At 59.9% G+C, this 57208-nt stretch carries 51 protein-coding genes and 4 pseudogenes (1 of these 55 cut by a window edge); 29 read left to right on the top strand and 26 right to left on the bottom strand.

Annotation, left to right across the window (positions count from 1 at the left end):
- The 3 genes in view from tssC to tssA are tightly spaced (at most 30 nt apart) and all read right to left on the bottom strand, a layout consistent with a single transcriptional unit that may run on beyond the window.
- Window positions 1-811, bottom strand: partial view of a type VI secretion system contractile sheath large subunit gene (gene tssC, locus UIA24_RS19445; RefSeq protein ID WP_330523595.1) — the 5' portion only. Its footprint begins 680 nt before the window's first position; the window shows 811 of its 1491 coding nt (coding positions 1-811); its start codon is at window positions 809-811; its stop codon lies beyond the left edge, outside the window.
- Between the two features lie 11 nt (window positions 812-822).
- Window positions 823-1335, bottom strand: a complete 513-nt coding sequence (gene tssB / locus UIA24_RS19440) for a type VI secretion system contractile sheath small subunit (protein WP_330523594.1) — start codon at window positions 1333-1335, stop codon at window positions 823-825.
- A 30-nt stretch (window positions 1336-1365) separates the two neighbouring features.
- Window positions 1366-2373, bottom strand: a complete 1008-nt coding sequence (tssA, locus tag UIA24_RS19435; RefSeq protein ID WP_330523593.1) for a type VI secretion system protein TssA — start codon at window positions 2371-2373, stop codon at window positions 1366-1368.
- Between the two features lie 453 nt (window positions 2374-2826).
- Between tssA and UIA24_RS19430 the strand changes: the two genes are divergently transcribed.
- The 4 genes from UIA24_RS19430 to UIA24_RS19415 all read left to right on the top strand — a co-directional run bounded on the left by UIA24_RS19430 (window position 2827) and on the right by UIA24_RS19415 (window position 8986).
- On the top strand, window positions 2827-3207 hold the full coding sequence (locus UIA24_RS19430; RefSeq protein ID WP_099774894.1) for a RidA family protein: 381 nt from the start codon (window positions 2827-2829) through the stop codon (window positions 3205-3207).
- A 122-nt stretch (window positions 3208-3329) separates the two neighbouring features.
- Window positions 3330-5330 (top strand): peptidase U32 family protein, encoded by a 2001-nt coding sequence (locus tag UIA24_RS19425; RefSeq protein ID WP_330523592.1) that lies wholly within the window; start codon window positions 3330-3332, stop codon window positions 5328-5330.
- A gap of 212 nt (window positions 5331-5542) precedes the next feature.
- A complete protein-coding gene (locus UIA24_RS19420) occupies window positions 5543-7675 on the top strand; it encodes a TonB-dependent siderophore receptor (RefSeq protein ID WP_330523591.1) in 2133 nt (710 codons plus the stop codon).
- A 189-nt stretch (window positions 7676-7864) separates the two neighbouring features.
- Entirely contained in the window at window positions 7865-8986 is a 1122-nt protein-coding gene (locus UIA24_RS19415) for an AI-2E family transporter (protein WP_099774897.1), read from the top strand.
- A 2-nt stretch (window positions 8987-8988) separates the two neighbouring features.
- Here UIA24_RS19415 and UIA24_RS19410 read toward each other — a convergent pair whose 3' ends face one another.
- On the bottom strand, window positions 8989-9891 hold the full coding sequence (locus tag UIA24_RS19410; RefSeq protein WP_099774899.1) for a LysR family transcriptional regulator: 903 nt from the start codon (window positions 9889-9891) through the stop codon (window positions 8989-8991).
- Window positions 9892-10016: 125 nt separating this feature from the next.
- On the opposite strand from UIA24_RS19410, the gene UIA24_RS19405 reads away from it, so the two are divergent.
- A complete protein-coding gene (locus tag UIA24_RS19405) occupies window positions 10017-11198 on the top strand; it encodes an acetyl-CoA C-acetyltransferase (RefSeq protein WP_330523590.1) in 1182 nt (393 codons plus the stop codon).
- 70 nt (window positions 11199-11268) lie between these two features.
- On the opposite strand, the gene UIA24_RS19400 is transcribed toward UIA24_RS19405, so the two are convergent.
- Window positions 11269-12021, bottom strand: a complete 753-nt coding sequence (locus UIA24_RS19400) for a carbonic anhydrase (protein ID WP_065758358.1) — start codon at window positions 12019-12021, stop codon at window positions 11269-11271.
- Between the two features lie 311 nt (window positions 12022-12332).
- Here UIA24_RS19400 and UIA24_RS19395 point away from each other — a divergent pair, with 311 nt between their 5' ends.
- Together UIA24_RS19395 and UIA24_RS19390 are read left to right on the top strand one after the other, a co-directional pair.
- The gene (locus UIA24_RS19395) at window positions 12333-13241 is read left to right on the top strand and encodes a universal stress protein (RefSeq protein WP_330523589.1); all 909 of its coding nucleotides are present in this window, start codon (window positions 12333-12335) and stop codon (window positions 13239-13241) included.
- A gap of 10 nt (window positions 13242-13251) precedes the next feature.
- Window positions 13252-13620, top strand: coding sequence for a DUF5064 family protein (locus tag UIA24_RS19390; protein ID WP_330523588.1), 369 nt, complete (start codon window positions 13252-13254; stop codon window positions 13618-13620).
- Between the two features lie 65 nt (window positions 13621-13685).
- Here UIA24_RS19390 and UIA24_RS19385 read toward each other — a convergent pair whose 3' ends face one another.
- The 3 genes and pseudogenes from UIA24_RS19385 to UIA24_RS19375 all read right to left on the bottom strand — a co-directional run.
- Window positions 13686-15305 carry a mechanosensitive ion channel family protein gene (locus UIA24_RS19385; RefSeq protein WP_442963050.1) on the bottom strand — a complete coding sequence of 540 codons (1620 nt, stop codon included), beginning with the start codon at window positions 15303-15305 and terminating at the stop codon, window positions 13686-13688.
- A 272-nt stretch (window positions 15306-15577) separates the two neighbouring features.
- A complete protein-coding gene (locus UIA24_RS19380; RefSeq protein ID WP_145991817.1) occupies window positions 15578-15781 on the bottom strand; it encodes a hypothetical protein in 204 nt (67 codons plus the stop codon).
- Between the two features lie 96 nt (window positions 15782-15877).
- Window positions 15878-15985, bottom strand: a pseudogene (locus UIA24_RS19375) (IS5/IS1182 family transposase); the annotation flags it as partial.
- A gap of 273 nt (window positions 15986-16258) precedes the next feature.
- Between UIA24_RS19375 and UIA24_RS19370 the strand changes: the two are divergent.
- Window positions 16259-17266: an aldo/keto reductase gene (locus UIA24_RS19370; protein ID WP_065758353.1), complete on the top strand. Its 1008-nt coding sequence runs from the start codon at window positions 16259-16261 to the stop codon at window positions 17264-17266.
- On the opposite strand, the gene nahK is transcribed toward UIA24_RS19370, so the two are convergent.
- The 3 genes and pseudogenes from nahK to UIA24_RS19355 form a co-directional block, all read right to left on the bottom strand.
- Complete coding sequence (nahK, locus tag UIA24_RS19365) at window positions 17244-19880, bottom strand: hybrid sensor histidine kinase/response regulator NahK/ErcS' (RefSeq protein WP_330523586.1); 2637 nt, start codon at window positions 19878-19880, stop codon at window positions 17244-17246. The genes UIA24_RS19370 and nahK overlap by 23 nt on opposite strands.
- A pseudogene (gene nosP, locus UIA24_RS19360) lies at window positions 19828-20973 on the bottom strand (nitric oxide-sensing protein NosP); the annotation flags it as partial. The pseudogene nosP and the gene nahK, both read right to left, overlap by 53 nt.
- A 154-nt stretch (window positions 20974-21127) precedes the next feature.
- On the bottom strand, window positions 21128-22309 hold the full coding sequence (locus UIA24_RS19355) for a porin (protein WP_099774913.1): 1182 nt from the start codon (window positions 22307-22309) through the stop codon (window positions 21128-21130).
- 338 nt (window positions 22310-22647) lie between these two features.
- Between UIA24_RS19355 and UIA24_RS19350 the strand changes: the two genes are divergently transcribed.
- Both UIA24_RS19350 and UIA24_RS19345 read left to right on the top strand, forming a co-directional pair.
- Window positions 22648-23727, top strand: coding sequence for an enoyl-CoA hydratase/isomerase family protein (locus tag UIA24_RS19350; protein WP_330523585.1), 1080 nt, complete (start codon window positions 22648-22650; stop codon window positions 23725-23727).
- Between the two features lie 16 nt (window positions 23728-23743).
- On the top strand, window positions 23744-24895 hold the full coding sequence (locus UIA24_RS19345) for an acyl-CoA dehydrogenase family protein (RefSeq protein ID WP_065758349.1): 1152 nt from the start codon (window positions 23744-23746) through the stop codon (window positions 24893-24895).
- A gap of 76 nt (window positions 24896-24971) precedes the next feature.
- Here UIA24_RS19345 and UIA24_RS19340 read toward each other — a convergent pair whose 3' ends face one another.
- Genes UIA24_RS19340 through pedF form a run of 3 tightly spaced genes read right to left on the bottom strand, consistent with a single transcriptional unit; the run spans window position 24972 to window position 27104 of the window.
- Window positions 24972-25898 (bottom strand): quinoprotein relay system zinc metallohydrolase 1, encoded by a 927-nt coding sequence (locus UIA24_RS19340; RefSeq protein WP_330523584.1) that lies wholly within the window; start codon window positions 25896-25898, stop codon window positions 24972-24974.
- Window positions 25899-25907: 9 nt separating this feature from the next.
- The gene (locus tag UIA24_RS19335; RefSeq protein WP_102053784.1) at window positions 25908-26663 is read right to left on the bottom strand and encodes a quinoprotein dehydrogenase-associated SoxYZ-like carrier; all 756 of its coding nucleotides are present in this window, start codon (window positions 26661-26663) and stop codon (window positions 25908-25910) included.
- Window positions 26664-26666: 3 nt separating this feature from the next.
- Window positions 26667-27104, bottom strand: a complete 438-nt coding sequence (pedF, locus tag UIA24_RS19330; protein ID WP_099774919.1) for a cytochrome c-550 PedF — start codon at window positions 27102-27104, stop codon at window positions 26667-26669.
- A 266-nt stretch (window positions 27105-27370) separates the two neighbouring features.
- Here pedF and exaA point away from each other — a divergent pair, with 266 nt between their 5' ends.
- Window positions 27371-29242 carry a quinoprotein ethanol dehydrogenase gene (gene exaA / locus UIA24_RS19325; RefSeq protein WP_065758345.1) on the top strand — a complete coding sequence of 624 codons (1872 nt, stop codon included), beginning with the start codon at window positions 27371-27373 and terminating at the stop codon, window positions 29240-29242.
- A gap of 115 nt (window positions 29243-29357) precedes the next feature.
- Window positions 29358-30011, top strand: a complete 654-nt coding sequence (locus tag UIA24_RS19320; RefSeq protein ID WP_099774921.1) for a pentapeptide repeat-containing protein — start codon at window positions 29358-29360, stop codon at window positions 30009-30011.
- Here the strand turns inward: UIA24_RS19320 and UIA24_RS19315 are convergent.
- Entirely contained in the window at window positions 30008-30649 is a 642-nt protein-coding gene (locus UIA24_RS19315) for a response regulator (RefSeq protein ID WP_099774923.1), read from the bottom strand. The genes UIA24_RS19320 and UIA24_RS19315 overlap by 4 nt on opposite strands.
- A 166-nt stretch (window positions 30650-30815) precedes the next feature.
- Here UIA24_RS19315 and UIA24_RS19310 point away from each other — a divergent pair, with 166 nt between their 5' ends.
- From UIA24_RS19310 to UIA24_RS19250, 13 genes are all read left to right on the top strand, one after another.
- On the top strand, window positions 30816-31361 hold the full coding sequence (locus tag UIA24_RS19310; RefSeq protein ID WP_442963051.1) for a PQQ-dependent catabolism-associated CXXCW motif protein: 546 nt from the start codon (window positions 30816-30818) through the stop codon (window positions 31359-31361).
- 44 nt (window positions 31362-31405) lie between these two features.
- The gene (locus UIA24_RS19305) at window positions 31406-32071 is read left to right on the top strand and encodes a response regulator transcription factor (protein ID WP_099774927.1); all 666 of its coding nucleotides are present in this window, start codon (window positions 31406-31408) and stop codon (window positions 32069-32071) included.
- 549 nt (window positions 32072-32620) lie between these two features.
- Window positions 32621-33727: a 3-deoxy-7-phosphoheptulonate synthase gene (locus tag UIA24_RS19300; RefSeq protein ID WP_099774929.1), complete on the top strand. Its 1107-nt coding sequence runs from the start codon at window positions 32621-32623 to the stop codon at window positions 33725-33727.
- Window positions 33728-33760: 33 nt separating this feature from the next.
- The gene (locus tag UIA24_RS19295; RefSeq protein WP_065758339.1) at window positions 33761-34042 is read left to right on the top strand and encodes a peptidylprolyl isomerase; all 282 of its coding nucleotides are present in this window, start codon (window positions 33761-33763) and stop codon (window positions 34040-34042) included.
- Window positions 34043-34187: 145 nt separating this feature from the next.
- A complete protein-coding gene (locus UIA24_RS19290; protein ID WP_330523582.1) occupies window positions 34188-36044 on the top strand; it encodes an extracellular solute-binding protein in 1857 nt (618 codons plus the stop codon).
- A complete protein-coding gene (locus UIA24_RS19285; RefSeq protein WP_065758337.1) occupies window positions 36041-37099 on the top strand; it encodes a microcin C ABC transporter permease YejB in 1059 nt (352 codons plus the stop codon). The genes UIA24_RS19290 and UIA24_RS19285 overlap by 4 nt, the downstream gene beginning before the upstream one ends.
- Window positions 37099-38121 (top strand): ABC transporter permease, encoded by a 1023-nt coding sequence (locus tag UIA24_RS19280; RefSeq protein WP_330523615.1) that lies wholly within the window; start codon window positions 37099-37101, stop codon window positions 38119-38121. The genes UIA24_RS19285 and UIA24_RS19280 overlap by 1 nt, the downstream gene beginning before the upstream one ends.
- Window positions 38122-38160: 39 nt before the next feature.
- Window positions 38161-39543: a sigma-54 interaction domain-containing protein gene (locus tag UIA24_RS19275; protein WP_065758335.1), complete on the top strand. Its 1383-nt coding sequence runs from the start codon at window positions 38161-38163 to the stop codon at window positions 39541-39543.
- Between the two features lie 267 nt (window positions 39544-39810).
- Entirely contained in the window at window positions 39811-41202 is a 1392-nt protein-coding gene (locus UIA24_RS19270) for a GntP family permease (RefSeq protein ID WP_065758334.1), read from the top strand.
- Between the two features lie 10 nt (window positions 41203-41212).
- On the top strand, window positions 41213-41983 hold the full coding sequence (gene hbdH, locus UIA24_RS19265) for a 3-hydroxybutyrate dehydrogenase (RefSeq protein ID WP_102053865.1): 771 nt from the start codon (window positions 41213-41215) through the stop codon (window positions 41981-41983).
- Window positions 41984-42089: 106 nt separating this feature from the next.
- Window positions 42090-44066: an acetoacetate--CoA ligase gene (locus UIA24_RS19260; protein WP_330523581.1), complete on the top strand. Its 1977-nt coding sequence runs from the start codon at window positions 42090-42092 to the stop codon at window positions 44064-44066.
- Window positions 44067-44105: 39 nt separating this feature from the next.
- Window positions 44106-44381, top strand: a complete 276-nt coding sequence (locus UIA24_RS19255; RefSeq protein WP_065758331.1) for a peptidylprolyl isomerase — start codon at window positions 44106-44108, stop codon at window positions 44379-44381.
- A gap of 132 nt (window positions 44382-44513) precedes the next feature.
- On the top strand, window positions 44514-46949 hold the full coding sequence (locus UIA24_RS19250; RefSeq protein ID WP_330523580.1) for an autotransporter family protein: 2436 nt from the start codon (window positions 44514-44516) through the stop codon (window positions 46947-46949).
- A gap of 6 nt (window positions 46950-46955) precedes the next feature.
- On the opposite strand, the gene UIA24_RS19245 is transcribed toward UIA24_RS19250, so the two are convergent.
- The 4 genes from UIA24_RS19245 to UIA24_RS19230 form a co-directional block, all read right to left on the bottom strand.
- A complete protein-coding gene (locus tag UIA24_RS19245; protein WP_065758329.1) occupies window positions 46956-47582 on the bottom strand; it encodes a LysE family translocator in 627 nt (208 codons plus the stop codon).
- A gap of 17 nt (window positions 47583-47599) precedes the next feature.
- Window positions 47600-48295 carry a metallophosphoesterase gene (locus UIA24_RS19240; protein WP_330523578.1) on the bottom strand — a complete coding sequence of 232 codons (696 nt, stop codon included), beginning with the start codon at window positions 48293-48295 and terminating at the stop codon, window positions 47600-47602.
- 201 nt (window positions 48296-48496) lie between these two features.
- On the bottom strand, window positions 48497-48832 hold the full coding sequence (locus tag UIA24_RS19235) for a hypothetical protein (protein ID WP_065758327.1): 336 nt from the start codon (window positions 48830-48832) through the stop codon (window positions 48497-48499).
- Between the two features lie 326 nt (window positions 48833-49158).
- A complete protein-coding gene (locus UIA24_RS19230) occupies window positions 49159-49599 on the bottom strand; it encodes a hypothetical protein (RefSeq protein WP_330523577.1) in 441 nt (146 codons plus the stop codon).
- Window positions 49600-50504: 905 nt separating this feature from the next.
- Here UIA24_RS19230 and UIA24_RS19225 point away from each other — a divergent pair.
- From UIA24_RS19225 to UIA24_RS19210, 4 genes and pseudogenes are all read left to right on the top strand, one after another.
- Window positions 50505-51497, top strand: coding sequence for a TerC family protein (locus tag UIA24_RS19225; RefSeq protein ID WP_330523576.1), 993 nt, complete (start codon window positions 50505-50507; stop codon window positions 51495-51497).
- Window positions 51498-52032: 535 nt separating this feature from the next.
- Window positions 52033-52935, top strand: coding sequence for a GGDEF domain-containing protein (locus UIA24_RS19220; RefSeq protein WP_099774944.1), 903 nt, complete (start codon window positions 52033-52035; stop codon window positions 52933-52935).
- A gap of 167 nt (window positions 52936-53102) precedes the next feature.
- Complete coding sequence (locus UIA24_RS19215; RefSeq protein ID WP_330523575.1) at window positions 53103-53549, top strand: hypothetical protein; 447 nt, start codon at window positions 53103-53105, stop codon at window positions 53547-53549.
- Between the two features lie 225 nt (window positions 53550-53774).
- A pseudogene (locus UIA24_RS19210) lies at window positions 53775-54008 on the top strand (site-specific integrase); the annotation flags it as partial.
- Between the two features lie 380 nt (window positions 54009-54388).
- Here the strand turns inward: UIA24_RS19210 and UIA24_RS19205 are convergent.
- From UIA24_RS19205 to UIA24_RS19175, 7 genes and pseudogenes are all read right to left on the bottom strand, one after another.
- On the bottom strand, window positions 54389-54592 hold the full coding sequence (locus tag UIA24_RS19205; RefSeq protein ID WP_330523574.1) for a hypothetical protein: 204 nt from the start codon (window positions 54590-54592) through the stop codon (window positions 54389-54391).
- A 17-nt stretch (window positions 54593-54609) separates the two neighbouring features.
- The gene (locus tag UIA24_RS19200; RefSeq protein ID WP_330523573.1) at window positions 54610-54849 is read right to left on the bottom strand and encodes a hypothetical protein; all 240 of its coding nucleotides are present in this window, start codon (window positions 54847-54849) and stop codon (window positions 54610-54612) included.
- A 12-nt stretch (window positions 54850-54861) separates the two neighbouring features.
- A complete protein-coding gene (locus UIA24_RS19195) occupies window positions 54862-55368 on the bottom strand; it encodes a DUF2514 family protein (RefSeq protein ID WP_065759237.1) in 507 nt (168 codons plus the stop codon).
- Window positions 55365-55859, bottom strand: a complete 495-nt coding sequence (locus UIA24_RS19190; protein ID WP_065759236.1) for a glycoside hydrolase family 24 protein — start codon at window positions 55857-55859, stop codon at window positions 55365-55367. The genes UIA24_RS19195 and UIA24_RS19190 overlap by 4 nt, the downstream gene beginning before the upstream one ends.
- 91 nt (window positions 55860-55950) lie before the next feature.
- Window positions 55951-56193: a hypothetical protein gene (locus UIA24_RS19185; protein ID WP_330523572.1), complete on the bottom strand. Its 243-nt coding sequence runs from the start codon at window positions 56191-56193 to the stop codon at window positions 55951-55953.
- Complete coding sequence (locus UIA24_RS19180; RefSeq protein WP_330523571.1) at window positions 56190-56417, bottom strand: hypothetical protein; 228 nt, start codon at window positions 56415-56417, stop codon at window positions 56190-56192. The genes UIA24_RS19185 and UIA24_RS19180 overlap by 4 nt, the downstream gene beginning before the upstream one ends.
- Before the next feature lie 10 nt (window positions 56418-56427).
- Window positions 56428-57208, bottom strand: a pseudogene (locus tag UIA24_RS19175) (hypothetical protein); the annotation flags it as partial.

The following is a 57208-nucleotide window of genomic DNA, read 5'->3' as shown; positions in this document are numbered from 1 at the left end:
CCTGGGTCACTTCTTCAAAGTTGAAATTTTCCACCGGCGCGGTTTTCGCGCCGTAAGGAATACGCCCGAGAAAACGCGGCAGTGTCAGGCCCACGTAGCGCGAGTCTTCGGAGCTACGCAGGTTGCGCCACGCCGCATGCTCAGGGGTCTGGAAGATCTTGCTCAAGTCACGTGGGTTGGCCAGCTCTTGCCACGAATCCATCAGCAGCGCGCCTGGGTCGGCAGCGCTGATCAGTGGCGCATGGGCTGCCGCCGCGATCTTGGCCATGGACGACAGCAGCTCGACATCCGGCGGGCTGTTGTCAAAGTAGTAGTCGGCAATCAGTACACCGAAGGGCTCGCCACCAAACTGGCCATACTCGTGCTCATAGATCTTCTTGAACAACGGGCTTTGGTCCCAGGCTGCGCCCTTGAACTTTTTCAGTTCACGGGCCAGATCGCCCTTGGAGACGTTGAAGAAGCGAATCTTCAGTTTCTCGTCGGTTTCCGTATTGCTGACCAAATAATGCAAGCCGCGCCGGGACGCTTCGAGCTTCTGGAAGTCGTCGTGGTGCAAGATCGCGTTGATCTGGCTCGACATCTTGCTGTCGATCGCGGCGATAAGCGCCTCAATGGTGCTCAGCGTGTCGTCCGCAATCAGGTGAGTCGCGCTCAGCGCCTGCTCAGCCAGGGTGTGCACCGCAGCGTGCAGCGCTTCACTGGCCCGCTCACTGCGCGGCTTGAACTCCCGCTGCAGCAGGCTGCCGAAACTATCGGGAGCATCGGTAGTCAGCTGACTGTCAGCGACCTGTATCTGTTCAGTTGCAGCCATGGCGGCTTACCTCATTCAGTGGTTTGGGCAGGAGACTTCGCTTGCGCTAGCAACGAACTCATGAGCGCAGGGTCCTGGAGCAACTGCGCGACCAGTTGCTCAGCGCCACTCTTGCCGTCCATGTAGGTCAAGAGGTTGGAGAGCTGATTACGCGCCTCCAACAACTTGCTGAGGGGTTCGACATTGCGTGCGATAGCGCCCGGGCTAAAGTCGTCCATGCTCTTGATATCCAGGGCAATGGACAGCTGGCCTTCGCCGGTCAGCTCATTCTTGACTGCAAACTTCAACGACGGCGCAATGGCATTCATGCGCTCATCGAAGTTATCAATATCAATTTCCAGAAACTTCCGATCGGCCACGGACGGCAAGTGCGCAGTATTGGCACCCGACAAATCCGTCAATACACCGTTCACAAAAGGAATTTCTACTGTTTTCTCAGCCCCGTAGAGTTCGACGTCGTAGTCGATCTGAACCCGCGGCGCGCGGTTACGACCAATAAACTTTTGCCCACTATTACTCGACATGACACCCCCTCAAATAGAAACCTTAAACCCTCAATCTTCCTGTTCACCCGCCAACGCGCGCATCTCGCCAACACTTGACGGTGCAAGTTCGGCGATTATTTCCAGAAACTCTTTTCCCGCGAGCCGGCGTACTCTGCGGACCAACATGGGGATCGGACTGCTGGGCTCATGACGGCTGTAATACGCCTCGATCGCCTCAAGCGCGACGACCACCTCCTCTCGCGAGGAAAATGCTGTTAACCCTGCTTGCTGGTAAACCACCGGCGGTGGCGTCGGTCGCTCTTCCAGTCGCTCAATGGCCACTGCCTGGGCGGTGTTACGCAACCGGCTGTCAACGACCTGAATCCATTGCTGCAGGAGCAGCACCATGGAATGCAGCGGCGAAACCGCGTCCAGGCCGGTCTTTTCATCCAGGCACTGACCGATATCGACCAACAGCTTTTTAAGGCGCTTCAGCACGCCCAACCCGCGCATGAGATCCGCCGAACAAAGTGGCTCGATCAACCCGGTCAAGCGCACCAGCGAGGCGTCACGCTCCGCGGACTCGTTTGCACTGGCAATCAATGCCAGGTCCGAACAACAGAGGTTGTCGCCCCCTGGGATACGGGCTAGCACTTCGCGACGCAGCCTGACACCAATGGTCGACGGCACCGCAAGTTCTGCAAGCGCATTGACCCTGACCAACGGATCAAAGTGATCTTCGGCACTGAGCCGGGGATGCACGCTCTCCCAACGCTCCCGAAGCAAAAAGGCAATCAACTGCAGGCCATTGGCAAAGCCCGTCAGGCCCTCACGCTCAAGCCATGCGCGCGCCAGGCAAACAGCCACGCGAAGATCATGGGTGCGCTTGAACAAACTGATGCAGCGCGCCTCGACGGAAATCCAGTCAATGGGTTCAGGAACGAATACATAGTCGCCGTATTGCGACTCTTCCCGCACCGTAACTTGATTGAACAGTTCGAGGAACTCTGCGTCGTATTCAAGATGCTCACCACACCCTTCATTGGCAAGCGCAGCAATGAAATTATCCACACTCATGAGTTAGCCTTTTGCAACAAACGTTAGTTGCGAAACCTGTTGATCGGGGCATGACAACATTGCTGCCCAGGCCTTGAATACAAACGGGAAACGTGAAGAAGTGCTATAAGCACGCAACCACTAAAAATGCAGCGAGCTGTTTTTCAATACCTTGATAGCGACTCAATTACTGAAATCACTGAAATTACTGTCAGCATGTTCTATCTATCGGTGTGTGCTGGTGAAGCTATTGTGCTGATCAACAGCGCCCGTGAAAGTAGGTTTAATTGCTTCGGCAATGTAGGACGTTTCCTGCGAAATGAAGGCATCGTTACCCTATTGATCACAGATGCCTGCGCGCCGGGCGCTTTGGTGCATGCATACCCTGGCCAGTGCGCTTAAACTGGGCGCGTTAACGATGCCGTGCTCCCTGCACGACTGCCGCAGATGATGACCTCAAGCAAGAGACCCTTAATGGCAAACCACGACCTCACCTTCCTCCCCGATCCTGACCCGGAATCCATCTCGTCGGACGTCGCCAGTTTCGGTGGCGTGCTGGTTTCAACGCAGATCCCGACCCGCGCTGACGGCAGCCTGGAGCTGGGCGGCATCGTCGAGCAGAGCGAATGCACCCTGCAGGCACTCAAGGTTGCGCTGGAGCGCGCAGGCAGTTCCATGGACCGTGTGATGCACCTGACCATCTACCTCACCGACATGGCCGACCGTGCTGCGTTCAATGAGGTTTATCAGCGCTTTTTCGCAAGGCCCTGGCCGGTGCGCGCTGCGATCGGCGTGGCGGCCCTTGCCGTTGAAGGCATGCGCGTAGAGGTCACGGCGATGGCCGCCAAGGGCTGAATCCACGGTGCTATCCAGTGGCGGCCCTCCGCGAGCGGCCGCCACCGGGCAGCAGGTGGGTGCCGGTCAAGCGTTTCGCAGCTACAATGCGCGCCTTGACCGTGACAAACGACCAGAAAAACATGTCCCTGCCCAAGCATCACCTGGAATTGCTCAGCCCCGCCCGCGATGTTGCCATTGCCCGCGAGGCTATCCTGCATGGCGCTGATGCCGTGTACATCGGCGGCCCGAGCTTCGGCGCCCGCCACAACGCCTGCAACGAAGTGAGTGATATCGCTCAATTGGTAGAGTTCGCCCGCCGCTACCACGCCCGGGTGTTCACTACCATCAATACGATCCTGCACGACAACGAGCTGGAGCCGGCACGCAAGCTGATCCACCAACTGTACGATGCCGGTGTCGATGCACTGATCGTCCAGGACCTGGGCGTGATGGAGCTGGATATCCCGCCAATCGAACTGCACGCCAGCACCCAGACCGACATCCGTACGCTGGAGCGGGCGAAGTTCCTCGACCAGGCAGGCTTCTCTCAATTGGTACTGGCCCGCGAACTGAACCTCAGTGAAATCCGCGCCATCGCCGATGAAACCGATGCGGCAATCGAGTTCTTTATTCACGGCGCGCTGTGCGTGGCCTTCTCTGGCCAGTGCAATATCTCTCACGCCCAGACCGGCCGCAGCGCCAACCGCGGCGACTGCTCCCAGGCCTGCCGCCTGCCCTACACCCTGAAGGACGATCAAGGCCGCGTGGTTGCCTACGAAAAGCACCTGCTGTCGATGAAGGACAACAACCAGAGCGCCAACATTCGCGCACTGGTGGAAGCCGGCGTGCGTTCGTTCAAGATCGAAGGGCGCTACAAGGACATGGGCTATGTGAAGAACATCACTGCCTATTACCGCCAGCGCCTGGACGAGGTCCTCGAAGACCGCCCGGACCTGGCCCGCGCCTCCAGCGGCCGTACCGCGCACTTTTTCGTGCCCGATCCAGACAAGACCTTCCACCGCGGCAGTACCGACTACTTCGTCAGCGAGCGCAAGATCGACATCGGCGCCTTTGATTCGCCAACCTTCACCGGCCTGCCGGTGGGTGTCGTCGAGAAGGTCGGCAAGCGTGACCTGCTGGTAGTCAGCCATGAGCCGTTGTCCAACGGCGACGGCCTCAATGTGCTGGTCAAACGCGAAGTGGTGGGTTTTCGCGCCAACATCGCCGAAGCCAAGGGCGAGTTCGAAGAAGATGGCGAAAAGCGTTACCGCTACCGCGTCGAACCCAACGAAATGCCCGAGGGCCTGCACCAGTTGCGCCCAGGCCACCCGCTGAGCCGCAACCTGGACCACAACTGGCAGCAAGCCCTGCTCAAGACGTCCGCCGAACGCCGGGTCGGTCTTTCCTGGCTCGCTCGCCTGCGCGAAGATCGCCTGGAACTGACCGCCACCAGTGAGGAAGGCATCACCGCCAGCGCTGCCCTGGACGGCCCGTTCGGCCTGGCCAACAAGCCGGAACAGGCCTTGGAGCAATTGCATGACCTGCTTGGCCAGTTGGGTACCACCCAGTACCACGCCACGGCCATCACGCTGGATGCACCCCAGGCGTATTTCATCCCCAACTCGCAGCTCAAGGCGTTACGCCGCGAGGTCATCGATGCGCTGACATTGGCCCGTATCAACGCCCACCCACGTGGCAGCCGCAAAGCCGAGACAGATCCGCCACCGGTATACCCGGAGTCGCACCTGTCGTTCCTGGCCAACGTCTACAACCAGAAGGCCCGCGATTTCTATCACCGCCATGGCGTGAAGCTGATCGACGCCGCCTTCGAGGCCCACGAAGAAACCGGCGAAGTGCCGGTGATGATCACCAAGCACTGCCTGCGTTTTTCCTTCAACCTCTGCCCCAAACAGGCCAAGGGCGTCACTGGTGTGCGCACCAAGGTCGCACCGATGCAACTGATACATGGCGACGAGGTGCTGACGCTGAAGTTCGACTGCAAGCCTTGCGAAATGCACGTCATCGGCAAGATGAAAGGCCACATCCTTGACCTGCCGCAACCGGGCAGCGTGGTGGAACAGGTCGTCGGGCACATCAGCCCGGAAGACTTGCTCAAGACCATTCCTCGCGCCCCTCACTGAGTGATCGTGTAACGCTCAAGGCAGTCGCAACCGCTCATTTCGGCCTGCACCTACAACAGGGCCCTTGGTTTTCCAAGGGCCCTGTTGTCATTCAAGGGCCTTGTCAGCGAGAAAGCGTGAAGTGGGAAAATACACTTTGAATGTTAACGATAATTACTATTATTATCGCGCATTCAAATTGCTACCACTCGCCTCCAAGGATTGCGCCTTCCATGCGTCGCACGTTCGTCTCGCTATGCCTGCTTCATGCTGTTACACCCACCGTGTGGGCTAATCCTTCAAATGAAACCGAGCCACCGCTGGTCGAGCTGCAAGCCTTGAGTATCAATGCCGACGCCGCCGATGCCGAGCGCGTCGACGGCCCGGTGCAAGGCTACAAGGCAACCCGCTCGGCCAGTGCGACCCGTACCGACACCGCCCTGCATGAAACCCCGCAGTCCGTCAGTGTGGTGCCACGCGATGTGCTTGAAGACACCGGTTCGACCCGATTGCAGGACGCGCTGGACTACGCTGGCGGCGTTGGCCGTGCCAACAACTTCGGTGGCCAGGGCTTGACCACCTTTACTGTCCGAGGTTTTACCACCGGCGAGTTCTACCGCAACGGTTTTCCTATCAACCGCGGCTACCCGAACGCCCCCGATGCCAACACCGTCGAGCGGCTCGAGGTGTTACGCGGCCCGGCTACCAGCCTTTACGGCCGTGGCGATCCCGGCGGCACCTTCAACGTGGTCAGCAAACAGCCGCAGGTTGAGCAAAAGGTGACTGTCGGCAGCCAGATCGACGACCAAGGCATGCACCGTGCCACCCTCGATGCTACGGGTGCGCTCAACCAGGAGGGTTCACTGGCGTATCGTTTGAACCTGCTGGGCGAAGGTGGCGAGAGTTTCCGCGACAATGTCGAGAGTGAGCGTTACGACGTTGCGCCCGTGCTGAGCTGGCAGGTCAACGAGACGACCCGGATCGTTTTCGAGGGTGACTTCATGCGTAACAACCACCCGCTCGACCGAGGCCTGACCCGCTATGCCACGCAAAAAGGCAGCGCCTCGCGTGATACCAACATCTGGGAAAAAGGCAGCGACAACCTGCTGCACAATGACAACAACATGGCTCAACTGCGCTTCGACCACGCGCTGAACGACGACTGGACACTGGCCGGTGGCGTGCAGATGCTTGACGGCAGCCTCGAAGGCAACGCCGTGGAAGCCAACGCCCTGCAAGCGGACGGCCGCACCCTGAACCGTAACTTCAACTATCGCAAGCTGGAGTGGACCGACCGGGACGTGCAACTGAACCTGACGGGGCACTTCGATACCGCCGGTTTCGCCCATACCCTGCTGACCGGCGTCGAGTACGAGGACTACGACTATAAGTCGATCATCCAGCGATCCGCGGCTGGGGCATCGGCGTACCCCATCGATATCTTCGATCCCGTGCTCGGCCAACCGCGCCCTGCCCTGACCCGAACCACAACCCATGACAAGGAAAACCTGAAGACCTGGGCGTTTTTTGTCCAGGACCAGGTAGCTCTGACCGAGCGTCTCAAGGCATTGGCCGGGGTACGCGTCGAGCGCTTCGAGCACGACTACAACAACTACCTGCCCAACAGCAAAGGCTGGGAAGCAGCCGACAACGCGGTCACCCCACGCTTTGGCCTGATGTATGACCTGACCGATACCCTTGCGGTGTATGCCAACACGGCGCGCTCGTTCAAGCCCAACAGCGGTGCCAGCCGCCAGGATGAGGGTTTTGCTCCAGAAAAAGGCAAATCCGTCGAACTGGGTATGAAGTGGGAAGCACTTGAACGTCAGTTGAGCGTCGATGCAGCGGTGTATCAGATCGTCAAGGAAAACGTCCTGACCGTCGACCCAGTCAATGAAGACTACAAGGTTGCAGCGGGCGAGGTGCGCAGCCGTGGTTTGGATCTCAACATTGCAGGCAACCTCACGCCCGAGTGGCGGGTTATCGGGGGCTATGCCTACGTTGATGCCGAGGTGACCAAGGACAACTCACTGGAGACTGGGACACGACTGGCCAACATTCCCCGCAACACCTTCAGCCTGCTCAACGTCTATGAGTTCCAGGATGGCATAGCCCAGGGGCTGGGGCTGGGCATGGGGGTCAAGTATGTCGATGACCGGGCCGGGCAGACCATCGCACAGACCTACACCATGGACCGTTACAGCGTGGTCGACCTGTTGAGCTTCTATAAGCTCAACGAACATGTACGTCTGAACCTCGACGTGAAAAACGTGTTCAACAAAGGCTATGACGAAGGCGCGTTCAACAACTACGTCTATCCCGGTGCGCCGCGTACGGTTCAGGCGGGCATCGCCTATACCTTCTGACGCGTCAACGGCATACGGCCCAGCCACTGGACGAGCGGGTACTTGCGCACCGGCTCGTCGCCCTGTTGCGTTTGCTCAATTGCAGCGCACTTCTATAGTGAGCTGATGGGTTTGCGGCACCGTCCGCAACGCCACCCGGTGGCCGACACGGGTGGCGGCGTTCCGATCCCGTTCAGGAGGGACATACGTATGCCTGCAAACCGCTTCCTTGGTGTAAACAGCGGTCACGAGCTGCTGGACGTGCTGATTCGTGCCGGGATGATCGCCGTGCTGGTGAGCTGGTGCTTTCAGATTTTCCAGCCGTTCTTGAACCTGATGCTATGGGCAGTGATCCTGGCAATCACACTTTACCCCTTGAATCAGAAACTCGCGGTCGTATTCGGCAATCGACCGGGGCTGGCCAGCATTCTGCTGATTCTGCTGGGGCTCGCCTGCCTGATCGGCCCGTTGAGCTTGCTGGGAAGCTCAGTCGCCAACTCCGTACAAAACAGCATGCAGACGCTACATAACCAGGCCCTAGAAATTCCTCCACCGCCAGACTCGGTGCGCAGTTGGCCTTTGATCGGCGAAACCCTGTTTGGTATCTGGAGCCGTGCGTCCAATGACTTGAGCTGGGCATACTCGCAGATCGCCCCCCATATCAAAGGGGTCAGCAAAACCCTGCTGGTCCAGCTTGCGGGCATCGGGACGGGCGTCCTGGTGTTTGTCGCAGCCCTCATGATCGCCGGCCTGATGATGGCAAAAGGCGACAGTCTGCAGCACAGTGCAGTGGCTATCGCCTCACGCATTTCCGGCGCCGAGCGCGGCACACAGCTTGCAGCGCTGTGCACCTCCACCATCCGTGCAGTAGCCCAGGGCGTTGTGGGCATTGCCTTCATCCAGATGTTGATGGTGGGTATTGGCCTGGTCGCGATGGGCGTGCCCGCAGCCGGGCTGCTGTCACTGGTCGTGTTGCTGCTGGGCATTACCCAGCTGCCGACGATCTTGATCCTCCTGCCCATTGTGATCTACGTGTTCGCGCATGATGGCGTGAGCGTCGCGACCATCGTCTTCACGGCCTGGATGATATTTGCCGGGCTTTCGGACAACATTCTCAAACCCCTGCTATTGGGACGAGGCGTGGCGGTGCCGATGCCGGTTGTGCTGATTGGCGCCTTGGGCGGGATGTTGAGCAACGGCATCATCGGGTTGTTCATCGGGCCGGTGATTCTGGCGGTGGGGTATCAGCTCTTCATGAACTGGGTCTATCAGACACTGCCAGATGACGGTCCCGACGCAAGTGACACGCCGGAAAAACCGCCCGCCGACTGAGCTCACGGCCACCCGGGCATCTGTGCGTCGGGCTGCGCGCCCAACAGAATATCGAACAGCGCCTGCGCCGCAGCCGAAAGCTCATGGCCGGGCTTGGTCAACACGCCAATTGCCCGCTCCACCGGATCGCGCAAGGTAATGCACCGTGCGCCCAACTCCTGCATTTGCCTGGCGCACAACGCCGGTACCGTACTGACACCCAGCCCGCTGGCAACCATTCGGCCAACGGTCGCAAGCTGATGGCTTTCAAACTCCACCGCCAACTTCAATTGCCGCGCTTGAAGGTGATCTTCAAGCATCACCCGCACGCTTGAGGGGCGTTGCAAGGTAATAAAGGGCTGCTCAAGCAAGGTTTGCCAGTCGACCTCTTGAAGTTCAGCCAGCGGCGAGTCAAGCGGCACCACGGCAACGAATCGATCACGGTACAGCGTTGTAAACGCCAGTGACGAACTCTGCAGCGGCTCAAAAGCGACGCCCAGTTCCACCTGGCGATCGCGGACCATTTCCACCACCTGCTCGTTGATCACATCGTTTACCGTGACGCCAACCTTGGGGTATCGCGTACGAAAGGTTTTCAGGATCGGCGGCAGCAGGTTGCAGGCGAACGATGGCATCGCCGCCAGGGTGACGCGGCCCCGCTGGAGCGTGAACCGCTGGCGGATTTCATCCTCTGCGTTGTCCCAGTCGGCGATCAGACGGCGGGCCAGGGGCAGTAGCGACTCGCCTTCCGGGGTCAGGGTAACCGTGCGCGTGGTGCGGCTGAACAATCGCCCACCCAAGCCCTCCTCCAAGGACTTGATGGTCAGGCTCAGCGCTGATTGCGACAGGTGCAACCGCTCGCAGGCCACGGCAAAACTCAGGCTCTGCGCCACCGCCCAAAAGGCCCGTATCTGCTTGACCGTCATGACTGCTCCTGTATCGCTGCGCTTTATTGAGGTTTATCGATCAATTAATCTTAAAAATCAATTTAACAAATATATGTATTGGCGCAACACTTCAGCACAAATGGCCCTGAACACGGAGAGAGTCAATGCAAGAAGTCGTCATTGTCGCCGCCACGCGCACCGCGATCGGCAGTTTTCAAGGCTCACTGGCCGCGATCCCTGCGACAGAACTGGGTGCTTCGGTGATACGCAACCTGCTGCAACAGGCCGGGATTTGCGGCAGTGAAGTGGATGAAGTCATCCTCGGCCAGGTACTCACCGCTGGCAGTGGCCAGAACCCGGCACGTCAAGCGGCGATTCTCGCCGGCCTGCCCCATGCGGTGCCAGCACTGACCCTGAACAAGGTCTGCGGCTCAGGCCTCAAGGCGCTGCACCTCGGCGCCCAGGCCATTCGGTGTGGCGACGCCGAGGTGATCATCGCCGGCGGCATGGAAAACATGAGCCTGGCGCCTTATGTGCTGCCGGCCGCCCGCACGGGACTGCGCATGGGCCATGCCAGCATGATCGACAGCATGATCAGTGACGGCTTGTGGGATGCCTTCAACGACTATCACATGGGTATTACCGCCGAGAACCTGGTGGAGCAGTACGCGATCAGCCGTGAAGCGCAGGACGCGTTTGCCGCGGCCTCCCAGCAGAAAGCCTGTGCCGCCATCGAGGCCGGTCGCTTCATCGATGAAATCACACCGATCCTGATCCCGCAGCGCAAGGGCGAGCCCATTGCCTTCGCCACCGACGAACAACCACGCAGCGCAACCACTGCCGAATCCCTGGGCAAGCTCAAGCCGGCGTTCAAGAAAGACGGCAGTGTGACTGCTGGCAACGCGTCCAGCCTCAACGACGGCGCAGCAGCGGTGCTGTTAATGAGTGCAGAGAAGGCCAAGGCTTTGGGCTTGCCTGCACTGGCCCGCATTGCAGCCTACGCCAATGCCGGGGTTGACCCGGCAATCATGGGCATTGGCCCGGTCGACGCAACCCGCCGCTGTCTGGAAAAGGCCGGTTGGACCTTGGACCAACTGGACCTGATCGAAGCCAACGAGGCCTTCGCCGCACAGGCGCTCTCGGTAGGAAAAGAGCTGGGTTGGGATGCAGACAAGGTCAACGTCAATGGAGGTGCCATCGCGCTTGGGCACCCTATCGGCGCTTCCGGTTGCCGGGTGCTGGTGACCCTGCTGCATGAAATGATCAAACGTGATGTCAACAAAGGCCTGGCCACGCTGTGCATCGGTGGTGGTCAGGGTGTTGCCCTGGCACTTGAGCGCGACTGATCAAGCCGAGGTGCAATAGAACAGCGCCGGTCAGCACAAGCGTGTGCTGACCGGCGTGTTTGCTGGCGTTTTAGCCCAGCAACTGAACCTTGCCACTCGCCAGCTCGTAGACCCCACCAACAATCTTCAAGCGCTTGGCGGCCAAGGCTTCGGTCAACACCGCAGACGCCCCTTTCAGGCGCTCGACGTTGTCCAGAACGTTCTGGCGAATGGCGTTGTCGAGCACATTGCCCGATTTGCCCATCACAGTCTTGACCGAAGGCTCCACGGCTTTGGCAAGCGTGTCGATATGCCCTGGGAAGGTCGTGCCATCGGTTGCCCGCTGCACCCCTGCCTTCACCGCGCCACAGGCTTCGTGACCCAGCACCATGATCACCGGGGTGCCCAGCACCGCTACGGCGTACTCAAGGCTGGCCAGGCCATCGGTGGTAACGAAATTGCCGGCCACGCGCACAGCAAAGATGTCGCCACGGGCACTGTCAAAGGCGTACTCCGGGGCAATGCGCGAATCTGCACAGCTGAGGATGGCCGCAAAGGGGTTTTGCCCGGATGCCAAGGCTTCCCGCTCGGAGAGGAAGTCATGCCGACGGGCGACGCCCTCGACATACCGCTGATTACCCTCCATCAACCGAGACAGCGCCAGGTCGGGCGTGAGGTCATTCTGTGGTTTAGGTAACGGGCCATCCTTGGGTGCAGCTATTGCTGGCATGGCCGGTAGCATCATCGCCCCAGCGGTCAACAAGGCGGCACCGCCACCAAAACGTAAAAACTGTCGGCGACTGGCTTGGCTGGCCGTATTGCGTTGCTCGTTACATTCACACATGGGCATACCTTCTCGGAAGCACGTAAAACGCGCATTTTCCGGTTATCTGCCCCCCGTGAACGCCGGATGATTCTGATAGCTCTGTAGGAGAATTCCTCTTATGACATGTAAAGCTTCAATCCAGTCGACGCCTGGACCGCCAAGCCCCCGCGATGACTGCTTATCGTAAAGCAGCCATTATTCTGCGTATGCGCTGAATGTCGGCCTATATTGAAGGTGTCGATGCCGGTGAAGCGTGCGCGCCTGAAACCTTCATTGACGCACGCTATTTCAGGGAGCTAGCGGACCATCCAAACCGTTGGAGGTGTCACATGAGCCAATATCAGCGCATCTTTCTCATCGCCGGCCCGAGCATGCGCCATTCGCCCGCCATGCAGCGCGCGCAAGCAATTGCCGATGCTACCGGGGCGGCCCTGCACATCACGTTGTTTATCGAAGATGTCGACATTCTGGGCCTGATGAGCGGTGGCGAAGCCTTGCGCAAACAACTGCAGGATGAACACCGCAAGTGGCTTGCCGATGAGGCTGACGTCATGCGCCGCAGCGGCATTGATGTCACCAGCGAAGTGGTGCTCACCCGTACCGTGTACGAAGACATGCTTGAGCAGGTGAAGCGGCTGCAGCCGGACCTGGTGATCAAAGACGTTCACCATGAGTCATTGCTCAAACGTGTATTCATCACGCCGCTGGATTGGCACTTGCTCAGAGAATGTCCGGCTGCTGTGCATTTTGTCAGCCAGATTCAATGCCCATTGCCACGTGTCATCGTCGCTGCCGTGGACCTCGCCCCACAACACACGCAAAACCCGGCCTCAACTACCAACGACTGCATCATGGCGACGGCTACCCGGCTCGCTGAACAATGCGATGCTGAGCTCCACTTGCTGCACGCCTACGATACGGCACACACCCATATCACCGATGCAGGTGCCGGGACGGTAACGATGCCAGGGTTCAACAGTGAAGTACGCAAAGCACTGCAGCATGCGTTCACTCAGCTTGCCGAACACTATGGGATACCGCCTGAGCGACAACACCTTCTGGCCGGATTCCCCGTCAAGGCGATTGCCGAATTTGCCGCGCAGCACCGCGCAGACGTCATCGTCATGGGCAACACCCATCACACAGGTCTTGATAAACGAGTAGGCAGCACCACCGAGCATGTGCTCTATCAAGTGCCCTGCAACATACTGGCAACTCGAGAAAAACTTGAACCCTGAGGAACCGTCCATGTTTACACCCGGTCATCTGCGTCGCACTAACAACCCGAATATCCCTGGCGTTCCAACGTTCGACATTGAGGTGTTCTATGAGGTCCGTCAGGTTCCCCAAGAAGGCATGCTGATGCACTTCACGATGTCCGGGGAGGTCAATGGTCGTGCTTTTTCCGAAGAGTTCGACATGCACCGAGATACCGCGCACAACTTTGCCAGCCTGATTGCCAAGCATGCGGTCAAAAACGGCGTACCGCCCAATGCCAGCCCAATCATGCGTAATCACAGCGAATACGACGCGATGTTCAAGGATATTCGCGACAAACTGGGTATCAAGCCAGGGGATCCGATCAACCTGGATAACCTGGACAAAGACGGGCTCTGAGCCCTGCCCTGGTCAGTTGATCTACCTGGCACCCACTGCGCAAGTCGCCCCCTGAAGCAACGAGCCTAAGGTGCCCGGTGATCACCGTCCGGACTGGCGGGCGGGCTGTACCATTTGTCTCTGGGCACCCACTTCGCCTCGTGCGGGTCGCCCAGATAGTGCGGCGACATGATCTGTACGCCGTACTCATTGAACACATCCTGGATATTGGCATGCAACAGGGTCAACAACTCCGCACGCGGATGGGGTTGGCTCGGAATGGCTTGCGCCACTAACCGATACTCGGGGTAGAAGTCCGACAGCGCCGTCTGGAACACCTGCGGTGGGGGCTGTTCGAGTACCCCCGTGGTACGCCGAGCAGCTTCCAACAACATCGCTTCCACCTGCCGCCAAGGCGTGTCGTAGCCAATGGTGACGGTGGTGTCGACGACATAGCCAGCCCCTTGCACGGTGCGCGAGTAGTTCTTGGTCACCGCATTGGTGATCATCGAATTGGGCAGGGTCAGCACTTCTCCAAGCCCGGTACGAATGCGAGTCGTAAACATCCCAAGCTCCGTCACGGTGCCTTCATGCTCACCGATACGCACAAACTCGCCCGGGCGCAATGTACGCGTGTAGGTCAGTATCAACCCGGCCGCCGCCTGCCCGACCACACTGCTGGCGCCCAGCGAGATCATCAGGCCGATCAGTACCGACAGGCCCTTGAAGGCTTCCGTATGAGCGCCCGGCAGGTACGGGTAGGCCATTGCCAGAGCAAACAGCCAGATGGCCAGCGAGGTCAGGCGCGTGGTGGGTTGCAGGGTTTCTTCGTTGAGCCAACCGAAAACACCCGCCATGGCGATACGCCGCAGCACGCTTTTGCTAAAGCCACTGAAGCCCCGAGCAATGAGGAAAATCGCCAGCACAACACCCAGCCGAGGCACAGCGTCGATCATGCTCTCGAACAATGACTGGGCAACGCTGAGCAAGTAGTTGTTCAGGCTCTCACCCCAAGGGCGCGTATACGGAAAGCGTGAAAGCACAAAGCCCAACCACTGATACGTGAGCAACACCACCAGCACCCAACGCACGAACCACAGGACACGGCTAATCAAGGGGTACAGGTAACTGGCGTCGATCAGCGGCATCTGGCCAATCTTCAACGACAGCGCATGCCGTTTCATCAATGCCGGCAGTACCGCAAGCAACCTGCGGCGAATGAAAAAGATCAACCACAACAGACCAAACAGCAGCAGAGAGGCCAGCGCAGAGGCCAGCGCAGCCCGGAGCATTTGCTGCACACTTCGCGCTTCCCGGGTTTCAGCAACGACCAGACGCAAATTCTCCGCAGCACCCTGTGCCGCTTGCATCACCGACTCGAACTGCAGTTCATCAACGTCCTTGGGAGAGATGATGAAAGCCCGCCTGGGCCCTATCAGCACCAGATAGCTGTTCAACATCGGATCAACGCTGACCTCAAGCGAGTCTGCGCTGTCGAGTGCCTCATTGATTACTGCAGTGGCGTGCTTCACCCGCAGTTCCGGCACTTCGCCAAGCAACGATGCCCGAAAGACCGTAATCGTGCGGTTGGCGATCTTCAACTCAGCGCTGGGCGGTGGCTCTGTTGGCGCGTCGGCGGCAACACCCAAGGCTGGCATCAGCCAGCAGCACCACAAAAGTATCCCTACCAGCGCCCGACTACGCATACGCTCTCAGCCCCCTCGACACAGACGACCATCGCAGATGGTGTTTTCGCCAGTGTAGTCGCTGTTGCCAGAGGGGCAGCGGGAGCTATTCCCGAGAGCGGAGTTTAGGTCGACCTTTCCGGGGCGACGCAGGTAACGGCCGAACATGACGGTTCATATAAAGCCTTGTTTTTTGGTGGAGTTATGCCGCCAACATGCAGGACAAATGACGTACAGTCTTCAGGATGAATTCGTTGAGTTATGCACCAGCATGCGAAAAACAGGGCCGTTAACTACCACAGATTACGCAACCTTGGAACATAAAAACGTAAGCTGCAGGCAGCAATAATAAGAAAAACAACTCCAACAACACCCCAATAGTAATGACCCTCAATCGGAACTATTGCCGTCACGCCCCACACAACGAACAACGCATAAAACATCGATGAACCAATAATGGCCAAATACAAACCAAAAATAGAAAAATCAATACGCATGACTTATGGAGCCTCATGAATACACATTATAAAAATCAATATACCCTGCGTTCATAGGCGATATGGAGCACACGACACAAGAGGCCGAGAACCTGTCGCTTCTACCATGGCCGGGGTGCTCAGCGAAAACCCGTCTTGCAGCAGGTGGATGTGCCGCATGGTTTCCAATGGATAAGGCTTACGGCCGCCACCCGCCTTTGGATGGAGCCCTCACAATGAGATAGCTTTGGAACTATCGGTTTTCCGGCCCGCAACGAAAAGCCCCGCAGACGTTGATCTGCGGGGCTTTCAAACAATAGAGGCCGAGGTCGAACCGGCGTAGAAGGATTTGCAATTCGACAGGACGATGATCAACACGCCGAACTGCGTCATCTGCCGCACACAACGCGTCTTTCTGGGGCCTGCAAGCAATGCTTTTAATCCCTCACAGATCTGTGTAAAACAGATGGGATCCAAAACGCACAGGGGGTTTCAATCATGATCTACCGTCCATTGGGCCAAAGCGGCCTGCAAGTGTCCGCGCTGACCCTGGGCAGCATGATGTTCGGCGAACAGACCAGCGCCGAAGACTCGCTGCGTATCATCGATAAGGCCTGGGACCAGGGCATCAACTTCATCGATACCGCTGACGTCTACAACGGCGGCCGCTCCGAAGAAATTGTCGGCGAAGCCATCGCCCGCCATCGTCAGGATTGGGTGCTGGCCTCCAAGGTGGGCTTCGGCCCCGTGGATGGCGTTCCCAACCGCAGCGGGCTGAGCCGCAAGCATATTTTCAATGCCATCGAAGCCAGCCTGACACGCCTGGGCACAGACTATCTGGACATCTACTACCTGCACCGCGAAGACCATGGCACCCCGCTGGAGGTCACCGTATCCGCCATCGGCGACCTGCTGCGCCAGGGCAAGATCCGCCATTGGGGTGTGTCGAATTTTCGCGGCTGGCGCATTGCCGAGATCGTCAACCTGGCCGAGCGCATGGGTGTTGCAAAACCCGTGGTCAGTCAGCCGTTGTACAACATCGTCAACCGTCAGGCCGAACCTGAGCAGTTCACCGCCGCCGCCCATCATGGCTTGGGCATCGTCCCCTTCAGCCCACTGGCCCGTGGCGTCCTCAGCGGCAAGTACGCGCCCAATGCCACCCCTGACGCCAACAGCCGGGCCGGACGCCAGGACAAACGTATCCTGGAAACGGAATGGCGAGCCGAGTCGCTGGAAATCGCCCAGAAGATCCACGCCTACACCGAAACCAAAGGCGTTGGCATGGTCGAGTTCGCCATTGCCTGGGTGCTCAACAATCGGCTGATCAGTTCAGCCATCGTTGGCCCGCGCACCGAGGCCCAATGGGACACCTACAGCGGCGCCCTGTCGGTCGAGATCAACGCCGAAGACGAAGCCTTCATCGACGCGCTGGTGACCCCGGGCCATGCCTCAACCCATGGCTACAACGATGTCAGCCACTTCGTCAGCGGACGTCTGCCGCGCTGAGTACCGGGCCCAGAAGGTGGCTGATGGCAGCCTTGAGCTTCATCGGCCGCACCGGTTTGTTCAGCAAGCTGTGCCCCAAGGCCCGCACTTGCTGCTTGAGTTCGTTGCTGTAGTTGGCGGTGATCATCAAGGCGGGCAAGGGTGTCGCCCGCCGGGCGTTGATCGCAGCCACGGCGTCAACACCATTGCGGTCGTTATCCAGGTGGTAATCGGCAATCAACAGGTCGGCACCGGCATGGTCGGTGGCCACTTGGCGAGCCAGGTCTGCTTCGCTCAGCGCGGTCACCACTTCGCACCCCCATTGTTCAAGCAAGGTGCGCATCCCCGCGCAGATCGCCGCGTCATTGTCCAACACCCAGATGCGCGCGCCCTGCAGGCGTTCCACAAACGGCTCCAGCGGTGGCGCTACGATGCGACTGCGAGGCCCGCGCTTGCTGCGCGGCACTTCAATGGAGAACACAGAGCCTCTACCCGGCGTCGAGCGTACCGCGATCCGGTGCCCTAGAATGCCGGCGATTTTTTCCACGATGGCCAACCCCAGCCCCAACCCGCGATCCTGATCCGGGCGCTGAACATCACCGCGCTTGAACTCCTGGAAGATCTCTCCGCGCTTGTCGGCAGCAATGCCGATACCGGTATCCCAAACCTCAATCAACAACCGCTTACCGCGCCGACGACAGCCCAGCAACACGCGGCCTCGGGGTGTATAGCGGATGGCATTGCTGAGCAGGTTGCGCAGGATGCGCGCCAACAACTGGATGTCACTGCGCACTTTCAGGCTGCACGGTACGTAATCCAACCGTAAACCTTCAGTGTCGGCGATGTGGGCATATTCCGCTGCAAGGTTATCGAGCAGGTCACTCAGCGCGAAAGGCGCAACATCGGCCTTGATCACCCCGGCATCGAGCTTGGAAATATCAACCAGGGTACCGAGCAGGTTCTCCACATCATCCAGCGAGTTGCTGACATTGCGCACCAGCGCCGGGCTGCTGCTGGGCTGCTCCTGCAACGCGCTGGTAAACAATCGCGCGGCATTGAGCGGCTGCAGCAAGTCATGGCTGACGGCAGCGAGGAACTTGGTCTTGGACAGGTTGGCCCGATCGGCATCCTGCTTGGCCTCCCGCAGCCGCGCCTCGGCCGTGCGTCGTTCCTCGATCTCGCGCAACAGCTGCTGATTGAGGCTTGTGAGCTCAGCGGTGCGTTCGCGCACCCGCACTTCGAGGTGTTGATAGGCCTGGTGCAAGGCCTCTGCAGTACGCCGACGCTCAGTGATGTCGCGAATCAGCACGAAGATCCCGACCACTTCACCACTGGCCAACTGATTAGGGACATAGGAGCGCAGCATGTAGCGTTCCTGGCCGTTGACGTTGGTTTCAGCCATCTCAAAGGTCACGCTCTCCCCCGCCAGCGCGCGCTCAACGTAGCTTTCCAGGCGCTGGCAGTGCTCGGGGCTGTGCGCCTCGCGCAGGCTCTGGCCGAGCATCAGGCCGCGTGGCCAGCAATACCACTGCTCGTACACCTTGTTGGTGAACTCGTAGACCAGATCGGCATTGAGGTAGGCAATGAGCGCCGGTACGTGGTCGGTAATCAGGCGAATCCAGCGCTCGCTTTCGCTCAGTGCTTCAGCATGCTGGTAACGCTCGGTAATGTCGGTGAAGGTATTGACGAACCCACCTGCGGGCAATGGATGAGTACGTATCTCCAACATGCGCCCATCGTACAGGCGCTGCTCCAGTTCACGGATGGCGCGGCCATTGGCATCGCGACTGGAGGGGGTCAGCAAGGCCAATTCGCTGTCGCCGATCACTTCGGCGAAGTCGCGATGGGCGGCAATCGGTGCCAGCCCGCTGAGTTCGAGAAAGCGTCGATTCCACAATTCGAGAACACCGTCGGCACTGACCATCGCCACCCCTTGGGAGAGGTTGTCGACGGCCCGTTGCAAGAGCCGCGTTTTTTGTGCGAGCGCCTGCTCACGGCGCTGGGTTTCACTGAGTTTGACCTCGGTGATATCGGTGAACAGCATCACCCGCCCACCGTCACGGGTCGGGCGCTCGCTGACCTGCAGCCAGCGCCCGTTATGCAGGCGGTACACCGCGTGTTCTTCAGCCGAGCCGCGCAACGCCTCGGCGAACAGGCCGGTGCTGTGCATCAGGCGCTTGACCTCAGCCAGGCGCATGCCACTGATGATGCGGATCCGGCTACCGGCCCAAAAGGCCTTGAACCGACTATTGAACAACACGATACGCAGGTCCTGATCGAACAACACGAACGCGTCCGAGATGCTCTCAATCGCATCGACCAGATGCTGATGGGCCGTCTCGGCGCGCAATCGGGCGTCGCTGAGCAAATGATTGCTTGCCTTGAGTTCAGCCATTGCCTGGTTCAACGCATCGGTACGCTCGCGCACCTGCTCGGCCAGGACGACCGAGTGCTGGAATGCTGCGTAGGAGTCGTCAGGACGCGCAGCCCCCGACTCCAGGCGTTCAATCAGCGCCGCATTGATTCTGGCCAGTTTTTGATTGGCCCGCTGGAGCTGGGCAATCTGCTCCGCTGCGCAAATCTCGGGGCCGTCCAATGGCAACACCGGTGAAGGTCTGGTTGATGTGCATGCCATTGAACTGTTCTCCATAGGAGTTGAAGCCAAGCACTCGGCGTTCGCGCAGGAATGTACTGACGGCGACAAAGTCATCGCTGCCTTCAAGCTCCAGGCGACGCAGGAAACAGTCGCAACCGATGGTCAACAGCAGCGGCCCCAGGCGCTGCTGCAGCCCTTCGAACAACTGCTCCAGGTTGGGTATCAGCGGCCCGGGGTGCATGGCGGTGAGCACGATGCCGTTCTCCACCGCGCAGTAGAAACTCAGGCTCAAGTCATCGTGAACCTGTTGAATGGCCCGTACGTAGAAGCGCTCGTTGAGCCGAACGGCGAGCGGGTGCGCAGCAAAGGTCCGGTGATTGATCGCCTCAACCGGCACGCCGATCAGTTGTGCATATTCCAATGCCGCAGGTTCGGCATTGAGCTCATACACACGGCGCAGGTTGCGGTCAGCCCGGGTGACGACCAGCTTCTCTGTACGTGGCTGGATGTGGTGGGTGGTGAACACCTCGAAATCCAGCCAGGTATTGACCAACAGCACCACTGCCGCGCCCGTGTGGAAGGCACCGTCAAAATAGACATGGGTGTGGTGCAAGTAGTTGTCGTCGCCGGCCGAACCACCGAAATGCGGGATATCCCCCAGCGCCGCACTGAGGGCAGCGAGGAACATTTCTTCACGACTGGACAAGCCATCAAGCAAGGTCAGGGCGAAGCTGTGGCCCTTGATCGGTGCCAGGGTGTTACCCCGGCAACCACCGACCAGACGCTCAACCATGTGTTGAGCATCGATCAGGCTGAAGTGCTGCATGTGATCGACCAGTTCGGCGGCAATGGAAAACTGCCGATGGTCGAAACCCAGCGCCGTGACACACCCGCGACCGTAGCCGTCAGGGGTGATCTCTCCGGCGCTGGTACAACCGGCCATGCGGATCCCGCCAAAGCTTTGCCCCAACGCCTGGGCCAAGGCTGGCAGGTCGTACTCGGCCGAGCAGAAAAACAGCACAAACCCCAAATGCGGGTGCAGCAGTTGCCGCGCCAGGTCCTGCGCCACCTCGTCGGCGGCTGCGGCCCGTGACATGGCGCTGATGACACCTTCGGCCTGAAACTGCTGCATAACGGCCTCCTGGGTGGGGCGATAGCTCATGGCGGCAGTGTACGAGCGGTGCAGCACAGGCCGAATGCTACTTGGGTACTGGGTTGGCGTGTCGTTGGTTGTAGTGCCGTGGGTGTCAGGCGTAGGCCCTGTCAGAAACCAGAGGCATGGGAGCTCACCAGGTCAGCACGGCCCCCACCGCGAAGGTATCGGTGTCTTCGTTCTGGGCATCGCCCTCATGCCCGGTGATCTCGAACTGGTTGTACTCGGCCACCAGCTTGAGGTTGTCGTTGATGTCATGAAACAAGGCGACACCTCGGGTCTCGTAATCCGCCCCGGTATTGACCGCACCGTTGCCATCATCGTTGGTCTTGCCATAGGACAATGCCACGCGGTTCTTGCCGAACCGGTACGAGCCCTGCATCAGGTAACCCTTGCTGTCCACCTCGCGCAACGTCGCTTCCCCGGCATTGTTGGTAAAAAACGGGTTGATCCCTTTGGCGGTAAAGCCGGAGCCGGTCAGCGAAAAGCTGCCCATCTTGGCCTGCACACCGTAGCCGAGCCCTTTGGAGGTCACCGTATCGACCGTACTGTCGGTGTTCTCCGAAGTCTGGTAGGAGCCGTTGAGCCAACTGTAGATCTGCGCGCCACCGAGGTCGAACTGATAGGTAATCTCGCTCTCGGTACGCGGGGCTTCCTGATAGGCCTTGCCCACATCGCTGTCATCGTTGGTATCAACCGGGTCCATGATCCCCACCGCCACGCGCAGCCCGTCCATCAGCGGCGTGCGGTAGGTAATCTGTGAGGTCGGGAACGGGTATGGATAGCCACTGCCGATGTTGCCGAACGATACCCCGCCACCGTCCACCAGCCCCAGGGTGTCGCTGACCTGGCCATAACCGGCAAGCAACTCGTCGAGCAGGATGTTGGAGCGGGCAAACAGACCGAAGTCCTTGCCGATCAGCACTTCGCCCCACTCGGGGTTGGCCACGGTACCGTAGAACTGCCGGACGTCGATGGCCGTGTCAGTGCCGTTGGTCTCACTGTCGTTGATGGTCACCCAGAACGAAGCACGCCCGCCCAGCTTCAGGTCATCGACCTGACGGGTCATGTTGAAACCCAGGTAGTTGGGCAGAAAGCCCATCTTCACCCGTGACTGGCGCCGATCGTACTGCTCACCCGCACGGTCGACATCGCTGTTGACGTAGAAGGCGTTGATGTAGCCGTCGGTAGCGAAGGTGGTCTGGTCCTTGTCGTACAGCATGATTTCGGCCTCGGCCAAGGGGCTAAGGCCCAGGGCTGCGACGCTGGCGAGCAAGGGCAGGAAACGGGCATTGGCGTTGTTATTGTTGTGCATGGCGCTCTCCGCAAGCAGGGGGACAGGTGTCGGAGGCGATTATCGGAAGCCTGCGCTGGCTGCCCTACACTGCATTGGAGGCAAAGTGCTGCTGCTTTGGCCCGGCGTGACAGGCGGTGGGCCAAGGGCACTAGTACCGCGTACGGCGGTGCCACAACGCTAAAGTGCCAGTACTGTAGGCATAAGGCGTGGTTCGCCATGCAAAAATGCAGATTAGGACTGCAGTTTTGCGGATTGTATTCGGCAAATTTGCACTGCTACGATCCGGCAATCCTTGAAGGCTCATCCACAGCGTGACAATTCATGTGGAAAATCAATAACAAAGCAGGGAGATAGCGATGACCGCGCAAGCCCACCCTCCGGTCTCTGTCGACACGACCCAAGTACTGGCGGAGGTCCGCAACCATATCGGTTACCTGACGCTCAACCGCCCCGCCGGCCTCAATGCCATCACACTGGAAATGGTGCGCAGCCTGCACCAGCACCTCAAGGCCTGGAGCAGCGATCCTCAGGTACGCGCTGTCGTCCTGCGTGGCGAAGGCCCGAAGGGCTTCTGCGCCGGTGGTGACATCCGCTCGCTCTATGACAGCTACAAAGCCGGTGACAGCCTGCACAAGGACTTCTTCGTCGAGGAATATGCCCTTGACCTGGCGATCCATCATTACCGCAAACCGATCCTCGCCTTGATGGACGGTTTCACACTGGGCGGCGGCATGGGCCTGGCGCAAGGCGCCGAGTTGCGTATCGTGACCGAACGCAGCCGCCTGGCCATGCCGGAAACCGCCATCGGCTACTTCCCGGATGTCGGCGGCAGCTACTTCCTCTCGCGCATCCCCGGCGAGCTGGGCATTTACCTGGGTGTCAGCGGCGTGCAGGTGCAGGCCGCCGATGCACTCTATTGCGGGCTGGCCGACTGGTACGTCGAGAGCAACCAGTTGGCCGTGCTGGACGAGCGCCTGGACAAGCTGAACTGGAGTGCCAACCCACTCAAGGACCTGCAAGGCGTGCTGGCCAAGCTCGGCACCCAGGCGCTGGACAATCCGCCACTGGCAGGCCTGCGCCCTGTCATCGACCACTTCTTCGCCCAGCCCGACCTGCCGAGCATCATCGAGCAACTGCGCAGCGTGAGCGTCGCCGATAGCCGCGAGTGGGCCTTGAAAACCGTAGAGATCCTGGAGAGTCGCTCACCGCTGGCCATGGCGGTCACCTTGCAGATGCTTCGTCGGGGTCGCACGCTAAGCCTTGAAGACTGCTTCAAAATGGAACTGCACCTGGACCGGCAATGGTTCGAGCACGGCGACCTGATCGAAGGCGTACGTGCGCTGATCATCGACAAGGACAAACAACCGCGCTGGAACCCGCCGACCCTGGCGGCGCTGGAATCCAAGCGCGTCGACCAATTCTTCGAAGGCCTCTGAGGGCTGGAGTACGCACATGCAAGACCTGGAACTGACTGAAGAACAGATCATGATCCGCGACATGGCGCGCGACTTCGCCCGAGGCGAAATTGCCCCCCACGCCCAAGCCTGGGAAAAAGCCGGCTGGATCGACGATGGTGTGGTCGCGAAGATGGGCGAACTCGGCCTGCTCGGCATGGTCGTGCCGGAACAATGGGGCGGCAGCTACACCGACTACGTCGCCTACGCCCTGGCGGTTGAAGAGATTTCCGTGGGTGACGGCGCCACAGGCGCGTTGATGAGTATTCACAACTCGGTCGGCTGCGGCCCGCTGCTGGCCTATGGCAGCGCTGAGCAACAACAGACCTGGCTTGAGCCACTGGCCACGGGCAAGGTCATCGGCTGCTTCTGCCTCACCGAACCACAAGCCGGCTCGGAAGCCCACAACCTGCGCACCCGTGCCGAGCTGCAAGGCGATCACTGGGTCATCAACGGTGCCAAGCAGTTCGTCAGCAATGCCCGCCGCGCTGGCCTGGCGATTGTCTTTGCCGTGACGGATCCAGAGTTGGGCAAGAAAGGCCTCTCGGCCTTCCTGGTGCCTACCGACAACGAAGGCTTTGTCGTCGATCGCAGCGAGCACAAGATGGGTATCCGTGCCTCCGACACCTGCGCCGTGACATTGAACAACTGCCGTATTCCTGCAGCCAACCTGCTGGGCGAGCGCGGCAAAGGCCTGGCCATCGCGCTGTCCAACCTTGAAGGCGGGCGTATCGGCATTGCTGCCCAGGCATTGGGCATCGCCCGCGCTGCGTTTGAAGCGGCCCTGACCTACTCCCGCGACCGTATCCAGTTCGGCAAGCCAATCAACGAACACCAGAGCATCGCCAACCTGCTGGCCGACATGCAACTGCAGATCAACGCTGCACGTTTGCTTATCCTGCACGCCGCGCGCCTGCGCAGCGCTGGCTTGCCGTGCCTGTCGGAAGCCTCCCAGGCCAAGCTGTTCGCCTCGGAAATGGCCGAGCGGGTATGTTCCAAGGCGATTCAGGTGCATGGCGGCTATGGCTACCTGGAAGACTACCCGGTTGAGCGCTACTACCGCGATGCGCGGATCACCCAGATCTATGAAGGCTCCAGCGAAATCCAGCGGATGCTGATTGCGCGGGAATTGAAGCACTACCCGCTCTGACCGCTACAAGAGCCAGCCTCTGCGGTGAGAGGCTGGCTTGCCAGCGCTACAAACGCCGCGTACTCACGGCCAAACCTCAGCGATCCACCCGGCGCAACACGTCACGTTCATACTGCGGATACAGATGGCTGACGGTTCGGGTCAGCTCATACTGGGTCAGGCTGATCCCGGCAAAGCGCTCAGGGATCGGCGTTGCCAATACCTCGTTCATCTCAAGCCCTTGCAGGGCGCTGTCGTGCAGCAACCCATCGAGCCATCCCAGGTAATCCACCATCTGTTCAAAGGGCGCCGAGTCATTGGCCAGCGGACCGTGGCCAGGTACCAGCAGCGTCCAGGGCAAGCCTTTCAACTGCTGCAAGTCCTGCAGCCAGACGTCCAGCCCCGGACTATGCGGTGTGGTCAGGGCGCGTTGATAGAACAACAGATCACCGGCGAACAGCACCCCGGTCTTTTCATCGAATACCGCAAGGTCCGCACCGCTGTGGCCGCTGAGCGCCAACAGACGCAAAGGGTGGCTACCAAACACCTGCAGGCCGGGCTCAAGCACCTGGTCTGGCAAGTGCACCTGAGTGCCGCGCATCCAGTCACCCACCAGCCGGTACATGTTTTCGGCCAGGGCGTCGCCCTGCTCCTTGAGCCGCACACCCGTCCCGGCCAGGGCCCCGACAGGCACATCGGCAAACGCCTGGTTACCCAGCGCATGGTCGGGGTGATGGTGGGTCAACAGCACCTGCACGACCGGCTTGTCGGTCACACGGGCGATGGCCTGGCGCAAGGCCTGGCCGTAACGTAGCGACGGCCCCGTGTCGATCACCACGACGCCGGCTTCCGTGACAATAAACGCGCTGTTGACGATGTTTGCACCATTGCTGCGAGAGAAGTTTTCGGTGCTGCCCTCCAGCATCCAGGTGTCGGTGGCGATCTGGCGCGGCATCAGCCGGTAGTCCAGATCGGCAAGGCTCGGCAGGCTGAACGCAGCCAGCAATAGCACTATCAAGCGCATGGGTGGGTCTCACTCCAGGGCAGCATCGAATTGATTGCCGTTGTTGTCGCGCAAGCGTAGCCGTACCGGGCCGGTATCGCGCAGATCGAAAGAAAGGCTGGGGTTCTCACTCACCGCCGGGTACAACACCAGGGTCGCCAACGAGTGGCCGGCGACGTCGAACAGTTCAGCCTGCTCGATGAAAAACTCCGGTGTGCCCGCCACCAGGCCATTGTCCATGGGGTGCGCAACGTGCACGCGCAGGCGACTGAACCCCTCTCGCGGGTAGCGGCCACCCAGTACCTGGCCCAGGCGCTGCTCCCAGTCAGGTTGGCTGCGCACCACGCTGGGCGCCGTACAGCCGCCACCCGCCGCATCGATCAGGGTCGAGCCGACATGCCAGACGCCGTCTTCGGTCTGCACGGCTGCGCGCAAGGCCGTGGCCTGCTCAATACGGATACGGATCGCCAGCCAAGGCAACACATGAGGCCCCGGTTTAAAGTCGACGATTGTCGGCAAGGGGTTGAGCTCTGCCCAGGCAATAATGCGCGTAACCTTACCCGGCACGTCACGCGCATCGATTTGCAGCGGCACCTGGCGGGCGTCCTCGGCAAATGGCGGGGCAATCACACGCACCCGCGCATCAAAAAGATAGGGGTCGTCCTTGATCCACTGTTTACGGTAGAACTCCCACATCACCGACGGTACCGGGTCCGGCCCTGGCTCAATGGCCTGCACAGGCATACCGAGCATCAGCAGCGCCAGCAGCAACGGCCCGCGGCTCATGGCTCACTCCTCGACGTGCACGCTGTCCAGGTAGCTGCGTACCGCCCAAAGCGCTTCCTGGCTCAGGTAATCTGCCATTTTCGGCATGTACACACGACCGTCGCGCACCGCGCCGTTGCGCACGCGCTCAACAAACCATTCATCACCGTTCACGCCGGCATCGAGCATGCGCAGGTCCGGTGCAATACCACCGGATTTGGCCTCCAGACCGTGGCAGGCGGCGCAGTTCTGGTTATAGGCAGACGCGCCGATCGAGACCGCCTTTTCCTGTTGTTCGGTGTTGCGATAAGGGTTTTCCGTGCGCCATTCGCTGCCCAGTTGCTCCAGACCGTCGGTCTTGACCGCCTGGGGAACGACGTTGCCATGGGCGAAGACTGCGCCCGCACTCAACAGGCTGCCCGTCACAATCAGGCTCAACCAGGCTTTCTTTACTGTTTTCATTGTTCTGCCCTCGACTTCTCTGCACGATGCACGCGAAAACCTCTCGACTGAAAGGTTCTGCCGGGCATCTTAGGAAGGCCGCAGAGGTGCCCCCATGCTGCTTTGGTGGTCGCGCCTTACTCCCTTGGTAGTAGGGCTTGTGGGGCAGTGCCAAATCATATCCGGGGTGGGAAGTTTTCCCGGGGCAGGCGGGAGTTTTTCCGTATCACGCAGCGCAGCAGCGTTCCAGTCTATGCAGGCCAAAACCTCCATTGGGAACACTCACCATGACAATAAGATCGTTACCCGCCGCGCTTTCGCCACTGTCCATCGCCGTGCAGACCGTCCTGCTGGTCGGCAGCCTTGCCCTGGCCCCGGCCGCCCATGCCAAGCCCGTGAGCTGGGAAGACATCGCCAACGACCACACGACCACCGAAAACGTATTGCAGTACGGCATGGGCACCAACGCTCAGCGCTGGAGCCCGCTGGCTCAGGTCAACGACAAGAACGTGTTCAAGCTGACCCCCGCCTGGTCCTATTCGTTTGGCGATGAGAAGCAGCGGGGCCAGGAATCCCAGGCCATCGTCAACGACGGTGTGATCTATGTGACCGGCTCATACTCGCGGGTATTCGCCCTCGACGCCAAGACCGGCAAGCGTCTGTGGACCTACAACCACCGCCTGCCCGACAACATCCGTCCGTGCTGCGACGTGGTCAACCGTGGCGCCGCCATCTACGGCGACAAGATCTACTTCGGCACCCTCGACGCCCGGGTCATCGCACTGAACAAGGACACCGGCAAGGTCGTCTGGAACAAGAAGTTCGGCGACCACAGCGCCGGTTACACCATGACCGGTGCGCCGACCTTCGTCAAAGACCAGAAAAGCGGCAAGGTCCTGATGATTCACGGCAGCTCTGGCGATGAATTTGGCGTGGTCGGCCAACTGTTCGCCCGCGACCCGGACACCGGTGAAGAAGTCTGGATGCGTCCGTTCGTTGAAGGCCATATGGGCCGCCTGAACGGCAAGGACAGCACCCCGACCGGTGACGTCAAGGCGCCGTCCTGGCCGAACGACCCCACCACCGAAACCGGCAAGGTCGAAGCCTGGAGCCATGGCGGCGGCGCCCCATGGCAGAGCGCCAGTTTCGATCCCGAAACCAACACCGTCATCGTCGGTGCCGGCAACCCTGGCCCGTGGAACACCTGGGCACGTACCGCCAAAGACGGCAACCCACACGACTACGACAGCCTCTACACCTCCGGCCAGGTAGGCGTCGACGCCACCACCGGCGAAGTGAAATGGTTCTACCAGCACACCCCGAACGACGCCTGGGACTTCTCCGGCAACAACGAACTGGTGCTGTTTGACTACAAGGACAAGGATGGCAAGCAGTACAAGGCCACCGCCCACGCCGACCGTAACGGTTTCTTCTACGTGGTTGACCGCACCAACGGCAAGCTGAAGAACGCCTTCCCGTTCGCCGACAACATCACCTGGGCCAGCCATATCGACCTCAAGACCGGTCGCCCGGTCGAAAACCCGGGGCAGCGTCCAGCCAAGCCTGAGCCAGGCCAGACGAAGGGCAAGCCGGTCGAAGTCTCGCCGCCGTTCCTGGGTGGCAAGAACTGGAACCCAATGGCCTACAGCCAGGACACCGGGTTGTTCTACGTGCCGTCCAACCAGTGGAAAGAGGAATACTGGACCGAAGAGGTCAACTACAAGAAAGGCTCGGCGTACCTTGGCATGGGCTTCCGTATCAAGCGCATGTACGAAGACCACGTCGGCTCGCTGCGAGCCATGGACCCGACCACCGGCAAGATGGTCTGGGAACACAAAGAGCGCCTGCCGCTCTGGGCCGGTGTACTGGCCACCAAGGGCAACCTGGTGTTTACCGGTACCGGTGACGGCTTCTTCAAGGCCTTCAACGCCAAGACCGGTGAAGAGCTGTGGAAATTCCAGACCGGTAGCGGCATCGTTTCGCCGCCCATTACCTGGGAGCAAGACGGCGAGCAGTACATTGGCGTAACCGTCGGCTATGGCGGCGCGGTACCACTGTGGGGTGGCGACATGGCCGAGCTGACCAAGCCGGTGGCACAGGGTGGTTCGTTCTGGGTGTTCAAGATCCCGGCTTGGGACACCAAGACCGCTCAGCGCTGATGTGAACCTCAGGGGCGCCTCTGGCGCCCATCGCCAGCAATGCCGGCAGCTAGCGCAACGCGTTGTAGCTGCCGGCTTGCCAGCGATAGCCCTCTCACTGCCCCAGGAGACTCCCATGAAGTACCTTCCACTGCTGCTCGTCGTGGCCATGAGCCCCGTCTTCGCCGCCAGTAGCGACACCGGCGACGACACGCCGTTGACGATCAACGGCTGCGTCATCCAGCCCGAAAGCCAGTGCCCCGATGCCGACCTGCGCAATGCCGACCTGAGCAATCAGGACCTGCGCAAGATGAACCTGGCGGGCGCGGATCTGCGCGGGGCCAACCTGCGGCACGCCCGCCTCGACCTGGCCAACCTGGAAAAAGCCAACCTGCAAGGCGCCAACCTGACCCGCGCCAGCCTGCAACAAAGCAACCTGCGCCTGGCTGACCTGAGCGGCGCCAACCTGATAGCGGCGCAAGCCTGGGGAGTCTTTGCCCAAGGTGCCAATTTCAACGATGCCAACCTCAGCGCAGCCTACCTGGAGTTTGGTCGACTCTCCGGTGCCAAGCTGCACAAGGCCAACCTGCAAGCTGCGGACCTGGAAATGACCTGGCTGAGTAAAGCCGACCTCAGGGGCGCCAGCCTGGTCGATGCCAACCTGCAAGAAGCCAAGCTGGGTGAGAGCAACCTGGAACAGGCCGACCTGCGCGGTAGTCGCCAGCACTATGCGAATTTTCAGGACAGCAACATGGAGGCCTGCCAAGGCTGCCCGGTTTCGTGGGACTAAGCGGCAATCCGCAGCAGGCCGGCGTCAATCGCCAGGTGCACCAGTTCGGCCTGCGAGCTGACCTGCAGTTTGCTCTTGAGCAAGGTCAGGTAGTTGGAAACGGTCTTGGCGCTGATACACAACTGCTCGGCAATGAGCCGGCTCGGCGTACCTTTAGCCAGCATCAGGAAGATCTCCGTCTCACGCTGCGTGAGGCCGCGAAGGCGTGCGTCGCCTGCCTGCATATGGTGGGACTGGCAGGCCAGTTGGGTCGCCAAGGACTGTTCGATGTAGGCGTGCCCGGACAGCACCCGACGAACCGCCTCCACCAGTATCTGAGGTTGCACGGCTTTGGACAGGAAGCCGCAGGCACCGGCATCAAGCGCTTGTCGCACCAGGCTCAATTCGGTGTGTTCGCTGAAAAACAGGATTCGCAACTGCGGTACGCGCTGACGCAGGCGCCGGGTGGTTTCCAGGCCGCTGATACCGGGCAGGTCGAAATCCATGATCAATAACCCTGGCAGTTGCTCCTGCACCCGCTGCAGGGCCTCCTCACCACTGGCCGCCTCGGCAATCGGCAGCTCAGGCAACGCCTCGCGCAAGGTGTGTGCCAGGCCAAGGCGGACCATCGGGTGGTCGTCGACCAGCAAGATCTCCATACAGCCTCCGGCAGTGAGTGGGTTGGTCGTCGCAGGCCTTCATGCTAGAGCTGCCACAACGCGCACAATCTAATACTTTGGTACTGCTTTAGCTGTCGATGGTCGCATTCACAAAGCGTCACGACTGGCCTGTAATGAAGGCATAACAAAAATGAGACTGCCGACCATGTTGCGTGCCATGTCCGCCCTCCTCTGCCTGACGCTATCTGCCGTCGTGGCACTGCCGGTGCTTGCCGAAACGCCGCTGTTTTCCAGCGATGGCTACCGCATTGCACTGTATCGAAGCCCCACCCCTGCCCACGCTGAACCGGCGCAAACCCTCGACACCAAACAGTTGCAAAGCCTGCTGCGGGAAACACCGGGGCCTGTGCTGATCGATGTCTACCGCCGCACCTGGTTGCATGGCCAGTTCATCGATAGCGAAGCGCATGCCAACCTGCCCGGTAGCCATTGGCTGGCCAACACCGGAGACGGCGAGTTGAGCGCCGACTGGGCGGCCTACTTCCAGAAACACCTGCACCGCCTGAGCGCTGGCGACCGGCAACGCCCACTGGTGTTCTATTGCCGCTCTGATTGCTGGCTAAGCTGGAACGCGGTCAAACGTGCTGCCAGGCTGGGCTACACCCGGTTGTACTGGTACCGTGACGGCATCGACGCGTGGGAGGCCGCCCGGCTGCCACTGAGCGCTGCAACACCCGAAGTCTTCCCCTGAGTTTCCTGCCTGCGAGCATGACCACAACAATAAGGTGCAAAGCCATGTACAAGATTCTGATCGCCGACGACCACCCGCTGTTTCGCGAGGCCATCCACAATGTGATCAGTGACGGCTTCCCTGGCAGTGAAGTGCTGGAAACCGCCGACCTGGATAGCGCCCTGGCGCTCACTCAGAACGCCGATGACCTCGACTTGATCCTGCTTGATCTGAACATGCCGGGCATGCACGGTCTCGGCGGGCTGATCAACCTGCGTAACGAGGCCCCCACGGTACCTGTGGTCATTGTCTCGGCTGAACAGGACAAGCAAGTGGTCCTGCAGGCAATCACCTATGGCGCGGTGGGCTTCATCACCAAATCCTCACCACGGTCGCAAATGACCGAAGCCATCGAGCAGATCCTGAACGGCAATGTCTACCTGCCGCCTGACATCATCCGCACCCAGAAAAACACCAGCCGGCGTAGCCAGAACGAGCCTCAGGGGTTTGCCCCGGAGCTGCTCCAGGCACTGACCCGCAAGCAACTGCTGGTGCTTGAACGAATGACCAAGGGTGAGTCGAACAAGCAGATCGCCTACAACCTCGATATCGCCGAAACCACGGTCAAGGCCCATGTCTCGGCCATTCTGCGCAAGCTCAACGTGCATAACCGGGTGCAGGCGATTCTCAGTGCCGGCGACATCGACTTTACCGCCTACTTGCGACGCTGAGCGGGCAGGTTTATCGCACTCATGCAAAAAGACTATTGAATCCGCGGGCCGCCCTACAGTAAGCTCGGGGACATCAACTGGAGCCAGACATGTCACTTACCACCCTCACTCAAGCACGTCACACCGGTCGCCTCGCGCAGCCGCTGCTGGCTATTGCCGAGTGCGGTAGCTGCGCTCCAGCCAGCTTTTATTTTGGGTATTGGTTTAGCCAACGGCGCCGCTGATACCTACACCGGCGCCCACTTCCAAGGGGACGCCAGGCACAGAGAATACTCAACCCCCGGTCGGCTCCCCGACCGGGGGTTTTGTTTTTGGGCGTCGTACACCACACACATTGAGGAACAGCACATGAACTACAGCACTTATTACCGTTACCCAGGTTGCATCGCGTGGCGATTTAGCCAGTTCCGTTCGGGCCTGCCAGCCGCCGCCGATCGGTCAAACACAGGTGGCAACGACACAGATGATCTTAATCCGGCCCACTGTCGAACACCTCGATAGGGCCGGCTGCGCGGGCCAGAACCCGCTCTTCGCCAAGGATTCCCGAATATGCAATCGTCCAGCCTCGCTCTGCCCCTGACTCACCCGCAACCTCAGGTTGCCGCCAATACCGCTGTTAGCCAGCGCCTGCCCAGCAGCCACATGCTCAAGCAGCACCTGCCGCTATCCAATGCGCTCAGCGCACAGGTCGAGCAGCACCGCCAAGCCGTCAAAGCCATCCTCGAAGGCCGCGATCCACGCCTGTTGGTCGTCGTCGGCCCCTGCTCCATCCACGACCCGCAATCTGCACTGGAATACGCCGAGCGCCTGGCCCATCTGGCCGAACGCGTCGATGACCAGATGCTGCTGGTGATGCGCGCCTACATCGAAAAGCCACGCACTACGGTCGGCTGGAAAGGCCTGGTCTATGATCCGCAGCTGGATGGCAGCGATGACATGCACGGCGGCTTGAACCTGTCACGGCGCCTGATGCTGGACATGCTTGCGCTGGGCTTGCCGATTGCCACCGAGTTGTTGCAACCCATGGCCGCAGGCTACTTCGACGACCTGCTGAGCTGGGCCGCCATCGGTGCCCGCACGACCGAGTCACAGGTACACCGCGAGATGGTCAGTGGCCTGGCCCTGCCGGTGGGCTTCAAGAATGGTACCGACGGCAGTATCGGGATTGCCTGCGATGCCATTCGCAGCGCCGCTCATGGCCATCGTCATTTCGGCATCGATGCCCAAGGGCACCCGGCGATCATCGAGACCCTGGGCAATCCGGATACCCACTTGGTATTGCGCGGTGGTCACAAGGGCCCCAACTACGATCGCCAGAGCATTGAGCAGGCGCGCAAAGGGCTGGAAAGCGTCGGCCTGGCGCCGCGTATCATGGTCGACTGCAGCCATGCCAACAGCGGCAAGGACCCGGCCCGCCAACCACAGGTGTTCAACGAGGTGCTGGAGCAGCGCCTGCAGGGTGACCGCGCGCTGGTTGCGGTCATGCTGGAGAGCCATTTGTTCGACGGCTGCCAGGCACTGGGCAAGCAACCACTGCGCTATGGGGTATCGATCACCGACGGCTGCCTGGGCTGGAACAGCACCGAGACGTTGCTCACCAATGCCGCCGACGCACTGCGCGAGAATGCGCGGGAAAAACCCGGCGCAATCCTGTAGGCTCGCCATTTTAACGCCAAGGAGCCCTGTATCATGGCCAAAGCCACTGCCCGTCACATCCTGGTTGCCAGCGAAGCCAAGTGCAACGAACTGAAAGCCGAAATCGAAGCCGGTGCCGACTTCGCTGAAATCGCGAAGAAGCACTCCACCTGCCCGTCCAGCCGCCAAGGCGGCGACCTGGGCAGCTTCGGCCCTGGCCAGATGGTCAAGGAGTTCGACACCGTGGTCTTCAGCGCACCGGTCAATACCGTACAAGGCCCGGTGAAGACCCAGTTCGGTTACCACCTGCTGGAAGTCACCAGCCGCCAGGACTAAACGTCATCGGCATCCAGCGCACGGCCCCTGTGGGTCGTGCGCCTGGCACTGGGCCTGGAAGGATCGCAGTGCGTTGCCCCGCCGTCGTTGCGTACACTGTCAGAACGAACAGACACACACCGCCAAACGATCAGGCCAACCTTCCATGCGGTCAGCATTCTGCTACGTCCTCGCCCTGCTTTTGGTGCCAATCGCCGCATTGGCAGCGCCTTCACACGCACTGACCGTCTACGGTGAAGCCCCCCGCTACGCCGCCGGCTTCCAGCATTTCGCCTACACCAATCCCGCTGCTCCGAAAGGCGGGACGATGCGCCGCTCCGCGCTGGAAATCGGCCAGTTCGACCATGTGTTGCCCTACATCGACAAGGGCATCGGCGTCAGTCAGGTAGACGGCTGGTTGTACGCCCCCTTGGCGGTGCGCAGCGAAGATGAGCCCTATACCGTCTATGGTTTGGTCGCAGAGCGCATGGAGCGTGGCCCGGATGGCTTATGGTTGCGTTTCTACCTTGACCCGCGCGCGCGCTTTGCCGATGGAACGCCGATTCGCGCTGAAGACGTGAAATACACCTTCGCGTTGCTGACGCGTGAGGGCAGCCTGAAGTACCGCACACAGTTTGCCGATGTTGCCGCGATCGAAGTGGAACAGCCAGGTCAGGTGCGCTTCCTCTTCAAGAACAATCAGAACCGGACCCTGCCGCTGGACCTGGCAACACTGCCCGTGCTGCCTGAGCACTGGTGGAAAACCCGCGACTTCGCAGCCGGTGGTGGCTTTGAAGCCCCCTTGGGCAGCGGCCCCTACCGTATTGCACACATCGATAATGGCCGCAGCGTCACCTTCGAGCGCAATCGCGACTGGTGGGGCAAAGACCTGCCGGTCAATCGCGGACGCTACAACTTCGACCAGATCCGCATCGAGTACTTTGGTGATACCGATGTTGCACGGCAGGTGCTGCGCGGCGGCGGCTACGACTACAACCGCGAGTTTTCTGCCACCGGCTACACCTTGGGCTACAACGGCCCGGCAATGGACGACGGTCGCCTGCAGCGCGCACACCTGGCCCGAGAAGCACCACAAAGCGCCCAAGGGTTTGTCTTCAACCTGCAACGGCCCGTGTTTCAGGACCGGCGCGTGCGTCAGGCATTGGCCCTACTCTGGGACTTCGAGTGGAGCAACCGGCAGATGATGCGAAACCTGTACATCCGCCAGAACAGCTACTTTGCCAATACAGCACTGGCGGCAACGAAACCGCCAGATGCAGAAGAGCTGGCCTTGCTCGAACCGTTGCGCGGGCAGATTCCCGATGAAGCCTTCAGCCAGGTGTTCGAGGCGCCGAAAACCGATGGTTCAGGCTTGATCCGCGCCCAGCAACTCCAGGCCCTGGCGTTGCTGAACGCGGCGGGCTGGCGAGCTCAAGGCGACCACTTGGTCAATGCCCAGGGCGAACCCCTGAGTTTCACCTTCCTCAATGCCCAAAACGGCTTTGAGCGCTTGTTGCTGCCGTGGAAGAGAACCCTGGCACAGATCGGCATTACCCTGGACATCCGTCGTATCGACGCCTCGCAGTACATCAACCGCGTGATGGAACGCGACTACGACATGATCGTCACCGGCTACCCCGTATCGCCCTCCCCAGGCCTTGAGCTGTACAACTACTTCGGTTCCGCGGCCGCCGACGACCCAGGTTCAAACAACTACATGGTGCTGCGCGACCCGGCCGTGGACCGTTTGATCGATGGCCTGGTAAAAGCCGCAACCCAGGCGGACATGCTGCGCCATGCGCATGCACTGGACCGGGTGCTGCAATGGAACCACTACTGGATTCCCAACTACTATCCACCGGGCTCCTCTACCGTGTGGTGGAACCGTTTCGGCCAGCCGAAGGTGCAGGCCAGCAACGACGAGGCGCTGGACACCTGGTGGGAAATCAGCCCCACACCACTGACCAACGCACAGATGGCTGAACGGCTTGGCAAGGGCACCGTGGCCGGGAGCACCCCATGACCGGTTACATCCTGCGACGCCTACTGCTGATCGTGCCAACCCTGCTGATCATCCTGCTGGTGAACTTCGTCATCATCCAGGCGGCACCTGGCGGCCCGGTGGAACAAGCTGTCGCCCGCCTGCAGGGCATCGGTGCTGGCGCCCCGGGTTCCAGCAGCGAAACCCTGCACAGCGGCTCGCGGGCCAGCCGTGGCCTGGACCCCAAGCTACTGGATGACATCAAGCGCCAGTACGGCTTCGACAAATCGGCGCCCGAACGGCTCTGGCTGATGCTGAGCAACTACGCCCGGCTCGACTTCGGCAAGAGCTTCTTTCGCGGCGCAAACGTCACCGACCTGATCCTCGAGAAAATGCCGGTCACGCTGTCCTTGGGCTTCTGGGCGACCTTGATTACCTACCTGGTTTCCATCCCCCTGGGCATTCGCAAGGCGGTGCATCATGGCAGTGCCTTTGACGCCTGGAGCAGCACATTGATCGTGATTGGCTATGCCTTGCCGGCCTTTCTCTTCGCCCTGCTGTTGATCGTGTTGTTCGCCGGCGGAACCTCACTGAACTGGTTCCCGGTACGCGGCCTGGTCTCGGAGAACTTTGCCGAGCTGAGCCTGCTGGGCAAAGTGGCCGACTACTTCTGGCACCTGGTATTGCCGGTCGGCGCCTTGGTGATCGGCGGCTTCGCCACCTTGACCCTGCTGACCAAGAACGCCTTTCTCAACGAAATCACCCGCCACTATGTACTCACCGCCCGGGCCAAGGGCCTGAGCCAGCGGCGAGTGCTGTATGGCCATGTGTTCCGTAACGCCATGCTGCTGGTGGTGGCCGGCATTCCGCAGGCACTGATCACGGTATTTTTCGCCGGTTCGCTGTTGATCGAGGTGATTTTCTCCCTCGATGGTCTGGGCCGCATGAGCTACGAAGCCGCCGTATCACGGGATTACCCGGTGGTATTTGGCTCGCTGTTCATCTTCACCCTGTTCGGCCTGCTGATCCGCCTGCTGGGCGACCTGTGCTACACCCTGGTCGACCCGCGCATCGATTTCGCGACGAGGAACGCATGATGTTCAAGCCCTCACCGCTTGCCCTTCGGCGCTTCCAGCGTTTTCGGCGCAACCGTCGTGGCTGGTGGTCACTGTGGCTGTTCATCGGCCTCTTTACCCTGTGCCTGGGGGCTGAACTGATCGCCAACGACAAGCCCTTGCTGCTGGGCTACAAAGGCGACCTGTATTCCCCGGCCCTCAAGCGCTACACCGAACAGGATTTTGGCGGGCAGTTGCCCTTTCAGCCCGACTACCGCAGCCAGTACGTGCGCCAGTTGATCGAACAACAGGGTGGCTGGATGCTCTTTGCGCCGATCCCCTTCAGCGCCGACACCCCCAACTACGACCTGCTGCAACCTACCCCCAGCCCGCCGTCGACAGACAACTGGCTAGGCACCGACGACCAGGCCCGCGATGTGTTGGCGCGGGTGCTCTACGGCACGAGAGTATCGATCCTCTTTGCCCTGGCGCTGACCGCCGTCAGTACGCTGATTGGCGTTGCCGCTGGCGCACTGCAGGGCTATCACGGTGGTTGGGTCGACCTGATCGGTCAACGCCTGCTGGAAGTCTGGTCGGGCTTGCCGGTGCTGTACCTGCTGATCATTCTCTCTGGTTTCGTCGAACCGAACTTCTGGTGGTTGCTGGGGATCATGGCCCTGTTCTCCTGGCTGGCCCTGGTGGATGTCGTACGTGCCGAATTCCTCCGTGGGCGCAACCTGGAATACGTGTTGGCGGCACGGGCCATGGGCCTGCCTGATCGGCTGGTGATCCTCCGGCATATCCTGCCCAACGCCATGAGTGCCACCCTCACCTACCTGCCATTCATTCTCACCGGCGCTATCTCGACCCTTACCGCCCTGGACTTCCTTGGCTTTGGCATGCCTGCCGGCAGCGCCTCGCTGGGCGAACTGGTGAACCAGGGCAAACAGAACCTGCAGGCACCATGGCTGGGCTTCACCGCCTTCTTCGCCCTGGCGCTGATCCTGTCACTGTTGGTATTCATTGGCGATGCGTTGCGCGAAGCCTTCGATCCTCGGGCCTGAGCGGTGCATAATTCCTGACCCGGCCCCAAGGAGCGGTTCATGCACGACAGCGACAACCTCAAGGACTATCAGCGGGTACGCTTACTGGCGATTCGCTCGCTGTTCGAAATCATCGAGCAATCCAGCGAAGGCACGGTGATCGTTGACCGCGATGCACGCATCGTCTGGATGAACGAGCGCTATGCCCGCCGCTTCGGCCTGGAGGATGCCAGCAGCGCCATCGGCCAACCGTGCGAAGCGGTAATCCCCGGCACCCTGATGCGTGAAGTGGTCAGCAACGGGCGCCCCATACTGCTCGACATGCTCGACACCCCCAAGGAACCGCTGGTGGTGATGCGCCTGCCCATTCAGGATGCCAAAGGCGGCGTGATCGGTGCCATTGGCTTCGCCTTGTTTGATGAGTTGCGCAGCCTCTCGCCATTGCTCAAACGCTATTCGAGCATGCAGCAGGAACTGGCATCGACCCGCTCGCTGCTGCAGGCGCGCCAGGCCAAGTACAGCTTCGCCCAGTTCATTGGCACCAGCGCGGCAACCCTCGAGATCAAACGCCGTGCCCGACGCGGTGCAGGCAGCGACTCCCCGGTGCTGCTGCTCGGCGAAACCGGCACCGGCAAGGAACTCCTGGCCCATGCCATTCACGCGGCCTCACCGCGTGCGCACAAGGCGTTTGTCAGCATCAACAGCGCGGCCATCCCGGAAGCCTTGCTGGAAGCCGAGTTCTTCGGCACGGCGCCAGGCGCCTTTACCGGTGCAGACCGCAAGGGCCGCCCCGGCAAACTGCAGATCGCCCAGGGTGGCACCTTGTTCCTCGACGAAATTGGCGACATGCCGTTGCCGCTACAGAGCAAGTTGCTACGTGTACTGCAAGAGAAAGAGTACGAACCCGTTGGCTCCAACCAGGTGATGCGCAGTGACGTACGGATCATCGCCGCCACGTCGACAAACCTGGAAGCTGCCATGGCCAATGGCAGCTTCCGTGCCGACCTGTATTACCGGCTCAATGTCTTGCCGATCAATGTGCCACCGCTGCGCGCACGGCTGGAAGATCTGCCGGCCCTGAGCGAGGCGATTCTGGAAGACCTGGGTAGCCAGCATGAGCTGGATGGCGAGGCCCAGGCGCTGCTGCTCCGGCATGCCTGGCCGGGCAACATACGTGAACTGCGCAACGTACTGGAGCGAGCGACCTTGCTGGCCGATCATCCACGACTCGGCGCTAGCGACATCCAGGCCGCCTTGGGCACCTTGGCGCCGCTGGCACAACAAGCGCCACAGAAAACCTACAAACAGGCCTGCGAAGATTTCGAGCGGCAGTTACTGACCGATACGTTGGCGCAGTGCGCAGGCAACGTGCCAGAAGCCGCCAGACAACTGGGCCTTGGCCGTTCGACCCTGTACAAGAAAATGGTTGCGCTGGGGTTGTGATCGTCGCCGGCCTTGCGCGCAGCGCTTGTCTCAATAAAGAGAAACACCGTCTCTTTATGGAGACAGAAGCTATACAGCGCTAATCCGGCTGATTTCCAGCGACACAGCGCACTCAGGCCAATCACTTGTCTCTGTTCAGAGAAAATAGCGCCTCGCATTGCGCTCAAAAACAATAAAATCCTTATATTTCAATACGTTGCAAAACTGGCACGAATCCCGCTATCTCCGTCGCATCAACAAAAACAAGATGCCTCAAGGAGACACTCGATGAGTGTAATCATCGCCCTGGCAGCGCTCGCGCTGCTGATGCTGGCTGCCTACCGTGGTTATAGCGTTATCCTGTTCGCCCCCATCGCAGCCCTTGGCGCGGTGTTGCTGACAGACCCTTCTGCCGTTGCACCCGCCTTTACCGGGGTGTTCATGGAGAAAATGGTCGGGTTCATCAAGCTCTACTTCCCGGTGTTTCTGCTGGGCGCCGTATTCGGCAAGCTGATTGAGCTGTCCGGCTTTTCCCGCTCGATTGTCGCTGCAGCCATACGCGTCCTCGGCACCCGCCAGGCAATGCTGGTGATCGTACTGGTCTGCGCCCTGCTGACCTATGGCGGCGTTTCGCTGTTCGTGGTGGTTTTCGCCGTCTACCCGTTCGCGGCCGAAATGTTTCGCCAAAGCAACATCCCCAAGCGGCTGATCCCGGCCACCATTGCCCTGGGCGCGTTCTCCTTCACCATGGACGCCTTGCCCGGCACCCCACAGATCCAGAACATCATCCCCAGTACCTTCTTCAACACCACCGCCTGGGCAGCACCGTGGCTGGGGCTGATCGGTACGGTGTTTGTCTTCTGTGCCGGCATGCTTTACCTGCAACGCCAACGCAACAAGGCCCAACGGGCCGGCGAAGGTTACGGCACGGATTTGCGCAATGAGCCCGAAACAGCCACCGACCTGACCCTGCCCAACCCGCTGTTGGCCCTGTCGCCACTGGTGTTGGTGGGTGTGATGAACCTGCTGTTTACCCACTGGATTCCCGCCTGGTACGGCAAGACCCATAGCTTGAGCCTGCCCGGCATGAGCACGCCGGTACAAAGCGATATCGCCAAGCTCACCGCGATCTGGGCGGTAGAAGCCGCGTTGCTGATTGGCATTCTGATGGTGCTGGTGTGCGGTTACAGGGCCATTCGCACGCGCCTGGCCGAGGGCACCAAGAGCGCCGTCAACGGTGCCTTGCTGGCCGCGATGAATACCGCGTCGGAGTACGGCTTCGGTGCAGTCATCGCCTCGCTGCCGGGGTTTCTGGTGCTGGCCGATGCGCTCAAGAGCATTCCCAACCCACTGGTCAACGAAGCCGTCACCGTCACCCTGCTGGCGGGCATTACCGGTTCTGCGTCCGGCGGCATGAGCATCGCCCTGGCAGCCATGTCGGAGACATTCATCGCTGCCGCCAACGCCGCGAACATTCCGCTGGAAGTCCTGCACCGCGTGGCTTCGATGGCCAGCGGTGGCATGGACACCCTGCCGCACAACGGCGCGGTGATTACCTTGCTGGCAGTCACCGGGCTGACCCACCGCGAAGCCTACAAGGACATTTTCGGCATTACCCTGATCAAGACCCTGGCGGTATTCGTGGTTATCGCCACTTTCTACGCCACGGGCATCGTTTAAGGAGCACAACATGAACTTCAACGGTAAAACCGCATTGGTGACCGGCTCTACCAGTGGTATTGGCCTGGGGATCGCGCAGGTATTGGCCCAGGCCGGTGCCAACCTCATACTCAACGGCTTCGGTGACGCCAGTGCGGCCATCGCCGAGGTTGCCCGTCACGGCACCCGCGTGGGCCACCACCCAGCCGACCTGAGTGATGTGCAGCAGATCGAAGACCTCTTCGCCTATGCCGACCGCGAGTTCGGGGGTGTCGATATCCTGGTCAACAATGCCGGCATCCAGCACGTCGCGCCGGTTGAGGCCTTCCCCACCGAGCGCTGGGACGCGATCATCGCGCTCAACCTGTCGGCCGTGTTCCATAGCACGCGGCTGGCACTGCCGGGCATGCGCCAACGCAACTGGGGGCGGATCATCAATATCGCCTCGGTGCATGGCCAGGTCGGCTCGGTGGGTAAAGCCGCCTATGTTGCGGCCAAGCACGGGGTGATCGGGCTGACCAAGGTGGTTGGGCTGGAAACCGCCACGACCCCGATCACCTGCAATGCTATCTGCCCTGGCTGGGTGCTGACGCCGCTGGTGCAAAAGCAGATCGACGACCGCGCCGCAGGTGGCATCGATCCGCAGCAGGCGCAACACGACCTGTTGGCCGAGAAGCAGCCGTCACTGGCCTTCGTTACCCCCGAACAGCTGGGTGAGCTGGTAGCGTTCCTCTGTAGTGAGGCTGGCAGCCAGGTTCGCGGCGCCGCCTGGAACATCGACGGCGGCTGGCTGGCCCAGTAAGGCAGACGCTTTGCCAGACGGGCTGCGGCCAACACAGCAATTCTGGCTGTCAGCCCCCAGGTTCGCGAATACACTGTTCTCAGGACGATAACAAAGAGGACATGGCATGAACGAGGTGCTCTGGCGCCCGACCGAGGCGCAAATCCAGGCCAGCCCGATGGATGCCTTTCGTCGGCAGATCAACCGTCGCCATGGGGTGCACCTTGACGACTATCATGACCTGCACCGCTGGAGCATCGAGCAGCGCGAGGCCTTCTGGCAGGCCCTGGCCGACACGTTCGAGGTGCGCTGGCATCAGCCACCGCGGCAAGTGCTCGAGGAAGGCCCGCACATGCCCGATGCTCGCTGGTTCAGTGGCGCGACCCTGAATTTCGCCGAGCACCTGTTGCGCCGCCGTGACGACCGCGGCGGTGACGACTACTGTGCCGTGGTGTCACTGCACGAAGACGGCAGCCGTTTCACCCTAAGCCACACGCAGCTGGCCGCCCAGGTTGCAGGACTGCAGCGCAGTTTCAAGGCGATCGGTATCGGTGTCGGCGACCGTGTCGCGGCCTGTCTGCCTAACACCTGGCAAACCCTGGTGGCGATGCTCGCCTGCACCAGCCTGGGCGCCGTCTGGTCGTGCTCCTCGCCAGAGTTCGGTACCCATGGCATTGTCGACCGCTTTGGCCAGATCGAACCCAAACTGCTGATCGTCTGCGCGGGTTATCACTACGCCGGCAAAGACATCGACCAGACCGATAAAATCAACGAAGTACTGGCCCAGTTGCCAAACCTTGAGCAGGTGCTGGTGCTGCCGTACACCCGCACGCAAGCGCAGACTGCGGACTTCCACTGCGCGGCCAAGGTCAGCCTGTGGGACGACTTCTATCAGCCAGGCGGTACACCGACGTTTACCCCCCTGCCGTTCGACCACCCGCTCTACATCCTGTACTCCAGTGGCACTACCGGTGTGCCCAAGTGCATCGTTCATTCGGCCGGCGGTGTGCTGCTGCAACACCTGAAGGAACATGGCCTGCACAACAGCCTTGGCCCAGACGACACCCTGTTCTACTACACCACCTGTGGCTGGATGATGTGGAACTGGCTGGTCAGCGGCCTGGCCCTGGGCGCGACACTGGTGCTCTACGATGGCTCACCGCTGTACCCTGACGCGGGACGCCTGCTCGACCTGATCGACAGCGAGTCAATCAGCGTGTTCGGCACCAGCGCAAAGTACCTGACTGCACTGGAGCATGAAGGCCTGCAACCGCGATTCAGCCACCGTCTGGAGCGCTTGCGCCTGCTACTGTCCACCGGCTCGCCGTTGTCACCGCAGAGCTATGACTACGTGTACCGCGCGTTCAAGCAGGACCTGCATCTGGTGTCGATGTCGGGTGGTACCGACATCGTCTCCTGTTTCGTGATCGGCAACCCCACCCTGCCCGTGAGGCGTGGCGAGATCCAGTGCAAGAGCCTGGGCATGGCGGTAGAGGTCTGGAACGATGAGGGCCACCCGGTGATTGGCGAAAAAGGCGAGTTGGTCTGCACCCGACACTTCCCGGCGATGCCCCTGGGGTTCTGGAACGACCCGCAGGGCGAGCGTTTCAAGGCGGCCTACTTCAGCCAGTTTCCCGGTGTGTGGGCACAGGGCGACTATGCCGAGGAAACGGCCAACGGCGGCATTATCATCCATGGCCGCTCCGACGCTGTGCTCAACCCCGGTGGCGTGCGCATCGGCACGGCTGAAATCTACCGTCAGGTAGAAAAGATCGACGAGGTGCTGGAAAGCGTCGCCATCGGCCAACACTGGCAGGGCGATGTCCGGGTGGTACTGTTCGTCCGGCTGCGCGAAGGTATCGTCCTCGATGATGCCCTGCAAACACGCATCCGCCAGACCATCCGTGCCAACACGACACCACGGCATGTACCCGCAGTGATTGTGGCGGTCAGCGATATCCCACGCACCATCAGCGGCAAGATCGTCGAACTGGCAGTACGTAATGTGGTTCACGGTCAGCCGGTGAAAAATACCGATGCCTTGGCCAACCCCGAAGCACTGGCACATTTTCGCGACCGCGCAGAGCTGCGCGATGAGGCATAATCGGCGCTTTTCTCAGGCGTCACAGAGGTACCTACAGCCATGAAAGCACAGGCCCGCCATATTCTGGTCAAAACCGCCGAAGAGGCCGAGCAACTCAAGCAACGCATTGCCAAGGGCGAAGCCTTTGACGTGCTGGCCAAAAAATTCTCCACCTGCCCTTCCGGCAAGCGCGGCGGCGATTTGGGCGAAGTGCGCCCCGGGCAGATGGTCGGTGCAATTGACCAGGTCATTTTCAAGAAGCCCCTGCGCACCGTGCACGGGCCGATCAAGAGTAAATTCGGTTACCACCTGGTGCAGGTGTTCTTCCGCGACTGAACCCGGCCCGGGCTTCTCCAGCGGCGAGCCGCGGCAACCGTTCACCACCTGTCATTTCTGTCAGTTGTCAGTTCCGGCCATTGGGTTATACCCCTTGGAGCACACAGACGTGCGCCATTGAGGTACTCAAGCATGCGAAAATTTCGCTGGTTCATGACCCTCGGGGCCTTGCCCCTGTTGGGTGACGCCGCTTTTGCAGCCTGCAGCTTCGCCCCGGGGAGTGGCGACGATGCTTACGTGTGTGACAGTGGCATCGCTGCATCGCTGTCCGACACCTCAGGCGACAACAGCCTGCTGATGCCCACGGATGGCACCGGCAGTATTACGGGCAACGTGACCTTTGGCGCTGGACGTGATCGGGTGCAGATTGATTCCGGCACCATTGCGGGCAACGTCGGCCAAGGGGGCGGTATCGACACCTTCGTCATGAACGGAGGACAGATCCAATCACTCACCCAAGGCGATGGCCTCGATACCTTTCTCATGAGCGGTGGGCGCATCGTCGGCGCGTTCGAGGATGGCGACTACGCCATCATGACGGGTGGCCGGATTGGCCGCGTGAACATGAAACTGGACGACAACCTGTTCGACATGTCCGGGGGCAGCATCGACGGCAACCTGGTGGCCGGCTTCGGCAACGATACGATACTCCTCAGCAATGGCAACATCGGCGGCAACATCAGTCTCAGCGGGGGTGCCGACAACGTGACCATCAGCGGCGGCGAGGTCGGTGGCGACGTACTGCTGAGTTTCGGTAGCGACCGCTTCATCTGGAAAGACGGCGGTGTAATCCGCGGCAGCGTGCAAACCGGCCCTGATGATGATCAGGCATTGCTGATCAACCTTGATGAAACACATCTGGCCACTACCCGGCTGATTGATGGCGGCGATGGCAATGACCACCTGATCTTCGACACCAGCAGCCCGGAGGGCGGCGCTCGTTATGTGGGATGGGAGACCGTGTCATTGAATAGTGGCTCAGCGCTCACCTTGAACGATACCCTCTTGCTGGGCGATACAAACAGTGGCACTGGCGTGCTGAACATCGATTCCAGCAGCCAGTTGCTGTCACACAGCGGCGCCGTAGCGCCACTGGCCGCCGGGCAGCACGCCACGCTGAACAATGCAGGGCTGGTCGACCTGAGTGGTGGCAGCGATGCGCAAGGGCGCCTGACACTGACCGGCGATTACATCGGGCTCAATGGGGCTCTCAGACTCAACAGCGTCCTGGCCAGCGATGCAGCCCATTCCGACCGCTTGATCGTCAGCGAAGGCAGCGTTTCCGGCACCACAACCTTGCAGGTCAACAACCTAAACGGCGTTGGCGCGCAAACTGCCCAAAACGGGATACAGGTGGTTGAGGCGACAGCCGGCGCAACCAGCAGCGCCGATGCCTTCCGCCTGGGCTCGTCGCTGTCTGCCGGTGCGTATGAGTACTACCTGTTCAAAGGCGGCGTCACGGCGGGCAGCGAGAACAGCTGGTACCTGCGCTCGAGCGTGATCGCCCCCGTTACAACGGCGGAGCCGGGTGAGGCGCCGCCAGCCCTGAGTGTGCCGGTCGCGGCCCCTGGAACCCCGGCATTACCGACAGCGATCGCCGGTGAGAGCATCCCCCTGTACCGCGCAGAGGTGCCACTGTATGCGGCAGCAAGCCGTTCAGCTGCACTGCTGCCGCGCCTGACCCTGAGTACGTTCCATGAGCGCCAGGGTGAACAGAACCTGCTCAACGAAACCGGGCCGATTGCCGCCGGTTGGGCGCGAACTGTTGGTGATCAACTGCGGCAACGTTGGTCTGGTACGGTTACCCCGAGCCTTGACGGCGATCTGCGCGGCTATCAGGTGGGGCATGATCTGTATGCCGCGCTCGACAATGACGGCTATCGCCACCACCTGGGGCTGTACCTCGGTCATGCCCGGCTCACGGGTGATATCAGCGGTTTTGCCTTGGGTTTCACCGACAATCACGTCGGTGACGTGCGCCTGGATGGCGATAGCATAGGCGCCTATTGGACGCTGGTCGGCCCGCAACAGTGGTACCTGGATGGCGTGCTGCAGTACACCGACCTGGACGGCCGCACCCGCTCAGATCGCGGCGTCACATTGGACCTGAACGGCCACACGATTACCGGCTCGCTGGAAAGCGGCTATCCATTGCCCCTGAACAGCCGCTGGGTGGTGGAACCACAGGCACAACTGATCGTCCAGTCGGTCAGCCTGCACAGTGCCAATGATGGGATCTCACGGATCAGCTACGACAACCAGCACGACATCAGCGCGCGCGTGGGCGCACGCCTTAGAGGCCATTTCCAGGCCGGTCGAGTACCCGTGCAACCTTACCTGCGCAGTAACATCTGGCAGAGCTTCGGCGGGCGCGACAGCGTCAGCTTCGACGCTGCCGATGCGATCAAGACAGATCACAAAAGCACCTGGATGGATGTCGGCGCAGGCCTCAGCGCCCAGCCAAGCCCATCCCTCAGCGTGTACGCCAGCCTGGATTACGGCTACAACCTCGACAGCCGCCAACAGGAACAGGTCGGCGCCAACCTCGGCCTGCGTGTGAGGTGGTAGCGGGCCTCACGCGCGGCGAGCAGCCAGCAGACCAACACCTGCGCAGGCAAGCAACGACGCACTGACCCGGTTGAACAGCCGGCGCCGAGCCGGCTGGCTGAACCAGCGCTGCATGTACGCCCCCAACCAGGCATAAATGGCAATGGCCAGCCATTCCAGCAGCAGGAACAAGCCACCCAATACCGCAAATTGTTCACTGACTGCAGTGTCGCTGGACACATTGACGAACTGTGGCAGGAACGCGGTGAAGATCAAAATGGCCTTGGGGTTGCCAGCTGCGACCCAGAACTCCTGACGCGCCAGGCGCAGGGTACCGGCATCGCGCTCAACGGCCACGCCGTCTTGCCCGACCGGCGCCCGCCAGAGCTGCCAGGCAATGTAGAACAGGTAGGCCGCCCCCAGCACCTTGATCATCAGGAACAGGTATTCACTGGCGTGCAAGACCACGGCCAGCCCGGTCGCGGCCAGGGCGATCATCCCGGCAAAGGCCAGCAGGCGACCGGCACCCGCCACGCAAGCGGTACGCAGACCGTAGCGGCTGGCGTTGTTAAGGGACAGCAGGTTGTTGGGCCCCGGCGCCATGTTCAAGGCAAAGCAGGCGGGCACAAACAGCAAGAGGCTCGAAAGGTCCATGGGCCACTCCAAAAACCTCAAGACTCTCGCCTGGCCGACCTCACGTCAAGCGTGGCCAACTCCAGAAAAGAGAAATGCCCGTTCAACCAGCCGCCGGTATCGATATGCCAGACATTGCCGAGCACCCGCACTGATGGCCCTGGCGTATGCCCGACAATCAGCGCCCGCAAACCCGCGACAGGTGTCGGGTCATTCTGCTGCAAGCGCCGACGTGACCACTGGCAAATGTCCTGCGCAGCTTTCACCGGACCGACAGCCAGTTGATCACACCACGTCTGCCAACTGGGACTCGGGCAGTCGGCGTGCAGCACACCGACCGGGCCAGCAAGCGTGTCGATCTCCAACGCCAGCGGCAAGCGGGCAAATTGCTCGGCATATCGGGACTGCTCTGCGGCGGGGCTGTCCAGGAACCAGGCACCACCATTGGCCCGATACAATTCAACATCGAGCCAATGTCCTTGAACATGGGCCACGGCAAGTGCCTCGTGATTGCCCTGCACGGCAAAGAACCAGGGGCGCTGCAACCAGGCAAGCGCCTCTTCGCTGTCTGGCCCGCGATCGACCAGATCGCCCACGCTGAACAGACGGTCCCTGCTGGCATCGAAGCCAATCAATGCCAGTGCCTGCTCCAACCGCCGAAAATGGCCGTGAATATCACCGACCGCGAAATCCCGGCCCCGTTCATTACGCGCAACGCGCTGCAAGCGTCCCACCGCGCCCCTCCTGCTGATACGAGGCTCAGGTTTTCACGAAGACAATCCAGAACGGTAAAGAATCGATGATCTGCTCCTCGAACGCGAGCTGAACCTGACCAAGGCCGAAAGGGGTTATTTACTTCAAGCATAGCCCGCCCTGAACACGTGCCTTCACGCCTCAGGCAAGCCAATCCGTGACGGAGGTTTGCAAACGGGGAACTACAGGCACTCGTACACAGCACGTTTAACCGACGTATGCCAAGGCGCGCCCTCATAGAAGGAAATCAGGCTGCCCTCACCTTGCCGATGAACCTCAAGGTAGTCACTGGCAGTCACGCTGCCTGACACGCTGAGCTCATAGCCTCTGGAGATCGCCTTGCGATCCACCTGAGCATGCTGCTGTTGCTGCCAGCGCCCCATGACACACGCGCTATAGTCGTCCGGCGACTTTGCCGAGTGCTCTGAAATCGTTGGGGAATTGGGCGTGAGGGCCACTGGCAATGAGCATCCCGCCAGGAGCACGCTGATCATCGCGGCGACGACTGTCTTCTGCATGGCGCACCTTGAGCAAAAGCCGGCACTTTAGATCAAAGCGGCGGGGTTGTGACCTCACCAAAGGTCTAGCAAGGGCGGATAGGCGGCAGCGGCTATTAGCCCACGGCGTGACTGCTGACTTTTCGATTACATCACTTTCACGCAGCCTTCACAGCCCAACGCCTAAGGTCGCAACTGCTCCTTTGGAAACTCCACATCAGCCCGCCTCCCCTAGCGGGCTTTTTTTTGCTCGCCAGGGCTTGAATGCGTGTGGAGACTGGCGGTAGGCATTCGGCGTTACAGCGTTGCCGTTCAGCATCAGGTTGTTGCGATTGCCGGTTCAGGCATCATGTGATGTTGCCGCAAAAGAGATTGACACTCCCGTCCATCGGGCCGGCCCTCAAGACCAGGACATAGCCACCGGAGCGAAGCGCGGCGAGTGAAACAGGCGCTATGGTGGACAGCCGCATTGGTGACGACATAGACCTTGTCGTCATCGACTGATTCATCTCATAGACCGGCTTTGGCCCCATGCGCTCACACGTCCCTGAGTAGATGTACGTGTCGATGTGTACAGGTAATGCCGTACCGCTTGGCACCCCGCCCAAAACAATCGAAAGCCCTGTCCTGTTTCCTGTCGTTGGCGACAACAACGCTGATGCCACATGGCCGGTGTTGTACTGAGTGGCGTTCAGAGCAACGTTGACCACCTGATGATCGCCCGCTGTTGCCACGCCCGAGAGCAAGCCGGCTGTCACCAGCAATGCCAGTGAGGGTACTCTGTTCATCGTAAGCCTCCTGATTTTTCAGGTTACGTTGACGTGATCCCCCCACTAGATTCTAGCCAGCCAGCATCGGCTTGATTATCTTTCGACGACCGGTCCCACGCTACGCCCAAATGACCGTCTCGCTATTGATTAACGGTATTCGATCAGGGTTGATTTCACGCTCACAATGAAGAAACGTCTGAGTTCTCTCGACATCAAACGCCCGCATGGCCCTCTGCTTCATGATCAGGGATGAAACCCCGAAGTGCCCGCACTCCGGGCATACGAGCTCAATGCCATCCATTTCAGAGTCCACTTCCCGCGCGTCTGCAGAACAGATCAAGCACTTCATGTGTTATCCCCTTAATCAGCACCACACTATAGCCTCGCAACTGCTGATAATTCCTGGTTACGATGCCGCAGATCCGGAGCGCGGCGAAGGATATGGCCCCTTCCCAGATACCCCCAGTGCGCGCTGCTGGTAGTGTTGCACGGCCCGCATCAGCGACTCGGCTTCCAGGCGAAGACGCTCAACCTCTTCAGGTGGCGTCGAAGAATCTCTAGCTTTGTGATACGCGCAAACAGCCTCAAGGGCTCTTTTTAGAAGCTGCTCACCCGCCTTCATCATCTCGGTCAGATCCATGGTGCAACCCCCAGGCTTGCTCGCTCGTCTGGAGTATAGGCAGCGATCTGGCTGCCCCCCTGCATTTAGGCGCTAATGCCCTGTACCCCTGGGTCCTGGAAAGCCTTCCTGTGCCGTATACCAACCGATCATCCACCACGGATACACTTTGCAAAAAAACAGCGCTTGAAGAATCAAAGCGGTTATTTCTAGTCTGTCATCAGTGACGCCGGGCCCCTCTGACGGCATGCAGCCGCCATGTCGGAGTCATAGTTGGTAAAACTACGACTAACAGGAGAGGCTCATGACTGTCTTACATTCGATCATCTTCGCTGATGTGCTGGGCACTGCCGCCTGGCTCTGGCTGACTTTCCTTGCGATCGTCATCGCATTACTCGCCTTTGACCTCGGCGTTCTGCATCGCGAACACCGAGAAATCAATGTAAAGGAGAGTTTGTTACTGTCGGCGGGCTACATATCCATGGGCTTGCTTTTCTCCGTCTGGGTCTACTTCCAGAAGGGTGCCGACGCCAGTATGGATTACCTGACCGGCTTCTTGATCGAGAAGTCGCTCTCGATGGATAACGTTTTCGTCATCGCATTGATTTTCGGATTCCTGGCGATTCCCCGGGCACTTCAGCATCGCGTACTGTTCTGGGGAATCATGGGTGTGATCGTGCTCCGGGCCATCATGATCGCCTTGGGCGCAGCTTTGATCGCCGAGTTCAGCTGGGTTCTTTATATATTCGGCGCCTTCCTGCTGTTCACGGGTGTGAAAATGCTTTTTGCGTCGATTAACGATCAACCCGATCTGGAGAACAATCGATTCGTCAAGTTCCTGCGTAGCCATCTGCGCATAACAGAGCGCCTTCACGGCCAATCGTTCTTCATTCGTCAAGCGGACAAGACTGGCAAGAAGGTGCTCTGGATTACACCCTTGTTCCTGGCGTTGATTCTGATTGAATGTGCCGATCTGGTATTTGCCATTGACAGTGTTCCCGCCATCTTCTCAATCACCCAAGATACCTTTGTCATTTACACATCAAATATCTTTGCCATCTTGGGCCTTCGTGCACTGTACTTTGCACTTGCCGCGATGATTCATCGTTTTGCCTACCTGAAATACGCCTTGGCTCTAGTGCTCGTGTTCATTGGCGCGAAGATCTTTCTACACGACATCATAGGCAAGGTACCTGCTGCACTATCGCTAAGCGTCACACTTGGGCTACTCACCGGTGGGGTATTGTTGTCACTGTGGAAGACGCGAGTGCGGCCAGGCCATGAAGGCGATCACTGAATTGAGAGCCTGAGCGTGTAGCGCGTGAAACAGGAATTCGACCTGTGAAGGTCGCCCCCACCAAGGGCGACCTCTGCTTGCAAAACTGGGCATTCACGACCGGAAGCCTTACAACGGGTGGCTAGGCGTTGATTTTGCTGGGCCAAATCCCCCTCTGCCCCCATCAAAACATACAGTTTGGTATCAGCATTGGTATCGCTCTGCCTTGCTCTGCGGCATCCTGCCGAACGAACACCGCCCTCCCCTTACCGATCGTCACCCGGGATTAATCAGGCCTTCTCAAACGCCGAGCTGTTGGCCACTAAACCAAAACACATTTTCGTTCTGATGCTATAGCTATCCCGCAGATAAGAAAAAATGATTCTTTCTTTTTAATGATGCCCGGATGAAAAAACCAATAAATCACCAAGGCACCAGGCATGTTGATCCTCTCGACCTGAACTGCAGTCTGCCTGACAGACCAAGCTCAAACCCGTGCCAAATTTTTCCAATCATATTAATGTGCTACCACCTAATGACTTAGAAGAAACGCTTCATGATCAATGTTGAGCAAATGGCTTTGATTCTGGAGGCTTTGCCGGACCCGGCTTTCATCCTGTCCCGCAGCGGCAAGTATGTCGCCGTGTTCGGCGGCCGCGATAATCGCTACTACCACGATGGAAGCTGCCTTGTCGGCCAGTACATTTCAGACTTGGTCAAGCCCGAGAAGGCAAGCTGGTTTCTCGAACAGATCGACAGGGCGCTCGAGTCGCGAGAGCTATTGATCGAAGAGTACGAACTGAGCAATAGGGATGTGAAAGGCTTATCCGATGAAGGCCCAAAAGAAGCGATCTGGTTTGAAGGCCGTATCCAGGCCCTGAATTTCCTGGCTGACGAGGAAGCAGTTGTGCTCTGGGTCGCGAGTAATATCTCGGAGAGGCACAACCTGGAGGTCAGACTGAGGGAGCTGAGCGATACCGATCAGCTAACCGGTCTTTTCAATCGAAGAAAACTGGAGCAGGACCTCGCTCTTCACTACGAATCATCAGTGCGGCACTCCGTGCCGACGTCCATTTTGATGCTTGATCTGGATGGGCTCAAGAAAATCAACGACACAAAAGGACACCATGCAGGGGATGAGATAATTCTGGCCGCTGCCAACATTTGTAGGTCGGTGCTACGAAAAACTGATACCGCATGCCGCTTGGGAGGTGATGAGTTTGTGCTTGCTCTACCCAATACCAACCATGGGCAAGCAGTGCAGTTCGCCAAGCGTTTACAGGCGTGTTTTAGAGAGACGCTGAGCCGGTTTTCGGCGGATGGTATCGCCGTCACGGCAAGCATTGGTGTCACGACTATAGCGCCGGATGATCGCTCATACGAAGACACGCTCAAGCGTGCCGATCGCGCATTGTATGAGGCCAAAGGCATGGGCAAAGACAGGGTGGTTTCTGCATGACAGTCCTGGGCCAAGCCAGAGGGATGCCAGAGCCGGAATTTTCGAGCTTCAGCGATGCGCTGCCTGGTCATACGAAAGGACCTATAGGTCAACCCCCGAGAATTGCCTTACCTGTTCGACCTGAGCTACCGTGATGGCAAAGTGAATCGCCGGAGGAAAGACCCAGCATGAGCAGTCGCGTGGTAACAACCAAGGAAGATCTGAAAAAGGCGTTAAAGGATCGTGTTGAGGTCATCCACATCGCTTCCCCTGATCTGGCTCGTCACGTCAAAACAGTAAAGACCGCGAAAAAAGGAACCGCCATTGCTTGTGCGACCGTCTTGGGCATAGGTGTGGCAAGCGCCTGGAATCCTCTAGGATGGGGAATCGCCGGAGCTGCCGGGCTCACTGCTGCCATGTCAGGCGCTACGGCCGGAGTGCTGATTGCGGCAATCACTGCGCTGACCTTTCTCGGTACGCTTTACCTGGTCATGGTAAAGGATTACGAGCTTGAAACTAACGGCGACTTCAGCGGCAAACAAAAAAACACGCTCGGCGGCTCTGAGGGTGCCGGCGCGTCAACGACACAGCAGGGTAAGGGAAGCTTCAGTTTGACCCTCAGAAAGAGCAAATAGCAGTGACCCATTTCCATCCTGGCCCACCCTACTTTTTTATCTGCAAAAAGTGCAAACATCGCTTCGGGCGAAAAATCCGCCTAGGGGTGATCTGCCCGTCCTGTAAAAGCCTTTTCGTGGAAAGAGATCGATCCATACTCAAGTGAACCGCCTGATGCCAGTGCTGCAGCACAAAGGCAGACGTGCCAGGCCGTTTCCTGGCAGCAGGAAACACAGCAGCTCTGGATGAAGGAACTGCGGATTCGTTATCGGCCGTCGTACAACTGCCGTCATACCTATGCGACAATAGCGGCAATGTCTGGCCTCAACCCCGCCTTTATCGCCCAACAGCTTGGTCATAGCGTGCAGATGCTTCTGTCGACTTATGCACGATGGATCAACTCGACCTCCCATTGGAACGAACTGGAAACGTTGAAGATTGATCCCAATCTGGTCCCAGGCGACATCAGCATCACATAAGTTATTGATAGGTAAGCCCTTTGATCTCCACCGCAAATATCACCATGCCGTATGGGATTGGTGTTAGCGGGTGTCTATGCGTTGATTTTGCTGGGCCAAATCCCCGTCTACCCCCCACCAAAACGCACAGTTTGGTATCAGAATTGGTATCGCTCTGCCTTCCTATCCGGCGTCCTGCCGAACGAACACCACCCTACCCTTACCGATCGTCACCCGAGATTTATCAGACCTGTTCAGCCTCCGGGCTGTGAACAGCTAAACGAAAGCAAACCTTCGTTTCTATGCAGCAGCCATCCCGCAGGTGATAAAACGAAATTATTCTTTCGAATTTGTGAGTTCCCACTATGGATTGGGTATCCTACTGACCGAACACAGCCCCCTCAGTGCAACGTACTCCCTAATCCACCCAGTGCCCGCTGCTGATACTGAATCACGGCCTGCATTAGCGATTCGACTTCAAGGCGAAGCCGCTCAACCTCTTCTCGAGGGAGAACGCCTTTGGCTTCGTTGTGTCGGCGCATTGCATCCACTACCTGCTGCCACAGCGGCTCACCAGCTTTCATCTTCTCTTCCAGGTCGTCCATGACTGTGCCCCTCTCATTTAATCGACTTGAGTGTAGTCGGAGACTTGGCTGGCAACCGTACGTCCTTTATAGCCAAGATCCCAATCCCGCTGCTGGCAGGCCTGCACCGTCTGCATCAGCGATACGGCCTTAAGACCAAGGCGCTCAACCTCTTCTGGCGGTGCCGAACCTAGCGCTTTCCGGTACCGGCGAAGCGCTACCAGAGCCTGTTGCAATAGTGGCTCAACGGCTTTGATTTTCTCGTCCAAATCGTCCATAGCTGCATCCGATCATTCAATCAGAGCAGTATAGGCCTTCTCACACGTCACTCCCCTGCTCCGGCTTTGATCAGCATACTCCGCCAGGTCTCCCGCTCTTTCATCAGCACGTTTGAACACGTCGGCAAGCACCATGACGGCACGGGTTGCTGCTTGGCTTGCGGCGGTAGTGCAGGAATGGCTGCTGGCTTTACTTGCGGTACCGCTGGCGAGTCGATCTGCTTCGTCCCGCAGGCTGGCAGCAGTAGCGCGAGCAGCGGCAGCATCAGCACTTGCTTGGTCGATAAGCGTCTGTCCATCTTGGATCACCTTGTTGATTGCTTGTTGGCGGGCCTGTTCTTTTTCACGATCAGCGGCTTCGGCAAGGGCCCAGGCCTGCTTGTCACCAGCATCCCGATCCGACCAACGTACCTGCCACTCAGCATCCATGGTCGAGCGGCCATGCTGGTAGGTTGACCAGAAGGCCAGGCCAACCAGTGCCAGCAGCACCAACGCGCCAAGCGCTCTCGACCAGGTCATGCCAGCCTCCCGCCAGCGGCAATGTAGTGGGCGATCAGGTCTTCAAGCTTTCGCTCATGCTGTTTGTATCCAGCGCCTGGCAGGCTGGCCCAAATGTTCCGGCACTTTGAAATCGCGACCTCGATGCGGCCGGCATGTACGTCCGCCAGCGCCCCGCGCTCCTTGATCAGTTGCAAGGCCAGCTTGTCTTGGCTGATGGGACCGAAGTCCGGGAGCTTGAGTAAATCTCGGTAGTGCAGCCAGTAGCGCTGGAGCTGCTGATACCGCCCTGCAGCGGTCGACTTCAGCCCTTTCGTGTTCACGGTCACCAGAACGCCAGGATGGTCGGCATAGCTGGTAAACGTGTTCGGGCTGTTGAGGCCGCCGACAATCACGTCATAGCCATCGTTGCGGGTGTACTTGCTGGTCGAGGTGCCCTCCGACCAAGCAAGCATGTCGAGGAAGGCGAGCGCATTCTTGCTGCCCGCCAGGGAGTCAGAAATCTTGGCCATGGTTTTCTCCAGGCGAAAAAAAGCCCGCTCAAGGCGGGTGATTCACAGGCGAAAAAACGCTTTCGCGGTCGTGCTCTTTAATGGCAAACGGTCATGGCAGAACGAGTGCGCTCTCTAAGCTCAGCGCGGCGAGCTGCTCGATGGTGAGCGCGTCCAAGTTCTTTTCCGTAACGTCCCGCAATGCCTGCTTTCTGGCCACGATAACGCTGACATCCTGGCCTGTCTCCAGGGCGCGCATATACGCCACGTCAAGCGCTGCCAGGCGCGGTTCGCGCTCCAGGCGCAGGCGCTCACGCACCTTCTCTTCGGCCTTGCTCCGGTTGATCGTGATCATTGCGCACCCCCTACGCCCGAAGCCGGGCCGAGCGCCGCTGCGTCCAGCTCCCAGGCCTCGCGAAAGGCACGGTCTGCCGGCACCGCGTCGGCGGCGACGATCCAGAACGGCAGCCCGGCGGGAACGTCCTTCGCGCCGATTTCCTCCAGGGTCAGGCCGCAGTCGCACGGAATGAGTACAGCCGCCGGCGCGCCGGCGGGTTGAAACAGAATTCGCTTATCCATCCGATCCCCCTTAGTTGCTAAACACGGTCGCGTCGACATACACAAAGTCAGTGACGCCTGAAGCCTGCCCCGTAGTGCCAATCTTGAAACTGCCGGTTGTTCTGGAGTAGGCCTTGGTACAGTTGATGCCTGTAATAGCCGCATCGGTCGCAGCGCCACTGGTCACAGCGGCATAGTTTGTATTCGGCATTGGCACCGCCAGGTTCACTGTGTAGTCGCCGGTTCCGTTGTCCGTGATCGAGCTGACGTTAAGGCTGCTGCGAATCGCTACCGTGCCCGCGCCGTTGAAGTTGACCCAGGCGCTAGCGACCTTCGCGGCGGCCGGCGGCGTGAAGTCCTTCCATGCGCCCCAGGCGGTTCCGCTGTAAATGCGCAGGTAGAGCCCGCCGGTCACCGTGTGCATGGCCAGCTGCGCACGGCTCTGCGACTTGGCAGCGTCGAGGAACGTCCAGCCCCATATCACGCCGGTCGTCGTGTCCGGCGAGCCGGTGGCCAACGCCCCGCCCAAAAACGGCCCAGCGGCGGCGGTATTGAAGTCGGCAAGAGCCGGCACGGCAATATCAAGCTTGCCGGCAAGGGCATTAGTCATGGTAACGGCAAAGTTAGGGTCATCCCCGATGGCCGCCGCCAGCTCGTTCAGCGTGTCGAGCGCAGCCGGCGACGAATCCACCAGAGCGGCCAGAGCCGCGCGCACGAACGCCGTGGTGGCAATCTGCGCGGTATTGGTGCCAGCCGCTGCGGTCGGCGCCGTTGGCGTGCCCGTCAGCGCCGGCGAGGCCAGCGGGGCTTTA

Origin of the sequence: Pseudomonas sp. AL 58, assembly GCF_036348395.1 — a bacterium.
Lineage (GTDB): Bacteria > Pseudomonadota > Gammaproteobacteria > Pseudomonadales > Pseudomonadaceae > Aquipseudomonas > Aquipseudomonas defluvii.
This window is presented reverse-complemented; position numbering and strand designations above follow the sequence as displayed.

Bases quoted from the DNA above. Each gene is read 5' to 3' on its own strand.
- tssB (WP_330523594.1), bottom strand. From the start codon at position 1,335: ATGTCGAGTAATAGTGGGCAAAAGTTTATTGGTCGTAACCGCGCGCCG.
- tssA (WP_330523593.1), bottom strand. From the start codon at position 2,373: ATGAGTGTGGATAATTTCATTGCTGCGCTTGCCAATGAAGGGTGTGGT.
- UIA24_RS19430 (WP_099774894.1), top strand. From the start codon at position 2,827: ATGGCAAACCACGACCTCACCTTCCTCCCCGATCCTGACCCGGAATCC.
- UIA24_RS19425 (WP_330523592.1), top strand. From the start codon at position 3,330: ATGTCCCTGCCCAAGCATCACCTGGAATTGCTCAGCCCCGCCCGCGAT.
- UIA24_RS19420 (WP_330523591.1), top strand. From the start codon at position 5,543: ATGCGTCGCACGTTCGTCTCGCTATGCCTGCTTCATGCTGTTACACCC.
- UIA24_RS19415 (WP_099774897.1), top strand. From the start codon at position 7,865: ATGCCTGCAAACCGCTTCCTTGGTGTAAACAGCGGTCACGAGCTGCTG.
- UIA24_RS19410 (WP_099774899.1), bottom strand. From the start codon at position 9,891: ATGACGGTCAAGCAGATACGGGCCTTTTGGGCGGTGGCGCAGAGCCTG.
- UIA24_RS19405 (WP_330523590.1), top strand. From the start codon at position 10,017: ATGCAAGAAGTCGTCATTGTCGCCGCCACGCGCACCGCGATCGGCAGT.
- UIA24_RS19400 (WP_065758358.1), bottom strand. From the start codon at position 12,021: ATGTGTGAATGTAACGAGCAACGCAATACGGCCAGCCAAGCCAGTCGC.
- UIA24_RS19395 (WP_330523589.1), top strand. From the start codon at position 12,333: ATGAGCCAATATCAGCGCATCTTTCTCATCGCCGGCCCGAGCATGCGC.
- UIA24_RS19390 (WP_330523588.1), top strand. From the start codon at position 13,252: ATGTTTACACCCGGTCATCTGCGTCGCACTAACAACCCGAATATCCCT.
- UIA24_RS19385 (WP_442963050.1), bottom strand. From the start codon at position 15,305: ATGCGTAGTCGGGCGCTGGTAGGGATACTTTTGTGGTGCTGCTGGCTG.
- UIA24_RS19380 (WP_145991817.1), bottom strand. From the start codon at position 15,781: ATGCGTATTGATTTTTCTATTTTTGGTTTGTATTTGGCCATTATTGGT.
- UIA24_RS19370 (WP_065758353.1), top strand. From the start codon at position 16,259: ATGATCTACCGTCCATTGGGCCAAAGCGGCCTGCAAGTGTCCGCGCTG.
- nahK (WP_330523586.1), bottom strand. From the start codon at position 19,880: ATGGCATGCACATCAACCAGACCTTCACCGGTGTTGCCATTGGACGGC.
- UIA24_RS19355 (WP_099774913.1), bottom strand. From the start codon at position 22,309: ATGCACAACAATAACAACGCCAATGCCCGTTTCCTGCCCTTGCTCGCC.
- UIA24_RS19350 (WP_330523585.1), top strand. From the start codon at position 22,648: ATGACCGCGCAAGCCCACCCTCCGGTCTCTGTCGACACGACCCAAGTA.
- UIA24_RS19345 (WP_065758349.1), top strand. From the start codon at position 23,744: ATGCAAGACCTGGAACTGACTGAAGAACAGATCATGATCCGCGACATG.
- UIA24_RS19340 (WP_330523584.1), bottom strand. From the start codon at position 25,898: ATGCGCTTGATAGTGCTATTGCTGGCTGCGTTCAGCCTGCCGAGCCTT.
- UIA24_RS19335 (WP_102053784.1), bottom strand. From the start codon at position 26,663: ATGAGCCGCGGGCCGTTGCTGCTGGCGCTGCTGATGCTCGGTATGCCT.
- pedF (WP_099774919.1), bottom strand. From the start codon at position 27,104: ATGAAAACAGTAAAGAAAGCCTGGTTGAGCCTGATTGTGACGGGCAGC.
- exaA (WP_065758345.1), top strand. From the start codon at position 27,371: ATGACAATAAGATCGTTACCCGCCGCGCTTTCGCCACTGTCCATCGCC.
- UIA24_RS19320 (WP_099774921.1), top strand. From the start codon at position 29,358: ATGAAGTACCTTCCACTGCTGCTCGTCGTGGCCATGAGCCCCGTCTTC.
- UIA24_RS19315 (WP_099774923.1), bottom strand. From the start codon at position 30,649: ATGGAGATCTTGCTGGTCGACGACCACCCGATGGTCCGCCTTGGCCTG.
- UIA24_RS19310 (WP_442963051.1), top strand. From the start codon at position 30,816: ATGTTGCGTGCCATGTCCGCCCTCCTCTGCCTGACGCTATCTGCCGTC.
- UIA24_RS19305 (WP_099774927.1), top strand. From the start codon at position 31,406: ATGTACAAGATTCTGATCGCCGACGACCACCCGCTGTTTCGCGAGGCC.
- UIA24_RS19300 (WP_099774929.1), top strand. From the start codon at position 32,621: ATGCAATCGTCCAGCCTCGCTCTGCCCCTGACTCACCCGCAACCTCAG.
- UIA24_RS19295 (WP_065758339.1), top strand. From the start codon at position 33,761: ATGGCCAAAGCCACTGCCCGTCACATCCTGGTTGCCAGCGAAGCCAAG.
- UIA24_RS19290 (WP_330523582.1), top strand. From the start codon at position 34,188: ATGCGGTCAGCATTCTGCTACGTCCTCGCCCTGCTTTTGGTGCCAATC.
- UIA24_RS19285 (WP_065758337.1), top strand. From the start codon at position 36,041: ATGACCGGTTACATCCTGCGACGCCTACTGCTGATCGTGCCAACCCTG.
- UIA24_RS19280 (WP_330523615.1), top strand. From the start codon at position 37,099: ATGTTCAAGCCCTCACCGCTTGCCCTTCGGCGCTTCCAGCGTTTTCGG.
- UIA24_RS19275 (WP_065758335.1), top strand. From the start codon at position 38,161: ATGCACGACAGCGACAACCTCAAGGACTATCAGCGGGTACGCTTACTG.
- UIA24_RS19270 (WP_065758334.1), top strand. From the start codon at position 39,811: ATGAGTGTAATCATCGCCCTGGCAGCGCTCGCGCTGCTGATGCTGGCT.
- hbdH (WP_102053865.1), top strand. From the start codon at position 41,213: ATGAACTTCAACGGTAAAACCGCATTGGTGACCGGCTCTACCAGTGGT.
- UIA24_RS19260 (WP_330523581.1), top strand. From the start codon at position 42,090: ATGAACGAGGTGCTCTGGCGCCCGACCGAGGCGCAAATCCAGGCCAGC.
- UIA24_RS19255 (WP_065758331.1), top strand. From the start codon at position 44,106: ATGAAAGCACAGGCCCGCCATATTCTGGTCAAAACCGCCGAAGAGGCC.
- UIA24_RS19250 (WP_330523580.1), top strand. From the start codon at position 44,514: ATGCGAAAATTTCGCTGGTTCATGACCCTCGGGGCCTTGCCCCTGTTG.
- UIA24_RS19245 (WP_065758329.1), bottom strand. From the start codon at position 47,582: ATGGACCTTTCGAGCCTCTTGCTGTTTGTGCCCGCCTGCTTTGCCTTG.
- UIA24_RS19235 (WP_065758327.1), bottom strand. From the start codon at position 48,832: ATGCAGAAGACAGTCGTCGCCGCGATGATCAGCGTGCTCCTGGCGGGA.
- UIA24_RS19230 (WP_330523577.1), bottom strand. From the start codon at position 49,599: ATGAACAGAGTACCCTCACTGGCATTGCTGGTGACAGCCGGCTTGCTC.
- UIA24_RS19225 (WP_330523576.1), top strand. From the start codon at position 50,505: ATGACTGTCTTACATTCGATCATCTTCGCTGATGTGCTGGGCACTGCC.
- UIA24_RS19220 (WP_099774944.1), top strand. From the start codon at position 52,033: ATGATCAATGTTGAGCAAATGGCTTTGATTCTGGAGGCTTTGCCGGAC.
- UIA24_RS19215 (WP_330523575.1), top strand. From the start codon at position 53,103: ATGAGCAGTCGCGTGGTAACAACCAAGGAAGATCTGAAAAAGGCGTTA.
- UIA24_RS19205 (WP_330523574.1), bottom strand. From the start codon at position 54,592: ATGGACGACCTGGAAGAGAAGATGAAAGCTGGTGAGCCGCTGTGGCAG.
- UIA24_RS19200 (WP_330523573.1), bottom strand. From the start codon at position 54,849: ATGGACGATTTGGACGAGAAAATCAAAGCCGTTGAGCCACTATTGCAA.
- UIA24_RS19195 (WP_065759237.1), bottom strand. From the start codon at position 55,368: ATGACCTGGTCGAGAGCGCTTGGCGCGTTGGTGCTGCTGGCACTGGTT.
- UIA24_RS19190 (WP_065759236.1), bottom strand. From the start codon at position 55,859: ATGGCCAAGATTTCTGACTCCCTGGCGGGCAGCAAGAATGCGCTCGCC.
- UIA24_RS19185 (WP_330523572.1), bottom strand. From the start codon at position 56,193: ATGATCACGATCAACCGGAGCAAGGCCGAAGAGAAGGTGCGTGAGCGC.
- UIA24_RS19180 (WP_330523571.1), bottom strand. From the start codon at position 56,417: ATGGATAAGCGAATTCTGTTTCAACCCGCCGGCGCGCCGGCGGCTGTA.